The organism is Salipaludibacillus aurantiacus (genome assembly GCF_900111295.1).
Lineage (GTDB): Bacteria > Bacillota > Bacilli > Bacillales > Salisediminibacteriaceae > Salipaludibacillus > Salipaludibacillus aurantiacus.
In genome coordinates this window covers 115,344-173,014 of sequence record NZ_FOGT01000006.1, presented here as the reverse complement: position 1 = coordinate 173,014, position 57,671 = coordinate 115,344, and the positions used below count along the sequence as shown (strand labels likewise).

The following is a 57,671-nucleotide window of genomic DNA, read 5'->3' as shown; positions in this document are numbered from 1 at the left end:
ATGCGCACAGAATTAATTGAGGGGAACGACGGTGTGACACTGATTAATGACGCCTATAATGCCAGTCCGACATCCATGCGCGCTGCGGTTGAATTGCTGCAGGATTTAAAAGGCTACAAGAAAAAAATAGTGGTCCTGTCAGATATGCTTGAACTGGGCGCCGATGAAGAAACCTTTCACTTTGAAACAGGAAAAGATATAGACGCTGATAAAATCGACTATGTTTTCACTTTTGGAGTGCTCGGTAAGAAAATCGCAGAGGGTGCAAAAGAGAATTTTCAAGATCACTGTGTCTTTGCCTATGAGGATAAACAGGCGTTGATTGCAAAATTGAAGGAAATTGTGGAGAAAGAGGACATTGTATTAGTTAAAGGCTCCCGCGGCATGAAATTAGAAGAAGTGGTCAACGCATTAACATAATACAAGTGCAATTGAAAGAAGGACTTCGTGTTTTAAAGAGTCCTTCTTTTTATATTGCGCTTTTTTTTATTTTTAATGACCGAAGTCATTAAAAATAAAATGACTTCAGTCATGAAAATACCCCACATTGATGACTCAGGGGACTCACTGGCTCTATAACTCCCTGATATCTTTAAAGTAACGAAAGGAGCTGGTAAGCATGACATCATATATTAAACAGTTTATTGAAAATACGATGGAATTGTCTTGGCCGTTAAGAATACTCGTTTTTCTATTAACCGGGGTGGTGATTTTCGGTATCGGATACGGACTGGGTAGAGTTGGAGGAACCTTTATTTTTTAATCTGTGAAAAAGACCGGGGCTTAAAACTATATTAAGGAGTGAGAGGATGGCAACACTAACAAATAAGGAACGGATTGTATCGTTGGATGTGTTGAGAGGCATTGCATTAATAGGTATTTTTGTAGTCAATATCTCATTAATGAAGTCATTGAGTCTATTAGAATATTCCCTTGGACTGCCAAGTGAATTAACAGGCATTGACAGGTGGTTGTCTCTGGTCATTCAACTGTTTGCTGAAGGGTCATTTATATCCATTTTTTCATTTTTATTCGGAGTTGGATTCTTTATTTTTATGAGCAACGCTGAAGCAAAAGGATTTAAAGTAAAAAGGCTGTTTGCCAGACGGCTTACAGGCCTGCTGGTAATCGGAGCGATTCATTTTACACTTATCTGGATGGGAGATATTTTACTTACCTATGCATTGACAGGGTTTTTGCTGCTCTTATTTTATAACCGTAAAACAAAGACCATACTCGTATCTGCATTCCTGTTACTGTCACTATTCTTTTTACTTATCGGATCCCAGCTTTTAATGCCTGAATCCATGGTGGCAGATCTGCAGGATGATAGTCACGCTATGCTGGGACAAGCAGAAGCAGCTTACGGAACAGCCCCATCGTGGGAGTGGATCACGTACCGGTTAACAGAAGAGGTACCGTTTATTGGATCCCAGCTCGTCTTTTTGGCTTCTTATGTGTTAGGCATGTTCCTTCTTGGTTTCTATGCTGGCAGAAAAGGGTGGTTTCAGAAGGGAGAACAACTCCTTCCATTCTTTAGAAAATTAAGAAACACGTGTTTGACGATCAGTCTTCCGCTGCTGGCGGCTCTGGCTTTAGTCTATCTAGGTGTGACTGATACCGGGGTGAAGACGGTTTATGTTATAGATTTATTGACACGGGTGAGCGCTGTGTTTTTAGCCTTTGCCTATCTTTCAATGATTGTCATATGGGTCCATAAGCCATATGGAAAACGGTTGAAAGCCCGTCTGGCCGCTATGGGGAGGATGGCCTTAACCAATTATTTAATGCAAACGACACTGGCGCTTACGTTTATTTACGGGTTTGGTTTATTTAATAACATGCAGCTTTGGCAAGGGATTCTGTTATGTGCAACGATTATTGCTATTCAAATGGCAGTCAGTCCGCTCTGGCTAAACCGTTTCCGCTATGGACCAATGGAAAAAATCTGGCGGGCTATGACCTACGGACGTACTAAGCCGTTAGAGCAAGGTACGCAGAAAGCGCACATCTCGTAACTCGACTCTGTTTCTGGTGTAAACCCAGTTAGCAGGCAAAGGCACAGTTATAACTATTAGTATACCAATAAAGCAGAAGCGGCGTTTCCATGAAGTGCCGCTTCTGTTTTTAGTCAGAGGTTTAACTCCCGCAGTTTTTAACCTGCTGTCATTCCGCCATCAGCGACAAACTCTGAACCTGTGCAGTAGCTTGATTCGTCTGAAGCCAGAAATACACAGAGGCCTGATAATTCTTCAGGCATCGCTGTCCGTCCGAGCGGAATGCCTTTAGCCAGTTCGTTAATCACAGGCTGAAGCTCCTCTGCGGCTGTCATTGGGGTTTTAATAATTCCTGGGTGAATGGAGTTAACGCGAATACCTTCCGGACCCAGTTCCACTGCCGCGGATTTTGTCATTCCGCGAACAGCGAACTTCGTTGCGTTGTAAGCGAGTGACATGGCCTGGCCGACTAATCCGGAAATTGAAGAAATATTAATAATAGAGCCGTTAGCTGCTTTTTTCATTGAAGGCAGTACAGACTTCATTCCTAAAAAGACTCCAAACTGGTTTACTTTATATACCTTTTCATAGTTTTCAGCGCTTAGCGATTCCGTCGGTTCCTGGATGACAATGCCTGCATTGTTTACCAGGACACTGACGGGGCCAAATGTTTCCTCTGTCTTTTTCACGATCTCATTCCATTCATTTTCACTAGTCACATCATGTGCAAAAAAGACGCAGGGATTGCCAAGATCGTTTGCTATCTTTTCTCCTTCATCAGTCAAGACATCTGTAATGACCACTTTTGCCCCCTCTTTAACAAATTCTTTTGCGAAGGCAGCACCTATTCCACGAGCTCCCCCTGTAATTAATGCGACCTTTCCTGTTAAACGTCCCATTCCTGTACCTCCTTTGAAAATGTTGGCCTTCTTAAAACAATCATCAGTTTAGTGTACGTATTTTAAAGGAAATACATACGAGCAGCTTATAAGAAGGGAGTATCTATCAAATAAGCGGCTAAATATAAAAAAATATATGAAATTCTGTAAAGAAACTGCTCACTTATTAGGATTCTCGGTTTGGGAAAATGCTGCGAAAACAGAAACCGCCTGACGTAACGCAGCCTTTATTTTTTTCAAATAACCTTTTTTTAAAAAGAAAGTGATTAGAGAAACTATTTAAATTTAAACGGTTCGGGTAAAGAAGAGGTAGGAACGTATAAAAATAATGCAATGAAATATAAAGGAGTTGGAGCAGGTGAGCTTGGAAGACATATTTAATAAACAGAAAACAGCAACTGAAGGAAGCAACGAGCATACAGTTAGCGGTAATTATGGCATGGTATCAAGTCCTATACATGAAGTATCGGAAATTGGAGAGGAAGTGCTGAAAGACGGAGGGAATGCGATTGATGCCATCATTGCCATGCAGTTTGCTTTAGGGCCGGCTGAAGGAATGAATACAGGTATAGGAGCCGGCGGGTTTATTATGTATTATGACAGCGAAAAAAACGAGACTAAAGTTGTCAACGGACATACGCAGGCGCCGGAAGCGGTAAAGCCCGACATCTTTTATGAAAACGGAGAGCTAATGTCGTTTGATGATCGGACCATGAGCCCAAGGTCGGTGGGTGTGCCGGGCTCCACAAAGATGCTTGAACTCGCTCATGAACGCTATGGATCTATGCCGCTTGAACGGCTGGTTGATCCGGCTATTAAGCTGGCAGAAGAAGAGTTCCGTGTAAACAGCCTATGGGAACGAACGATTGATTTGTTTGAACACCGTCTCGGAGACGAAGCGAAAAAAATATATATGCCGAATGGCACGAAGCTTAAAGAAGGAGACACGATCAGGCAGACTGATTACGCTCGTGCATTAAAAGCGATTCGGAAAGAAGGATTTAAATCCGTTTACGAAGGCGAAATTGCTAATGCGATTATAGAAACGCTTCAGGAAGAAGGCGGGATCATGACGAAAAAAGATCTGGAAAGCTACGAAGCTGCCATTGATAATCCGCTGTGGGGAAGCTATAAAGAGTTTGACTTTGCCTTTCCTTCTCCTCCGAACGGCGGCGGGTTTGCAGTATCCCAGCTCTTGAAAATACTTGAACCGCTCGAAATCAGCCAATATGATATTAAATCATGGAAAAAATACCACCTGCTTGCTGAATCGATGCGGCTCGCTATTGCTGATCAGCAAACATATATGGGAGACCCTAATAGTGTTGATATTCCAATGGAAGGCCTTTTTAATGATGAGTATCTGGAAGAAAGGCGAAAGCTTCTCAACTTCGATTTTCGAAGGGAAGAAATAAAAGGCGGAAACCCGTATAAGTATCAGAAAGGGGCAGCCGGCCGTGAAATGAAACAGGATACGAGTGAAAAAGGAATGGAAACAACCCATTTCACTGCTGTGGACCGCTGGGGCAATATTGCCGCATGCACAACGTCACTGGAGCGGATGTTCGGTTCCGGAATTATGGTGCCTGGGTACGGATTCGTACTCAATAACGATTTAACTGATTTTAGCCCGGAACCTGGGTCGGCCAACGAACCTAACGGGAAAAAGTATGCGGTCAGTTCAAAAGCCCCTACTATTGTTTATCATGACGATAAGCCGTTCTTTACTCTTGGGTCACCCGGGGCCTCAACCATTGTCGGTTCTGTCGTGCAGGTCTTTTTGCATCTCGTTGAATATAAGATGGATTTGAGAGAAGCAGTGGCTGAAACGAGAATTTTTAACAACCCGGATTTGTCTATGGAATGGGAAGATGGAATAAATGATGAAGCGATGAAGAAGCTGAAAGAACTCGGCTATGAGCTGAACAGAAGCTTTAAGACACAGACAGCAGATGTCAGAATTGGTGATGTGCAGGCTATCCTGATCGATCCTAAAACCGGAAAACTTTACGGTGCAGCAGATTCACCTCGCCCGGGAGCGGCGATAGGTTTGACAGAGCCGCCTGCTGAATAATAAAATTACCCAGTCTTTTTCAGAAAAAACAGGCAGGCTGTTTAAATAATTTCAAGCAGGCATGAGCCCGGATGGAACCGGACTCATGCCTTTTTCATTTCAGAAAAGGCTATTTTGTAAAAATAATAAATGGATAAGAAAGAGAAAAAGCATCCATACTACACCTTGACAGGAATATTATGGAGGTGTTGAGAATCATGAATCGGATGTCAATGAGGGAACTCTATACGGTCGAAGATGAAGTGCGGGCAGAAGAGATAACAGCTAAAACTCTGAACTGGTGTGCTTCTCAATGTAACGACGAAGAAATTAGACGGTTATTGGAAGAGCTGGCCGAACAGCATCAGTTGCAGGTAGCTGAGATCGCTAAATATTTTAATAACTCTGGGTTAACCCAATAGGAGGTGCTTCACATGCCAAATAATATAGAAGGCCGCGGATTGACTGATCGGGAAATGCTTCAGCTTTGTCTTGAACTGGAGAAGGGAAGATGCCGAAGTGCTGCCAGCACATTATTGGAGACAAGCCATGAACAGCTCAGAGAAGTCTATCAAAGGTGTTTTAACAATGCGAGGGATAGCCAGTATGCCATGTACAATCTAATGAATTCAAAGGGATGGTATATCCAGTCTCAGGCTTCCCGTGAGGAGGTCGGAAGGGTTCAGGAGGAAATGCAAAATAATCTGCACCCGGATGACCAGTTTTTACCATAGATTTCTTTCCCCCCTGTCTAAAAGATGGGGGATTTATTTTTGGGGAAAACACTAAAAAAATGTATTAACTTTTCTTAAATTCGGGTATTGGAATAAAATACGACGTTTTACAGGAGGAAAGCACGTGTTCAAAGAAGTGATTGAATTGTTTGAAGAAAGTATTATCATTACAGATAAAAATCTATATATTCTTTATATTAATAAATCCTATGAGCAGTTATTCGGTTTATCTTTTAAGGAAGTGGAAGGAAGACACCTTCATGAAGTGTTCCCGGAGACACCGGATGAGGCCCGCCTGGCAACTCAAACAGTTACTGCGAAGGAAGGCCTGAGCTTTAAAAATATTAATTTTCACTGGAAGGGCAGGGACTTGGTATTAAGAGTGCAGACAAAAATTCATTATGATCAAAAGGGAGAGATTGAATTTGTAATGACTCAAATTGAAGATGTCACAGAAAATGTTGAACGTCAGCAGGAACGTGACGCCATGATTCAGGAGATGACAATTAATATTATCCCCGTTACAGAGGAAATTGGGATTCTGCCTCTCCATGCCATCAAGACTGAAAATCAGAAAGATATTATTGTAGAGAATACCCTCATTCAATGCCGCTCACTGGGAGTGAAATATCTTGCTCTCGATCTCTCATCTTTAAAAGTAATGGATGAAGAATTTGCATTTATTATTTCAAGGTTATTAAGCACTCTTAAACTGCTAGGGGTAAAAGTTTTTATATCTGGAATTCAGCCCGAAGTGGTTCCTTATATTCAGACGAACTATGAGTATCTTTCGGAACACTCTACTTATCAGACGCTTCATCAGGCGATAGATGAACTCTTATGCAAATAGGGTCAATTTTATAGAAAACAGTTAAATTGAAAACATCCTACTATACCTCATGGTTTGACAATTTAATGAAAAAATCAGCGTTAAAAGGCCTTTAACCAGGTCTTTTTTTGTCTGTTAAACAAGCAAGAGTGCGGAACGGCGGGGTTAAAACTTATATTAACTGTAAGTTTTTTCAATAGAGCAGCAATTTCGACTGTGTATCTAAATGTTTTAAAATAGTTCCAAGTTGGAATATACCCTTAGGGAGCGTCATTTTTATACGTTAAATCTTTTAAACAGGAGGTTATTAGTGTGAGTAAAGAGAGTGAAGATCCAAGCAAAGGCAAATTAATAGATTATAAAATCTTTTTGCCATCTTTATTTATAATTATTGCTATCAGTATTCCTTTTTCTAATTATGAAGCAGCATCAGTGAATGTCTTAAATAATATATTCGATAGAATAGTTGAGGTTTTCAGCTGGGGGTATATTTGGTACGCCCTTATCCTTCTTGGTGCTGCTTTATATTTTTCATTTTCAAAATATGGAAATGTCGTTTTAGGAGATCCGAGGGAGAAGCCACGATTTACTTTATTTGAGTATGCTTCCATATTAATTGCTATGGGACTTGGTTCAACCATTATGAGGACCGGAATGGTTGAATGGGCCAATGTGGCCTCAGATCCGCCGTTTGGTATCGAAGCGCAGTCAGGTGAAGCTTTATTAATGGGGAACGCCTACAGCATGTTCCTCTGGAGTTTTCAGACATTTGCCATCTTTGTTATGGCGGCTCCAGCAATGGCTTACATTCTGCATGTAAGGAAACGTCCTCTAATGAGGATCTCCGAGGCGTGCCGCTGTATATTCGGTGATAAGTTTACCGATGGGCTGGGCGGTAAATTCCTGGACATGATTTTTCTAGTCAGTATCCTTGCGGGGGCAGCAGTTACATTAGGGTTAGGAACACCAATTGTGACTTATAACTTATCACAGCTGTTTACAATAGAGGTGACGTTCGGTTTAACTTTAATAGTAACAATAATCTGGGTCATTCTATTCTCCATCAGTGCTTACTTAGGTATTGACAGAGGTATTAAAAGGTTAAGTACATTTAATATGTATCTTGCCGGAGGGTTTGCTCTATTTGTAATGATTGCAGGTCCAGGAGTATTTATACTTGATTATTTCACTGAAAGCATCAGTGTCCTTTTAACGAATTATATTGATATTTCTCTTTATACAGATTCTATTAACGCTGAAGGCACAACGCATATGCAAAGCAATACAATTTTCTGGTTTGCCTATAATGCCACATGGGCCATGCTCCATAGTATTTTTGCTGCGAAAATCTCCCAGGGAAGAACCGTTAAAGAGATGATTTTAACCTATTTAATGGCACCGACAATGTTAGCCTGGCTAGCAACGGGTGTACTTGGCGGTTTAGGCGTGCAACGCTATTTAACCGGTGAAGTCCCTGTGATTGATATTGTCACAAACAATGATCAAATGGCTGCTATTCCTGAGATTTTAAGCTCGCTGCCGTTTGCTACGTTTGCTATTACAGTTTTCACAATCGTAGCTATGATTTTCTTAACTACAACGCTGGACTCTACCACTTATACAATAGCAGCTTATACAAGTACAAAAGATATGAGTAAGTATGAGCCTTCGAGAATGCTTCGTATTACCGTTGCCGGTATTGTAGCAACAGTCGCTTTGGTCTTAATGAGAGTAGGCGGGCTGGCACCTCTCGAAGTTGTGTCGGGTCTTATGGGGTTACCTATCATTGTCATTCAGTTTCTGACCATTTATGCAGCTATAAAAATGATGGATCAGGACAAGGCCTGGGAAAGTAATACGAGAAGACAGGCTGAACGTGAAAAACGGACAGGATAAAGCAGAAAGCTCTTCATGTGATCTAAACACATGAGGGGCTTTTTTCATTAAAAAAGTTTTTCTAAGGATATCAATTGTTGAATAGGAATCGCTCGCCAGTGAGCTTCTGTAAGGCGGCAATAAATGCTTTACACGTGAACATACAGCTGTCAGGCTGATTTTATTCTGTCTCATACGCTAACATCTTCATAGGAATTTTTGTGAAAATATTTACAAATGATTGTCAATGCCTCCCGCTCCAAGTAAAATGACATGCAGGTAGATTGTGGGATTAATAGTTTTTAAGACTGAAGAGCGGTAAATTTCAATTCCGCATAAAACACAATCTTCGGCTCTTAATGGATCATTTGGAAAAGGACAGCAAATATACCTGAAAGCGGGCGTTAGCAAGACATCAGCTGTCTCTGTCTTAAAAAAAGGAGGAGCAAATATGCCGCAGAGAAAATGGGAGATGCCCCATACGTTTATTATTATCTTTTTTGTCGTGATTCTTGCCGGGTTGCTGACATATATGGTACCTATGGGGATTTTTGAAACGGAAGAAGTGACATACGAGAGCCAGGGGACAGAGCATACGAGGACAGTATTAATTCCTGAGACATTTGAGTATGTGACAGATGAACAGGGAGAACCGGTGCGGGACGGTGTGAGCCTCTTTGAACCTTTCGGTGAAGCTGGTTTTTTAAACTATGTATTCGAAGGCATGGTTTCAGGTGATAAATGGGGCTCTGCTGTCGGGGTTGTTGCTTTTATTTTAATTATTGGCGGTGCCTTTGGAATTATTATGCGGACGAAGTCAATCGATCAGGGAATTCTGACGGTAATAGATAAAACAAAAGGCAGAGAGTCACTTATTATCCCTGTGATGTTCTTTTTCTTTTCCCTCGGTGGGGCCGTTTTTGGAATGGGAGAAGAAGCGATTGCGTTTGCGATTATCCTGATACCGCTGGTTATTGCGTTGGGCTATGATGCCATTACAGGAGTAATGATTACCTATGTAGCCACTCAGATTGGTTTTGCCACTTCATGGATGAACCCGTTCGGGGTAGCTATCGCACAAGGTGTGTCGGATGTACCCGTGCTGTCAGGGGCCCCTTTTCGTATTGGCATGTGGGCTGTGTTTACGGCAGCCGGAATTATTTACACGATGTGGTACGCAAGTAAAGTGAAAAGAGATCCGAGGGCTTCTTACTCTATAAAAGCAAACGAGTATTTCAGAAAGCATAACCAGCAGCAGGAGCTAAAGAGGTCTTTTACTCTTGGGGACACCCTTGTGGTGCTGACATTAGTGCTTGGAATTGTGTGGATCATCTGGGGAGTGATACAGGACGCTTATTTCATTCCGGAAATCGCCACCCAATTCTTTACTATAGGGATAGTTGCAGGTGTTATTGGAGTGATCTTTAAGTTAAATAACATGAGAGTTAATGATATTGCAGAAAGTTTTTCTGAGGGTGCCCAGCAGCTCCTTCCTGCTGCACTGGTAGTAGGAATGGCTAAAGGGATTATCATCATATTAGGCGGAGATGCAGCAGATGAGCCTTCCGTTTTAAATACGATGCTTTACCATGCCGGTGGAATGATTGATAATCTTCCTGAAATTCTTTCAGCAAGCTTCATCCTTATATTTCAATCTGTCATTAACTTTTTCGTGGTGTCAGGTTCCGGCCAGGCAGCACTAACCATGCCGTTAATTGCTCCGTTATCAGATATTGCAGGAGTTTCCCGGCAGATTGCTGTCCTTGGTTTTCAGCTTGGTGACGGGTTAACAAACATTATTGTTCCTACATCAGCTGCATTAATGGGAACTTTGGGTGCTGCGCGTATAGACTGGGGCACGTGGTTCCGTTTTATCATTATATTTCAGCTTCTTATGTTCGGCTTAGCATTTGTTTTTGTTATTATCGCTGTACTGATTAACTTTTCATAATAAGATGAGGGAAGAAAACCGGCATTTATGTGCCGGTTTTTTTTGGGGGCAAATTTGAGCGGATTATTTAAGAGAAAATTCTGATAATTTATTGACAACATCCTAGTTGTGTTATAACATAGATTTTAAATAATTGATCTGTTATAAAACAAAAGGGAGATGTGAGTGATGGAAAAGAACAATATTCATGAATTTCTGCAGTCAATGAAGCAGGCTGAAAGTGAGCAATTATTTTTAAATGAAGAGGATAGTCACCAAGAGAATATTGAAAACAGGGATTTCCTATTTACTCACATGTTTTTTTAAAAGATTAGCTTTCTAAGGCCCGAACAGAGAGCTGTGAGGCGTGAAAGGTCAAAAGAGGGGGGTCTCTAATGCCCGAACGGGGATTGGGCGGGTGTAAACAGTCAAAAGAGAAAGCCTTTATTGCTCGAATGAAGTGTGGCACCAGGCGAACTGGTAACAGCTGAAATTTATCACTCCCGCGAGGAGAGGGCCGGTCCCAGCAGGCATAAGACCTCGCCTCTCATGGTCCCTTCAAACTCCTCACGCCACTGAATATGAACCTCTGCCGGCCTCCAAGTGGCATACTGATTATTTACTGAAGTCCGGAAAATTATCTCCGGGCTTTTTTCCATTAAAGAAAAATAATTGAAATGTCCAAACACAAATTACTACTTTTACATAAGCTGTAGTGTAATTACAAAAAAGGATTTAGAAAGGTGGGATTTGAATGTATCATCACGGATGTATTGACCCGTGTAATTACGGTTATGGTGTTGGCGGTGCAGCTACCCCTTATTATGGGAAATGTAACGGATTCGCCTTAATCGTTGTGCTGTTTATTCTTCTGGTTATCATTGGAGCCTCTTTTACAAAGAAATACTAATTAAATCAGGTTATTCCACCCATTATAAAAAGGCTGGAAAAGCGGGGGTTCCCGTTTTTCCAGCCTTTTTTTCTTCACTGGGTACTTTTTATTTCTGCTTCAACTGTTTCTTCAACTTCATTTCTTGAGATTTTTTCACGTCCATTTTTCAAGGCTTTTAGTGTTTTCTTTGCTAAAGCGAGAGGCACTTTGCAGAATAGGATGATACTGCGGCTGTTCAGGTCCTTCATATATTTATCTCCCAAGGCAAGGTTCCGTTCTGCATAGGCAAATAAATCGTCTCTTGTCCACCCGTCCGGGACAAATGAGACGCCTCTTTCCTGATCTTCGTCCTGGTTCCGTAAGATGTTAACGGTCTGTAAACCCCGTCCATAAGCGACAGCCATATCCCGGTCAGTCTTTGTTCCGTCCCGCCATTCCCAAATATCAGAGAGCATGACTCCAACGAGCCCTGCGACGTAATACGTGTAATCATCCAGATCTTCTTTTGTTCTGATATTCCAGTTTTTCTCTGTCCAGTCTGCCATCCCTAAAGCCATGGTCCGAGTGGATTCTTTTACTTTACCGGTTATGTCTGCCGGGCACGTCTCCAGCCAGTCGCCCAGCCTCACGGTCACTTCAGGAAGCAGGTGCCTGTATGGCCGGACGAGCCGGAGGTATGCTTCATTATCAAAATTAGTCTCCAGGAGTGCTCCAGTCTCACGGAGTAAATATTGTTTGGTTGTAGAGTCCAAAGTATGGTGGTCTTCAATTTCATCGATGGCTCTCATGCATAAGTAGGCAGAAGCAACAGCTTTTTTTAACACTGGCTCCAGTAGTGTAATAGGTATATAGAAGGTTCTGCTTGTCAGCTTCAGCATATGCATGGCTTCTTTTTGGAGTTTTTTATCGTGATACATTAATGGCTTTCCCCTTTCAAATTCTGTAAACGGCATATACGAACGGCGTTTTGTCTATTATAACTAATCTGCCTGGCGAAGTCATAAAAAAACAGGCAAACGTGTTAATTGTCATGGTTTCTTAAAAAAATGAATGTCAGATTTGGCACGAAGGACAGAAGTATAAGCGCCTGCTGGCAGCCTGTATTTTTTCTACAGGAGTCCCGCACATATAACATGATTGGTCTTCCCTGTTAAATACCCAGTGGCGGTACTGTTTTCGTGTTTTACCTTCGGATTTCATTTTTTTGGCAAGTGCAAGATCGTTAGTAATTCCATTGTGCGAATAAGACTGATACATCAGATCGATTGCTGCCTCAGATGCAAGGCTGAGCTGTGTTTCAGTGCAATCCACAGGGCGTGCCGACGGATGGATACGGGCAGAGAACATAATCTCACTGCGCAAATAATTTCCGATTCCAGCTATAAAGGATTGGTCAAGCAGCAAAGAAGCCCATCTCCTGCGGTAAAAAGATTTACTGAGAAAACGTTCATACAAATCACCAGCCGTGACACTTTCACTTAAAATATCAGGCCCTGCCCTTGAAATGAAAGGGTAAGAAGCTACTTCTTCATCTCGCAAAACCTCTATATCGGAGGCGCTGTATAGAAGCGCGGATTTCTTTTCATTATGAATCGCAAGCCTGAGCTGCCGGTTTGTTTTAGGATAGTTATAAGCATTCCTAATATACCATTTTCCATACAACTGGTTATGGGAGTAAACCGTGAAGCCGGAATCAAATCGAAGGAGCATAGCTTTCCCTTTCGTATCGACGCGTTGAATGTATGTTCCAATAAGAAGGTCTTCATATCCTTTTAACCGGTCAAATGTGAATGAGATATCGAGGACTTGCCTGCCTTGGAGAGCTTTTTCGATCTCATCCGCAGCTCGTCTGATTTCTGGACCTTCAGGCACCGCTTCCTCCCCCTCTCTGAGTAAGCCTTTCTAATTGCAAATTATACCTTCCCTAAGACTCTCCTGACAAACAAGAAAGATAAAAATGATTGCTTTGATGTTGAAAAGCAGTAAAGTGGGCGTTACAATGACACAATAGATTTAATTATCTGAAAATATTATTAAAGGAGTTTAAAAGATGAAGCAGTTGGAACAAATCAGTCATTTTTTCAGTAAGTATTTTGCCCTTATTGTTATTTTTGTGTCTATTATTGCGTTTGCAGCCCCCGGAGCGTTTGGATGGATCGGCGCTTACATCACTGTTTTACTCGGGATTGTCATGTTCGGAATGGGCACGACGATGAAATTATCTGATTTTACATTGGTGGCTAAAAAGCCCGCTCCGGTGTTTATAGGTTTGCTTGCCCAATTTTTAATCATGCCATTAACAGCTTTTGCTATTGCTTACCTGTTTCATTTGCCGCCGGAGCTTGCGGCAGGGCTCGTCCTCGTGGGGGCGTGCCCTGGCGGCACAGCCTCAAATGTGATGGTCTATCTCTCCCGCGGAGATGTCCCTGTGTCCGTAGCAATGACCTCTGTATCGACTATGCTGGCCCCGGTGCTGACCCCGCTGATTGTTCTGTTATTAGCGGGTCAATGGCTCCCGGTAAGTGCAGGTGAGATGTTTATGTCCATAGTTCAAGTGATTATCATACCGGTTATTCTCGGAATCGCCGCCAGGAAACTTCTTCCTGGAGCTGTTGAGAAAGGGACCGCGGTGCTGCCTCTTGTCTCTGTTACTGCAATTATGCTGATCGTTACAGCAGTAGTCGCTTTAAACGCTGAAAATTTAATAACGTCGGGAGCGGCCGTTTTCTCTGCTGTTATTTTACACAACGGCTTTGGTTTAGCGCTTGGCTATTTAACAGCTAAATGGGTCGGTCTCGATGAAACAAAACGGCGGGCTATTTCAATGGAAGTCGGTATGCAAAATTCTGGTCTCGGAGCGGCTCTTGCCGCCGCTCATTTCAGCCCGCTCGCAGCCTTGCCGAGTGCTATATTCTCTGTCTGGCATAACATTTCAGGCCCGGCTCTTGTGTCATTTTGGAACAGGACCGGAAGGAAAGAAGCCTCCAGGAATAATTCTGTAACTGAAGCGGGTTGAAAATCAGCACAAACCTTTAGCAGAAGCATAAAGATAGTCACTTTTTGCGCCCGGATAAGCTTATATCCGGGCGTTTTAATGGTTTCAAATAGCCTGGTTAAATAAAGATTTATTTACATTATTTTTCATAAAATGGTTGACTTTTTTTAAAATTATCAGTATATTTGACGAAAGCGCTTTCGAGGATGTGAAGATTAATCTAATGACGACAATCTATGACATTGCTAAAAAAACAGGTTTTTCCATCACTACGGTCTCAAGAGCGTTAAACAATTATTCAGATGTCAGTGAGAAAACCAAAAAATTAATACTTGAAGCAGTTGAGGAAATGCACTATTATCCAAACTCGGTTGCGCGTACACTATCTACAAAGAAATCCTGGGCTCTAGGCATTATTTTTGTTGAAGATCTCGGAATAGGCATGAAGCATCCTTTTTTTAATTCAGTCATTGAAGGGTTTAAAAAAAGTGTTGAAAAGAAAGGTTATGATTTAATTTTTTTAAACCGTAATGTGGGCGGGGTAAAAATGAGTTACCTCGATCATGCGCTCCACAGGGGTGTAGATGGCATCGCAGTGGTGAGTTCAAACTATGATGACTCAGAAGTGGAAAAAATAATTGCTTCCACTTTACCGAATGTCATTATTGATTTACATAGTACAAAATCGAATGTCGTTTACAGTGATAACCTTCATGGCTGTGAATTAGCTATCGATCATTTGTATTCATTAGGCCATCGGAAAATCGCCCACATCGCAGGGCATCCGAAAACCTTTGTGGGACTTGAGAGATTAAAAGGCTTTAAGAGTGCTATGAAAAACCATGGCTTGGACATTCATAAGCGATTTGTGGTTGATGGCGGGCTTTTCTCTGCTGAAGGCGGTTATAATGCAATGAGAAAGCTGCTGCAAATGAAAGACAGGCCGACAGCTGTATTTGCAGCTGGCGATAATATGGCATTTGGTGCCATGAAAGCGATTAGAGAAGCAGGATTAAAGGTGCCGGAAGATTTCAGTGTAATCGGCTTTGATGATATTGAATTAGCTGGTGAAATTACGCCTTTCCTAACTACCATTAAACAGGACATGGATAAAATTGGCGAAAAAGCGGCTGAAGTATTATTGCAGGGAATTGATAATAAGTCTGAACCTTCAACATGTATTGTTCCAATTGAGTTGATTAAAAGGGAATCTACTAAGTCTGTTAATTAAGGTCGTAAGTAGATTCTTACCTTTTTAACTATTTCGAAAGCGGTTTCGTCAATTGTGGTTTTCAAATTTATAAAAAAATTAGTAAAAAGTAGATTGTGTTTTAAGGTCTGCTTTAATTTATCTGATAAATCGAAAGCGTTTTCGGTCATTTTATTTTTAAAAGGAGGTGGATCTTCTGCCAAACAGTGAGGCGATTGTAAAAGGTAATTACCAAAAATGAGAGGGGATTTAAAATGAAATTAAAAGTTTTTAGTTCTTTTTTAATCTTTCTGTTAATGATTCCTAATGTCAGCATGTTTGTCAGTGCAAGTGAAAAAAATGGAAATAGCAATGAGCCGGAAAATTCAGAACCTAACTGGCAAATGACTTGGAACGATGAGTTTGAAGGCGATGAACTCGATACTTCCAAATGGCGTATTGATATCGGAAATGGTTTCTATAACGAAGGCGAATGGATAGAGGGCTGGGGGAATAACGAATTACAATCGTACCAGGAAGATAACGTCCGGGTAGAAGACGGCCGCCTTATTCTTGAAGCACGTGAAGAAACGGTTAGTGATGAGCACGGCGAATACGACTACACATCTGGAAAAGTCCTCACGGATGAGTCATTCAGCCAGGCGTACGGGCGATTTGAAGCGAGCATGAAGCTTCCAGAAGGACAAGGCTACTGGCCGGCATTCTGGATGATGCCTCAGGATGACGTTTACGGCGGCTGGGCAGCTTCAGGTGAAATTGACATTATGGAGAACAGAGGCTCTGAAACAAACAAAGTTGGAGCAGCAATCCATTACGGCGATTTATGGCCTAATAACACGTACAGTGAAGAAGTTTATGTGTTCCCAGAAGGACAGTCTACGACTGATTTCAATGAATACGCGATTGAGTGGGAGCCAGGTGAAATTCGCTGGTATGTAAATGATGAATTGTATTCCACGAAAACTGAGTGGGGAACTGCAAATGGGGAATACCCTGCACCATTTGACCAGGAGTTTCATATGATCCTGAATTTGGCAGTTGGCGGCTGGTACGGCGGCGAGCCTGATGAAACAACAGAATTTCCTGGACAGGTGGAAGTGGAATATGTACGCGTGTATGAAGATGCAGACGCTGAACACCCGCCGCCAGGTGAACCGTCTGACCCGGCAGAACCAGGTGAGATCAACTGGCAAATGACTTGGAACGATGAGTTTGATGGCGATGAACTTGATTTGGATAAATGGCGAATTGATATTGGAAATGGTTTTTACTCTGGTGACGAATGGATTGAAGGCTGGGGCAACAACGAATCCCAATCCTATCAGGAAGATAACGTTTGGGTAGAAGACGGCCGCCTTATTCTTGAAGCACGTGAAGAAACAGTAAGTGACGAGCATGGTGAATATGACTATACATCTGGTAAAGTTCTGACAGATGAATCATTCAGCCAGGCATACGGTCGGTTTGAAGCGAGCATGAAGCTTCCAGAAGGACAAGGCTACTGGCCGGCATTCTGGATGATGCCTCAGGATGACGTTTACGGCGGCTGGGCAGCTTCTGGTGAAATCGACATTATGGAGAACAGAGGCTCTGAAACGAATAAAGTAGGGGCAGCAATCCATTATGGAGACCTTTGGCCGAACAACACTTACAGCGCGAAAGATTACTACTTCCCTGAAGGCCAGTCTACGACTGATTTCAATGAATACGCGATTGAGTGGGAGCCAGGTGAAATCCGCTGGTATGTGAATGATGAATTGTATTCCACAAAAACGGAGTGGGGAACAAAGTATGGAGAATATCCAGCACCATTTGATCAGGAGTTCTTCATGATTCTGAATTTGGCAGTTGGCGGCTGGTACGGCGGCGAGCCTGACGAAACAACAGAGTTTCCTGGACGAGTGGAAGTGGAGTATGTTCGCGTGTATGAAGATGCAGACGCAGAACATCCGCCGCCAGGTGAATGGATTGACCCAGGTGATGGGGACGAGCCGGGTGACGGCGAAACACCACCGGTAGATGAAACGAAGAACTGGGTAGAAGTTGGGGACAACTTAATTGAAGATGGCACATTCGAAACAACTACTGAGTTCGGTGATGAAAATAATCGTCTCGTATGGAACATTTTCAACATGGGTAAGTATGATCGAAATGCAGGCTTAGCAGATTTCTCAATTGAGAATGAGGTGTTAAAAGCGACAGTCCGCCAAGTAGGCTGGGCATGGTGGCACATGCAGCTGATGCAGGATGTGACGGTGCCAAGCGGGACGTACAAAGTGGAATTTGACATGAAGTCTGAACAAGAGCGCACGGTACGGGTTGAATTAGTTGGTTCAGAGTCTGGTATTCTGGATTTTGAAGTCGGCGACACTATGGAAACCTACACAGGTTACCTTAATGTGAAGGAAGATGGAGATTATCACATTATGTTCGGGTTGGGCAGAGGAGAAAATGACCCTCAGCTGGACGTTCCATATGATATTTTCATTGATAATGTAAGACTTGTGGAAGTGGTTGAAGAGGAAGAATCAGAAGAACCTCTTACGGCTGCTGAGATGTTAGAGGAACTGGAAAAAGTGATGAATGAGTATGTGGAATCAGGAGATGTCCGCGGCCCATTAGTCAACCAGCTCGAAAATACATTGCGCCAGGCACAGCATCACGAGAGTGCCGGCAGATATGAGCAGGCAGCTAAGTTTATGGATAATTATCTTAAGCACTTAAACCGCGGACCGAATAAGCGGCATGTGGAAGACGAGGCAAAATTAGATTTAACAGAACATGCAGAAAAGATTATGGGCCAGCTAAAAGAAACTGAATAATGTGAGGTTTGACCTTAAACGTTTGGAAAACCTTGCCCGCCCGGATTCTTACAGAATCCGGGTTTTTTAAATTATTCCAAACCGGTCCTGGAAATTTTACTAAGGGTTGAAAAAACTGAAAATTAAGAGTATATTAAACTTACATACTGACCGGTCAGTTTATAGACTGGTTACGTCTATACAAGTGTTTATACTGGGAGGGGTGAAGGAATTTGAATTTTGATTACTCGGATAAGGTGAAGCGGCTCCAGGAACAGCTGACTGGATTTATGGAAAGAAATGTTTATCCAAATGAACGAGCTTATGAAGAGTTTGTAGAAAATCAGTCAGATCCGTGGGCCCGGATACCACCGGTCATGGAAGAAATGAAAATAAAAGCAAAAGAAGAAGGGCTCTGGAATTTATTTTTGCCTGACAGCGACTATGGACAAGGGTTGTCCAATGTGGAATACGCGCCTCTTTGTGAAATTATGGGAAGGTCTGTTATTGGGCCTGAAGTGTTTAATTGCAATGCACCTGATACAGGGAACATGGAAGTTCTTGTCCGTTACGGTTCAGAAGAACAAAAAAGAAAGTGGCTGCTTCCTCTTTTAAATGGGGAAATAAGGTCGTGTTTTTCGATGACGGAACCGGACACAGCTTCCTCTGATGCGACTAACATCGGGGCAAGTATTGAAAGAGACGGTGACGAGTATGTCATTAACGGCCGGAAATGGTGGTCGTCCGGAGGGGGAGATCCCCGTTGCAAGATAGCCATTTTTATGGGGAAAACGAATCCAGATGCCAACCGCTATGAGCAGCAGTCGATGATTTTGGTCCCGCTGGATACACCGGGGGTGACGATCAAACGTAACCTTCCAGTGTTCGGCTACAATCATGCTCCCCACGGTCATGCAGAAATTGACTATGACAATGTGCGGGTGCCGGCCTCTAATATTCTGTGGGGGGAAGGGAAAGGATTTGCCATAGCTCAGGGAAGGCTCGGGCCGGGACGGATCCACCATTGTATGCGTCTGATAGGTTCAGCGGAGCGGGCGTTGGAGGAAATGTGCAGAAGAGTAAAGGACAGAGTCGCTTTCCGGAAGCCTCTCGCTGACCAGGGTGTCATCCGTGAATGGATTGCTGAATCGCGCATTGACATTGAACAGGCACGGCTACTGACTTTAAAGGCTGCTTACATGATGGATACGGTCGGCAATAAAGTGGCTAAAAAGGAAATCGCAATGATAAAAGTTGTGGCCCCAAGTATGGCACTCAGGGTCATTGACAGGGCGATCCAGGCATTTGGGGGTGCAGGTGTTAGTAATGATTTCCCTTTAGCCCACCATTGGGCCAATGCCCGGACGTTAAGGATCGCCGACGGGCCGGATGAAGTCCATCGGCGGTCGGTAGCCAAACTGGAGCTCAGTCACTATTCTTAATTTGAATGTGGAGGAAGATAACGATGCATGTTAAAGAACTGTTTAATTTACAAGGGAAAACCGCCATTATCACCGGAGGAGGCAGAGGGCTGGGAGAACAGATAGCAAAGGCCTTTGCTGAGGCAGGAGCCAATATCGTTCTTTGCTCACGGAAGGTTGAAGCGTGCGAGGCCGTAAGCGCCCAATTGCAGGAAAATGGAGTGGAAACATTAGCTTTAAAATGTGACATTACCAATTCAGAAGATGTGCAGCAGGTGATTGAGAAAACACTCGGCACATTTGGAAAAATTGATATTCTCGTTAATAACAGCGGAGCCACATGGGGGGCGCCTGCTGAAGAAATGCCGGCTGAGGCATGGAAAAAAGTGATAGATGTCAATGTCACTGGAACATTTTTAATGTCGCAGGCTGCCGGAAGGGAAATGATTAAACAAAAGTCAGGGAAAATTATTAATATTTCGTCTGTGGCAGGTTTGGGAGGCACCGACCCGAAGGTGATGGATACGATCGGCTACAATACAAGTAAAGGGGCAGTCATGACATTAACTAAAGACCTGGCAGTCAAATGGGGCCAGTATAATATCAATGTTAATGCTATTGCACCGGGCTTTTTCCCGACAAAAATGTCCAAGGTAGTGCTGGAACAAGGCGGAGATGCCATACTAGGACGTACGCCTTTAAACCGTTTTGGCAGCGAAGATGATTTAAAAGGTGCGGCTCTCTTCCTTGCATCCAAAGCCTCTGATTTTGTCACAGGCGACACGCTTATAGTTGACGGCGGGACCCACGCCTTTACGTAAGGAGTCACCCTGTTTATGCTATAATGTGTGAAAAATAGCAGACATGAAAGGGATTATTACAGTGAAAGAAAAAATTTTAGCAAAAAGCATTGGATTGTTTGAAAAGAAAGGTTTCAGCGAAACGTCAATACAGGATATTGTTGATGTCCTGGGGGTGACCAAAGGAACATTTTATTACTATTTTAAAAGTAAAGAAGAGCTTCTGATGGATATCCACCTCCGTTATATCAGCGATATTGTTGAGCATCAGAAGAAAATTATCGAGGATACCGGCAAAGACAGCCGGACAAAATTGTTTGATATCGTGTATATGCTGTTAAAAAGTATAGAAACGCAAGGCGCCAGTGCTCGGGTTTTCTTCAGGGAAATGCGCCATTTAAGTGACAAGCATCTGGAGGAAATTATTCCGAAACGGGACCAATTCTTTGACCAGCTTAAAGCGATGATCGAAGAAGGGATGTCTAAGGGAGAGTTCAGAAGCGATCTGCGCTCAGATATTGTCACGTTTGCTGTGTTAGGCGCGTGCAACTGGAGCTATCAGTGGTTTAACCCGAATGGACCGGTGCCCGATTACGAAATAGCTGAAATATATTTGGAGATTTTCTTAAACGGCATTCATACAAAGTAAGTCACCTGAATGGAAACTTCACTTCTTTAAATTTAAAAGGTGAATTGGCAGAATACTTATAACTTTAACATACTAACCGGTCAGTCATCTGGTAGAGGAAGTCCATAACTAACTGAAAGGGAGAGATAGGAATGAGGATTGAAGACATAAAGCAGGTTACGGTTGCTGGGGCAGGGTCTATGGGTCATCAAATCGGCATGCTGTTCGCGTTGGGAGGCTATCAGACGGTAATACAGGATGTGAACGAAGAGGCTTTAAATAAAGCTCAGGAAGCGTTAGCGTTTCAAATGGATAAATGGGTGAAAAAAGGAAAGATTTCCGAATCCGAAAAAGACGCCTCGTTTTCAAGGCTGACTTTTACAACCAGCCTGAAAGAAGCTGTCCTTCACGCTGATTTTGTAGTTGAAGCAGTCGTCGAAAAACTGGATGTAAAAAGACAGGTGTTTGCCGAGGTTGACAAATTTGCCCCGCCGCACACTATTATCGCCACTAACAGTTCTACAATTGTAAGTTCATTAATTGCTGACGAAACAGAAAGGCCGGACAAGGTATGTAATATGCATTTCTTTTTCCCGCCTCTTGTCATGGACTGCGTAGAAGTTGTTAAAGGAGAGCATACATCTGACGAAACAGCCCAGATCACAATGGATCTCTGTGAAAAAATCAACCGGACAGCCGTTCTGATCAATAAAGAAATTTCCGGTTTTATCGCCAACCGTATTCTCGGAGCTTTATCGAAAGAAGCGGTAAACCTTTATGAAGAGGGTTACGCGGATTTTGAAGACATAGACCTGATTTGCACAAAAGCGTTAAAGCATCCGATCGGGCCTTTCGCTTTAATGGACCTTTCAGGAATTGATGTCGCTTATTTAGTTAATCAGCAGCGTTACGCAGAAACGGGTGATCCGGAAGATAAGCCGGCCAGATGTATAGAAGAAAAAGTCGAGGCCGGAACACTGGGCCGTAAAACAGGTAAAGGGTGGTACGACTACGCCAAAGCATAATGCTATTAATCTGAGAAGAGGTGAAAAGTTATGAGCGAATTTATCCACGTGGAAAAAACAAACGGGGTGGCCGTCTTAACAATTGACCGTCCACCGCTGAATGTCTTAAGTAAAAAGGTATTTAAAGAACTTGGGGAAGCTTTCGAAGCTCTTAAAGATGATCCTGAAGCTGTTGCAGTTGTTTTGAAAAGTGCCGGTGAAAAAGCGTTTGTGGCCGGAGCGGACATTAAAGAATTTCCCGAGATGATCGGAAGGGAAGACAGCAAGGATTCTATTATGGAAGGGCACCGTGTTTTAGACGCGATTGACTCCTTTCCTAAACCAACCATCGTGGTCCTTGACGGTCTGACGCTGGGAGGCGGCTGTGAACTGGCCTTAACATTCGATATACGTATCGCTGAGGAGCATGCACAAATCGGGCTGCCAGAGGTCAAACTGGGGATATTCCCAGGGGGAGGGGGCACGCAAAGACTCCCACGGCTCGTAGGAAAAGCGAAGGCTAAGGAAATGATGTATACAGGAGAGCCTGTTTCAGCAAAAGAGGCAAAGGAAATCGGCCTGGTTAACCAGGTCACAGCAAAGGGAGAAGGCGCCTCTGAAGCAATGAAAATGGCAGGGAAAATCACCGGCTATTCGCTCCAATCTTTATCCCGTATTAAGAAGGCGGTAAATGAAGGACTGGATGTGGAGTTAAATAAAGGAATTGACCTGGAAGCAGGATTATTTGCGGATATTTTTCAAACAGAAGATGTAAAAGAAGGCGTACGGGCTTTCATAGAAAAACGAAAGCCGACTTTTCAGCATAAATAACCGGAAAAACAGAACGAGTCTATAGATATATGGTCTTCTCAACATTCGGAGGATCAAGCAAGTGGCTCATAAAACGAATATATGAACCACTCAACATGCGGATGATCAAGCGAGTGGCTCATAAAAAGGATATATGGTCTTCTCAACATGCGGATGATCAAGCGAGCGGCTCATAAAAAGGATAAATGGTCTTCTCAACGTGCGGATGATCAAGCGAGCGGCTCATAAAAAGGATAAATGGTCTTCTCAACGTGCGGATGATCAAGCGAGCGGCTCATAAAAAGGAAATATGGTCTTCTCAACGTGCGGATGATCAAGCGAGCGGCTCATAAAAAGGATAAATGGTCTTCTCAACGTGCGGATGATCGAGTGAGTGGCTCATAAAACGAATATATGAACCACTCAACATGCAGATGATCAAGCGAGCGGCTGATAAAACGAGTATATGGTCTTCTCAACATGCGGATGATCGAGTGAGTGTCTGATAAAAAGATTTGAAGGAGCTGGTATGACCATGGAAGATACAATTCCTGTGCGGCAGGGAGAAGAAATAAATAATGCCGCGCTTGAAAAATACCTTAGAGAAAAACTTGATGGCTTACCTGATAGCCGTTTGCTTATTGAACAGTTTTCTTCCGGGGCTTCAAACCTGACTTACCAGTTGTCTGTTGGGGAATGGCAGGCGGTTCTCAGACGACCGCCTCTTGGCCCCGTAGCCCCGAAGGCACACGATATGCAAAGGGAGTACACTGTGCTGAAAGAACTGCACCCTGTGTTTCCTGCTGCCCCGCAGCCTTTTTTATACTGTGACGATGAATCGGTTATCGGCAGTCCCTTTTTCATTATGGAGAGACGCAACGGTGTGGTCCTGAATACGGAATTTCCTGAAGGGACAGACGTTTCTGAAGAGCTTTGCAGGAAAATTTCAGAAAAAATGGTCGATACTCTTGTCGAACTGCACACCATTGATTATAAAAAAACAGGTTTAGTTCAAATGACAAAGCCTGATGGATTTATGGAAAGGCAGGTTGAAGGCTGGATCACCCGGTATGAACGCGCAAAAACCGGTGAGATCGCAGGCGTGGAACAGCTGAAAAACTGGCTGATGGCGAATATCCCTGTTTCCAGGGAGGCTACAGTCATTCATTATGATTTCAAGTTAAATAATACGATGTTTTCCGAAGATTTTTCTGAGGTAACTGGGCTTTTTGACTGGGAAATGACTACAGTAGGTGATCCGCTTGCCGATTTAGGTGCTGCTATGAGCTACTGGATTGTTAAAGATGACCCTCAACCCCTGCAGTATGCGATGGGCAAACCGCCGGTAACAGTCATGCCGGGCTTTATGTCGAGAGAAGAATTCGTAAAAACCTATGCGGAGAAAAGCGGCCGGGATGTCTCCGAATTCCACTTTTATTTAGCTTTTGCCTATTTTAAATTAGCTGTCATATGCCAGCAAATCTATTACCGCTGGAAAAAGGGCCAGACACAGGATAAACGGTTTGCCAATCTGGACCGGTTTGTTGACCTGCTGATTCAACAGGCTCTGGCGACAGCGCTGGAAGAAGGTTAAACCAAATGACTTCTGTTAAAGAAGAGGGGCTGTTTGATGACAAAAGTACACCTTCTTTTTAAAAAAGAAGAAATTAATGAACAAAAGATAGATGGGAAAATAGCTGTCGTGTTCGATGTGCTGCTGGCCACTTCAACGATAACAGCTGCGCTGACGGACGGCGTCAAAGAAGTGGTTCCAGTGCTCAACAGGGAAGAAGCGGAAAGTGAGTCGCTCGGAAGAGAGGAAGGGACGTTCTTAATTGCAGGGGAACATGAAGGCAAAGCGATAGAAAACTTTCACGAGCCTAACCCGGTAAAACTGAAAAAACTGGTGGCAGGCAAGACGATGATCCTCTCAACAACGAACGGAACTGTCGCTGTCAGGAAGGCCTCTACAGCAAAGAAGGTCTATATCTCTTCCCTTCTAAATGGAAAAGCAGCCGCCGAGGAAATTGTAAATAACCATGTTGATGAAACAGTGGTTTTAATCTGTTCAGGTTCTTCCGGGGAGTTCTGTATGGAAGACTTTTATGGTGCAGGCTATTTCATTGATTGTCTGATGAAAAAAGAAGAGTCCTTTCCTGAACTGACGGATGCCGCTTATGCAGCTTATCTGTTTTACGAAAGGCAGAAAGATGAATCAGAAAAGGTGCTGTTACAGTCGAGAGTCGGGCAAATGCTGGCTGCATCAGGTTACGGCGAGGAAGTGCGTTTTGTAGCTGACTGCGGGGCTTTAACTGTGGTCCCTTACTTACATGGTAAAAAAATAATCGTTTAATGAGTGGATGGAGGCATCATACTTGCCACCCACTGAGACAGTCCAAATAGAGGAGCTGATTGAAATGGCTAAAGAAAAAACGGTCCGGGAACTAAGTGGAGGCAGTTACCTTCTGTCCCCTGTTTCAGAAAACGGGATGTTTACTCCTGAAGACTTAACAGAAGAACATCGAATGATTGCCAGAACAGCGAAACAGTTCGTGGAGCGGGAAGTGGAGCCGAACAGGGAAGCGATCGAAGCCCAGGACTTTGATAAAGTGGTGACAGTGCTCCATAAGGCAGGGGAAGCTGGGCTGCTTGGCCACAGTGTCCCGGAAGCTTACGGGGGCCTTGGGCTGGATAAAGTAAGTAAAGGGATTGTAGGCGAAGCCGTTGGGAGAACCGGTGGTTATGGAGTCGCCCATTCCAACCATACATGCATTGCAACGTTGCCCATTACGTATTTCGGGACACCTGAACAGAAAGAAAAGTATCTGCCTAAACTCGCTTCAGGTGAATATATAGGCGCTTATTGTTTAACAGAACCGGCAGCGGGATCAGACGCCATGTCCGCCAAAACCACCGCTTACCTGAATGAAGAGGGTACCCATTATGTGTTAAACGGGACAAAGCTGTATATTACAAACGCCGAATTTTCTGACACCTTTATTATTTACGCGAAAGTGGACGGAGAAAAATTTACGGCATTCATTGCAGAGCGGAATTTCCCAGGTCTTTCTCTCGGCCCTGAAGAAAAAAAGATGGGTATTAAAGGATCTTCCACCCGCTCGGTTATCCTGGAAGACTGCCAGGTGCCGGTTGAAAATTTACTGGGGAAAGAAGGCCGCGGCCATGTGATAGCTTTTAATGTCCTTAATCTTGGCCGGTTTAATTTAGGCTCGGCGTGTGTAGGGGCTGCAAAACATGCGCTGGAACTCGCCCTTTCTTATACAAATGAAAGAAAGCAGTTTAAGAGACTGATAGCTGATTTTGGCGCAACAAAAGAGAAAGTTGCACACATGGCTGCACGGATTTTTGCAGCAGAGTCTCTCCAATACCGGACGGCCGGCCTGCTGGAAGATGCCCTTGGCGATTTGTACGATTCTGAAGATGCGAAGCTGACAGGTAAACGGATGATGGAGTATGTGACCGAGTGTGCGGTTTGCAAAGTCTACTCTTCAGAAACACTGGACGGAATAGTGGATGAGGCTCTGCAGCTTCACGGGGGAAGCGGGTACATAAGTGAGAACAGGATTGAACAAATGTACCGCGATTCAAGAATCAACCGGATTTTTGAAGGGACAAACGAAATTAACCGCCTGATTATACCTAATCTTCTTTTTAAGAAAGCTTCAGCAGGTGAGATACCGATTCAGGAGATGATCAGTGAGGCAAAAGGAGAGTTGAAAAGTGAGAAAAACAGACTTGAAGGCCCACTGGCCAAGGAAAAAGAAGCAGTATCGTCAATCCGCAGAATTTTTCTCATACTGGCAGGAACGGTTAATGAAGAACTAGGCGACCGGCTTCAGGAAGAACAGGACACGATCATGAAATTATCCGATTTAGCTATCCTCCTGTACGCTGCAGAATCAGCGGTAGTGCGGGCAGCTAAAGCCATTGGTAAAAACGGTGCGGAAAACGAGCGGTTAAAAGAACATTTAGCGGTCCTTGTGACGAGTGAATCGGCATGGCAGGCGGAGATCGTGGCAAGAAAACTGGCTTCTGGAATACTTTCCGGCGACAAGCTGGATCAGACTGTCACTATGATCACAGAGGAGCTTGGACAGTATCGGGCGGAAGGGTTATCAGCCAAATACCGGGAAATCGCTGCTGTTTTAAATGACTCGCAAAAATACGTGTGCTGACGCTGATGGCAGGAGGTAAAAAAAGCTTAAATTAATCTGTCGGTTCACTCTTGGCGAAGGCTTACACCACAGGCATAAGTGCAACATCAGCTCGACAAAACCTCGCTGTGTTTTCTTTACCCGAGGGCTTGTCTTCAACTAACTTTCCCGAAGGACACCTTCGGGAAAGTGGATTTTCAGACTGCGCTTATCCTCCGGGTGTCTTCGCCTTCGTTCACCGGGTACTATGTTTTAATGTTTGTGGTACAGGCTTTTTATTATTTCAGGTGAGGATAATCTGTGATTAACAACCTCATAGATTTTCAGATTCAGCTGAATTACTAATAAAATTTTTTTATTTAATTTGCCGGTTCACTGCCGGCGAAGGCTTACAAAAGATAGAGTTAGAGAAAGGGGAATTTAAGTGAAAGCAATACAGATGAAAGAATTTGGCGGACCGGAAGTTTTGAAAGAGGTAGAGTTATCTAAGCCTGCTCCTCAGAGCAGGGAAGTGCTGATAGAAATAAAAGCAATTGGGGTCAATTATGCGGATACAGCAAGGAGAGAGGGGCAATATGTTGTCTCCACGCCTTTACCGTACGTTCCGGGATCTGAAGTAGCCGGTATTGTGGCTGAAGTAGGCGATGAGGTAACAAGTGTAAAGCCTGGCGCAAGAGTAGTGACGTTAATAGGGGCTGACAATGCGACTGGATATGCTGAGTATACGCTTGCTGATGAACGGTCAATTATTCCAGTTCCGGAAGGGGTCGATTTTAACCACGCTGTGGCACTCCCGTTGCAGGGGCTGAGTGCCTGGCACGTGTTGAAAACGATGGGGCGGCTGGAAGAAGGGGAAACCGTGCTCGTGCATGCAGCTGCCGGAGGAGTCGGAACGATTGCCGTTCAGCTTGCTAAGTTGTTCGGGGCAGGGAAAGTGATTGCTACAGCCAGCACCGAAGAAAAACGTGATCTGGCAAAAGAACTGGGGGCAGATGAGACCGTTGACTACACAGCAGAAGGCTGGGAACAGCAAGTGTTAGAGATGACGGACGGAAAAGGGGTCGATGTGGCGCTTGAAATGGCCGGCGGGGACATCTTTCATAAGACACTGTCATGCCTGGCGCCTTTTGGAAGACTTGTCATCTATGGAGTCGCAAGCGGCGAACAGCCCAAATTTTACCCGGCTTCCTTAATGGAGAAAAATCAGTCGGTGATCGGCTTTTTCCTTCCGCAAATTATGAAAAAGCCTGAATTGTTAAAGTCAAGCCTTGGACAACTGCTGGCTTATACACAAAAAGGAGAGTTAAAACTGATCATCGGCGGGGTGTATCCTCTGGAAGAAGCAGCACACGTTCACTCAATGCTTCAAGGGAGAAAAACGTCAGGAAAGCTTATTTTGACTCCGTAAATGAAAAAAGCTTCAATATCTGTTGAAAAATTATGAAAATATAAAAAATTCTATTTCTCATTTTTGAAAATTGTGGTATTTATAGGAGAGTGCAGCCTGTCCATTCCCAACTAAATCTTTGAAAGGTGGCGGTTCGTAATGATGAAAGGTAATTTGCTGATTTCTTCAATGATTGAGAGAGCTGAACGTTTTTATCCTAAGAAAGAAGTCGTTTCCAGAACGAGTGCAGGGGTCCAGCGGTTCACTTATAAAGAGATAGGAAAGAGAACGAGAAAGCTGGCAAGCAAGCTGAAAGAATTTGGGATTGAAAGAGGGGACCGGGTTGGAACGTTAGCCTGGAACCACCACAGGCACCTGGAACTGTACTTTGCCATTCCGAGCATCGGTTCTGTGCTTCATACCATTAATATTCGTCTGTCACCTGAGCATATTATTTACATTATTAATCATGCAGAAGATGAACTGATTTTTGTAGATGAGGACGTTTTTCCATTAATTGAAGCTGTACACGACAAACTGAAAACAGTGAAAGCCTATATTGTAATGACTGATAACGAACTGCCGGACACGAGCGTGGACAATGTTTACTCTTATGAAGAATGGATTTCGGCTGGAGATGAGAATTTCGAGTATCCAAAAGATATAGAAGAAACAGAACCAGCAGGTATGTGCTTTACTTCCGCGACAACAGGCAACCCAAAAGGAGTGGTCTATACCCACAGATCCACCGTGCTTCACAGTATGAGTCTTGCCTTCGCTGATTCGCTCGGTACAACGGAATCTGACTCCATTATGCCGGTCGTTCCAATGTTCCACGTTAACGCGTGGGGGATGCCGTATGTTGCTACGTGGTTAGGCTCCACTCAAGTGATGCCTGGCCCGCGTTTTACACCTAAAGTGCTGGCTGAGCTTATTCAGGACGAAAAAGTAACAGTAACGGCAGGCGTGCCGACAATCTGGCTCGTTTTGTTAAAGGAGCTTGAAGAGAATGAATACAATACTGAGAGCCTGCGGGCTGTTGTTTGCGGCGGGTCGGCAGCGCCGTTAGGAATGATTAAAACATTTGAGAAAAAATACAATGTTCCATTCCTGCATGCTTACGGTATGACTGAAACAAGCCCGTTAGCGACGGTTTCTAGACTGAAGAGCTATCAGGAAGACTTACCGGAAGAAGAGCGTTTCGAAATCCGCGCGAAGCAGGGGCTTCTCGTGCCGGGCTTGGAAATGAAGGTAGTTGGCAGCCAGGGCGAAGTGGCCTGGGACGGACAGGATATGGGTGAACTACTTTTAAGAGGCCCGTGGATTGCCGATGATTACTTTAAAGACGACCGCGGAGAAGAGACATTCGTAGAGGGCTGGCTTCACACTGGAGATGTCTGCACGGTTGACGAGGAAGGGGTCATCAAAATTGTTGACCGTACGAAGGATCTCATAAAGAGCGGCGGTGAATGGATTTCCTCGGTGGATTTGGAAAACGCTCTCATGGCCCACGAGGGGGTATTTGAAGCATCCGTCGTGGCAATTCCGGATCCTGAATGGCAGGAACGGCCTGTGGCATGCGTGGTCTTAAAAGAAGGGCATGAAACTGTCTCTAAAGATGACATCCTTGATTATTTAAGGCCGCAGTTTGCTAAATGGTGGCTGCCGGATGACGTCATTTTTATGGAAGAAATTCCGAAAACGTCAGTCGGTAAGTTCCTGAAGCGGGCTCTGAGAGATAAGGTGAAGGAACATTATGAAACGGTTTAACCAGGTACGGTAATTTAAAGGTACCTCTTGAGGGACGCAGGTGCCAGTTTGCGTCAGGTCGAGCTCCCATAGTGGATATGGGGGCTTTTTCCCGTAGAGAGGTTGGCTCCAGGGAATAAAGGAGAATGGAAAGGCTGGGAACGGAGGCCTCTTTAGGAGTGAGTACCGGGAGTAAGAAGCTATGTAAACACTTGAAATTTATATACCTGCCCCTGTATATTGGACTTAACAACACTTTATAGGAGGGCTTACTTTGGAAAAACACATTGATACAGCAATTATAGGCGGAGGGATTTCCGGTCTTTCCGCAGCTATTTATACGTCCCAAGCCGGATTAACCACCACAGTCTTTGACACAGGAAAATCACAGTTAAAGCCTATATCAAAAGTGTATAACTACCCGGGTTTTCCGGAAGGCATTTCAGGAAAAGAGTTAATCTCTAAAATGACGGACCAATCGAAGCAGTTCGGTACTGAAATCGTTGCACATCAGGTGGAAAAACTCGAAAGATTAACTCATTCAAGTGAGGGAAGCCGTTTTAAACTCACTTTTTCTTCTGAAGAGGGCGGCCAACAGACACTTTCAGCAAAATACGTCATTGTGGCTTCAAATATCCACCTGCAACCTTTAAAAGATCTTGGAATTGAAACAGAAGTAAGCCCTGCAGTGCCAAGCGGGAAAATCTCACGTGTCCGGGGCGGCTCCTGGAACGGCGAAACACACATTCCAGGGCTTTATGTTGCCGGACTGCTCTCGGGCATCCCTACCCAAAGTATTATAGCTGCCGGGCAGGGGACTCAGGCGGCCATGGAAATTATTTCGGCAGAAAAAGGAAAAGCACACGTCTGGCATGATAAGTAGTCATGCGGAGGGTGTCTTCCCTGTGCAGAAGGTGGTAAAAGCAGCACATTTTTAATGGTATGAGGGATGATGCATTATATAAAGCCAATTGAATAAGTAAGTTATTTCCTTTAGGCTCACCTGAATAAAATGATTCAGAGTGAGCTTTTTTAATAAAAATTGAACATTATCTGCATTTTTCGCATAATTGTCCTAAAAAACATCTATTAATTTCCAGGAAATGAGTTATATTAAGGAGGTATGAGTCAAATTTTGCAATATTGCAGACCTATGAAGGGCGGGGGATGAACGGTGTGCGGTTTCATTGGTGAATTAAGGAATAACGGGATTGATGCGATCGAGTCAACTGAATGGTACAGAGCACTTGAAGCTATCCATCACCGGGGGCCGGATGCGACTGGCCTTTATAAAGACGAAAATATTCAATTAGGTTTTAAAAGGCTGAGTATCATTGACCTTGAGAATGGCCATCAGCCGTTTTCTCTTCAAAACAGGTACCACCTTATATTCAATGGTGAGATTTATAATTATATAGAGCTCCGGCAGGATTTAATCACTCAGGGGTATACGTTTGAAACTGATTCAGATACAGAAGTGCTTCTTAATCTGTATATTTCAAAAGGAAAAGAGTGTGTGAAAGAACTTCGGGGGATGTTCTCTTTTGCTGTATGGGACAAAAAGGAGAAAACGCTCTTTGCAGCACGTGACCCTTTTGGTATAAAACCTTTTTATTATCATGAGTCACCTGAACGGTTATTTTTTGCTTCTGAACTAAAAAGTATTGATGCTTATAAATCACAGGGAAATATATCAGCCGAAGCCCTGCAGCATTATCTGACTTACCAGTATGTGCCTGAACCTCTTTGTTTACAAAAAGATATAAAGAAGCTATTACCCGGGCATTTCTTGAATAAAAAACCTGATGAAGCTTTGGAAATTGGCTGTTTCTATAAGAAAACATTTCATCCGGTGAAGAGCGCTCTGGGAGATAATACAGTAAAAATCAAAAGGGCGCTGGAGGATTCTGTAGAGAAGCATATGAGGAGCGACGTGCCTGTTGGCGCTTTTCTGTCAAGCGGAATTGATTCAACAGCTATCGTAGCCCTGGCGAAAAAGTTTAACCCGGATTTAAAAACCTTTACTGTCGGATTCGAACATAAGGGCTTCAGCGAAATAGAAATTGCAAAGGATACAGCTGACAAGCTGAACGTCGAAAATATTAATAAAATAATTACGCCGTACGAATTTATTGAAGAATTGCCTAATATTATACGGCATATGGATGATCCAGTAGCTGATCCTGCCGCTGTTCCTTTATACTTTGTGGCCAAAGAAGCCAGTAAGCATGTCAAAGTCGTGCTGTCAGGTGAAGGTGCCGATGAGCTTTTCGGAGGCTATAATATTTACCGGGAGCCGCTTGCGTTAAGCTGGTTTAATCTTATGCCTTACGGGTTTAAATCTTTTATCCATAATAAAGCTCTCCGCCTCCCTTCAGGATTGAAAGGAAAGAATTATTTTCTGAGAGGAACAACCCCGCTGTCTGAAAGGTATATCGGGAACGCGAATTTACTAAGTGAAGCGGAAAAGAAAGAGTTGCTGAATGGTTATGAATTTACAAGTCCATTTACAAAAATAACAGCGGAGTTTTATAAAGAGGCCGAGTCTCTGGATGACACGCTTAAGATGCAATATATTGACCTTCATACGTGGCTTCCAGGCGATATTCTCGTTAAAGCCGACAGAATGACAATGGCCCATTCGATTGAGCTTCGTGTCCCGTTTCTGGATAAAGAAGTTTTTCAGATCGCGAGAGAACTTCCGACAAATCATAAAATTTCACGCGGAACGACGAAATACGTATTGAGGGAGGCTGTAAAAGAATTTATCCCAGAATCTGTACTACACAGAAAAAAGCTGGGCTTCCCCGTACCTATCCGCCATTGGTTAAGAGAGGAACTTTATGACTGGGCCCGCTCGGTGATTCGTCACAGTCCGACGGATTATCTCTTTAAAAAAGAGTATGTGCTGACCCTGCTTGATGAACATGCCTCAGGAAAAGAAGATCATAGCAGAAAGATCTGGGCAGTGATTTGCTTTATGATCTGGCACTCTGTTTATATTGAAAAAGAGCCTTATGGAAACCACCTTAACAAAACGGCTGATTTATAAAAAAATGTTTTCCCGTTGAGTAAGGGCGGCCCCAATGTAGAAGGGGGGCTCATCAGCTTAACATCATCCTCCCCAACCAGTTCGACGGTCTTGGGGAGTTTTTTTGTGCTGGTTGCACAGCAGGCTGGAAGTTCGCTTAAAAGATGGAATAGTGAGGCTTTTTAAACAAGTTTGAAAGAAGGAAGATGGATTGACTTTTCGCTGGTATCCCATTAAAATAGCAAACGTTGCACTTTAATGCTTAAAAGCGTTTAAGCAAAAAGGCGTTTTATTTTTAAAAGCCAGTTCAGGAAAGCAGGTTTAACCTATGAAACAATCCAATAATAAAATTGAAGATACAAAGACAGAAGTAGAGGGCCAGGGCCGGAAGGTTAATGGATGGGAAGCTCTTTCTGTGGTCGCGGTGATTGTAGGCATTATCGCAGTATCACTCCTCTCACTCGGGGCTGAGCCTCACGTCCCTCTATTTCTTGCTGTAGTCTTCTTAGCAATATATAACTTTACGAAAAGGCAGCCGTGGAGTCTGCTTGAAAAAGGAATTGTTAATGGAATTAAATCAGGTATTATTCCTATTATGATATTTATGCTGATCGGTGTACTAATTGCCGTATGGATGAAGTCGGGGACAATTCCGACATTAATCAGCTACAGCTTTAACTTAATTTCAGTAAATTACTTCCTGCCAAGCGCTTTTTTAGTAACTGCGGTTATTGGCATTTCTATCGGCAGTTCATTTACCACAGCCTCCACAATCGGGATCGCTTTTATGGGGCTTGGAAGCGGACTTGGATTCGATCCGGCTCTGACAGCCGGTGCAGTGGTCTCAGGCGCATTGCTGGGCGACAAGATGAGCCCATTATCTGATACCACTAACCTGGCTTCTTCCGTAAGTAAAGTCGATCTGTTTGACCATATACGTTACATGATGTGGACGGCATTTCCCGCGTTCCTCATCAGTTTGATTCTCTTTTTTATCATTGGAAGCCGCCAGGGAGATATGACAGGGACAGAGATGGCTGGTTGGCTTGACTCTTTAAATGATGCCGCAAATGTTCATCCGGCAGCTTTAATTCCTGCTATTGTAATGGTTATTTTAGCCATGAGAAGAGTACCTGCTATACCTGCGATGCTGACGGGAATTATTCTCGGCTTTATCACAGCGGTCACTCTTGAGGGGCAGGTCATCCTGCAGGAATGGATGCCGCTTATTCAGAACGGATTTGAAACAGAAACCGGAAACAGCCAGCTTGATAACCTGTTAAACCGCGGAGGTCTGCAAAGTATGATGTGGGCGGTCTCGCTTCTGCTGCTGGCACTCAGTATGGGCGGCATCCTTTCATCTTTAGGCATTATTAACGCGTTAATTGCTTCTATTCAAGGCTTTGTTTCAACGAGAGGCCGGGCAGTTATGACAGCTGTTTTATCATCTATGGGTTTGAATATCAGTTTAGGAGAACAGTATATGTCGGTCGTCCTGCCAGGTGAAGCGTACATTGAGCGTTTTAAAGAGATGGGGCTGGAAGGGAAGCATTTGTCACGGGCCCTCGAATCAGGGGGAACCGTCGTCAATGCTCTCATTCCATACGGCGTCAGCGGTGTCTTTATGGCAAGTGTCCTTGAAGTGCCTGTATTAGCCTATTTGCCGTTTGCCTTTTTCTGCCTGCTGTGCCCGGTCATTACGCTATTTTACGGATTTACGGGAATTAGTATGAAAACGAAGTAGTGGCGGTGCTTGTGATTGAGGAGTTGAAGGGAAACTGCCGGGGGTGAAGGGGGATGCAGCCCTTGGGCAATTTTTGTCGAAAATTGTTATATGGTAGAGTTGGACAGTTATACGGTAGAGTTTGAAGTTTATAACGTAGAGTGGAGCATTTATACGGTAGAGTCGCACGATTATAACGTAGAGTCTCGCGATTATACGGTAGAGTCCCCTCAATTCTAACTCTGCCCCCCCTAATTAAAAGGTCTGCTCCCGCAGTTGCACAACCCTTCCTCCCTATTCCTAAAAAAAAACCTCCCAGGGTTCCTGCCCTTGGGAGGTTTTTAGGTTAAAGCAGTGATTCTGCGCCGTCTATAAACATCTCAGTCCCGGTTATATGGCTCGATGCATCAGAAGCGAGGAAGCATACGAGATCAGCGACTTGTTCCGGCTTGCCTGACCGCTCTTCCAGAGGCTGGTTGCCTTCCGGGTATTCGACAGGAATCTCAACTTTCTCCAGCTGGTCTTCCTTAGGGTGAGTGTTTTCGCCAATGTTAGTTTCGATAGCTCCCGGACAAATAACATTTACACGGATATTGTAGTTTGCCAGCTCGAGGGCAGCCATTTTTCCAAAAGCGACCTGAGCTGCTTTAGAACTGCTGTATGCTGACATACCGAAATTGGAAAAAACCCGATTGCCGTTAATTGAACTCGTTAGTATGATGCTGCCGCCATTTTTTTTCATATGAGGAATCGCACATTTTACTGTTAAAAAGGTGCTTTTTAAGTTTGTTGAGAGAGTCTCGTCCCATTCCTCAGGTTTTAAATCTTCGATAGGGGCGACAGTTCCGTTAATCCCTGCGTTGGCATAGACAATATCGAGCTGATTAAATTCACTGGCTGCTTGAATAAATGCCTGCTTCAGCTCACTTGGATTGGAAACATCGGCTTCAGCAACGATTGCTTCGCTGCCTGATGACTCTATTTCTTCTTTTACTGCCAGTAAGTCGTCTTTTTTCAGATCAACCAGACAGACTTTCACTCCCTGCTTTGCCAAATGCAAGGCTGCAGCTCTGCCCATTCCGGATCCGCCCCCTGTTACGACAGCAGCTTTTCCCCGTAAAGACGTGTACTGATCCATAATATCTTCCTCTTTTCTTTAGTGTTTAGTGGATAAAAAATAAAATTTCCAGTTCATTTTTTTATTCCTTAAGAGGGTCAAATTGAAACCTTTTCCAGGAGACGCGGAAGGAAATTGAATAGGATGATGTAAAAAAAGGAAATTGGGAATGTAAGCTGTTGTTCGGATGCCTTTAACTAGTCTTAGGTTTTAGCCTCCTTTTTTGTCCGCGTTTTGTCCCAGCCTGGTTAAGACAATTTTAATAGAACAGCCGTTAGTTTTATAGAATCGTCTTATAGACTTTTCAGATAAAAATGATAAAATAATCATTAGAGAGGTCGTACATAAAGAAGGGATTCGAATGAAACTTTGGTTTAAAAAAATATCAGCCGTTTTAATTACGCTGCTGACACTTGGAATATACATACCGCCGACTTATCTTGATGCGAACGCTGAAGGGGAGAAAGACGATTCGTTTCCTGCAGATGAAGAACTGCAGGGCGCTGATTCTGCCTTTTCTGAAATAGAAGAAAGTGAAAGCGATTTAGATGGAATAGAGGATGACGAGGATAGTACTGACATTGACGTCAGTGATCATTATATACAGATGTTTACAGAGCAGGCCAGGGAACAGACGTTTAACAAACTCGGCCCGCGTATTGCAAATAAAGTGGAAGATGACTTTATGATGGATGTTTTTCCAAGCATGGAGGAAGTCATTAGTACTATCCTGGATGAGCTCGATGAAGAAGAGTTTACCTACTTGGAAATAGAGGAACAGAAGGCCTCAGTAAAAGGTGAAAAGATTTTTAACATATATAATCATCAGGCCAAAGAAGATGTAGCACGATTCCATGTCCGCAGGGACCTGAAGCCGAAAGACGGTTATTGGTTTAACTTTCATTATCACCTGAGGGATGATAACTTTGAAGAACACCATGATCTCGGTAATATTTACTGGGATAAAAATACACCGCCCAAATGGATGTCATGAAGACACAGATATAAGAATGTGCAGCTGGATGCACATTCTTTCTTTATACCTTGGCTATGTTAATGTTTAATGTTGATCATGAAAGGCGGCGAGACGCCAGCCGCACAGAAAACCGGGCAGACTGAAGGAACAGGGGGGCTCTTCCTTGAAAAACATCTCTATCACCTTACTTATTCTTACTGTATTAACAGGAGTAATTCATTTCTTTCCTTCTAATATAAGTGCGGAATCTGTCGTTCTAAATGATAGCAGGGGTGAAATTGATTTAGCGCCCTACATAGAAGTACTCGAGGATAAGAACAATGAATGGACGATAAACGATGTAGCAGAAGGAGAAATTTCAGAAAAGTTTGAACTCAATCAGGGCGGGGCGCCCAGTTTTGGTTATACCTCATCCGTTTACTGGGTGAGGTTTCAGTTACATAATCAGTATTCAGGCGGGGAGTGGTATTTGAAACTGGATAATCCGACAATGGATTACACCTCTCTTTATCTATCTGAAAATGGGGAATTTGAAGCATGGGAAATGGGTGATCTTTACCCGTTCGGCCAAAGAGAAGTGACTAACAGGAATTTTATTTTCCCGCTCAATCTTTCAGAAGAAAATGACTATGTTATTTACATGCGGTTCCAGTCTGAAGGGGCGATGCAGCTTCCGTTAACTATGATGGACAGGGACTCTTTTTTATCCATCACCCAGCAGGATTATATTATTTTAGGGCTGCTTGCAGGACTGGCTTTTGTCATGGCTCTTTACAACTTGTTCGTCTATTTCTCTTTACAGCATAAAAGTTATTTATTTTATGTTTTTTTTATAATAGTTAACTTATTAACCTTTTTATCGTTTTCCGGTCTCGCTTATCAGTTTATCTGGCCGGAAGCTGTCTGGTGGAACAACCGGTCCATTGTCTTTTTTATGGCAGTCTCAAATATCCTTGCTATTCTGTTTACAAACAGCTTTCTGGAGCCTGAGAAATTGGTGCCGAGAAGTGTTAAATGGTCTATTGCTTTACTATTAATGAATTTTTCCGTTCTGATTGTATTAGTTTTTTCATACCCTTTAGCCCTTGATTTTGTAGTGCTTGCCACCGGAATATCTGTCGGATTTATATTGACTGTTTCTTTGATTACCTTGAAAAATGGCTTTCGCCCTGCGCGTTTTTTCTCATTAGCCTGGTATATATTTATAGCTGGAGTAGTCGTTTCCATACTGACAGATGTTGGCGTTCTTCCTTTTACATTTATGACAAAATACGCCTGGCAGATTACTACGTCTCTTGAACTGATTCTTCTTTCTTTCGCGCTGGCGGATAAGATTACGATCATGAGAAAGGAGAAGGATCAGGCTAAGAGGGAAGCGATTGAGAGCCAGCAGGAGATGCTTGAGCATTTAAAAAGAACGGATAAACTGAAAGATGAATTTCTTGCCGTGACCTCTCACGAACTGAGGACCCCGTTAAACGGCATAATAGGCATAGCTGAGTCGATGAAAGATGGAGCAGCAGGAGAAATAAATGATTCTGCGAGAAAAAATCTGATGATGATTATTACAAGCGGAAAAAGGCTGGCCCATTTAATTAATGATATTATTGATTTTTCCAAGCTTAAAAACAATGATATGGATTTGCATATTAAAGAAGTGGATGTGAAAGAAACAGGGGATATGGTGGTAAATATGTGCCAATCGCTTGTGAAAAGTAAGCCGGTTATTATTGAGAATCACCTGGAAAAGGGGCTTCCGGCTATTGCGGCTGATGAAAACAGGTTTCAGCAAGTCTTATACAACCTTATTGGTAATGCCATTAAATATACGGCAGAGGGGAAAGTTTCCATTTATGCTTATGAGAAAAACGGGTTTATGAAAATTGAAGTGGCTGATACCGGCCCCGGAATTGATGAAGAAGAATTAGAATCCATTTTCTTCCCTTTTGAGCGTGGAGGCGCAAACAGTGATGAACATGATGAGGGCATGGGGATCGGCCTCAATATCAGTAAACGACTCGTAGAACTTCAGGGCGGAAGAATGAACGTCAGGTCCGGGAAGGGAAGAGGTTCTGTCTTTACGTTCTCTATCCCCCTCTATAGAGGACAGGAGAAAAGAAACGTTGCGGCAGGTACTGTCCACCCACTCTCTGTTGAAAAGGAGGCTTTTACATTTTTCAGTCAGCCGGAAACGTCAGGAAGTAAAAAAACAGGAAAAAAAATATTAGTAGCTGATGACGAGCCGGTGAACCTTCAAATACTTATTAATTATTTAAGCCTGGAGGGGTATGAAGTGAAAACAGCCTCCAGTGGCGAACAAGCCTTAAGGCTTCTGGAAGATGAGAAAGATTTCGACCTCGTTATTCTGGACATTATGATGCCGAAAATTTCAGGATATAAAGTTTGCCAGGACATCAGAAAAACCTATTCACTTACAGAACTGCCTGTTCTTATGCTGACAGCCAAAAATCAGATAGAAGACAGACTGGCAGCTTTTGAAGCCGGTGCGAATGATTATCTCGTAAAGCCTTGTGATAAAAGAGAACTTTTGGCCAGAACTGAAACGTTTCTGCATTTAAGCCGAGCTGTAAAGGAAATAAAGGACCGGGCTGAAGAATTAAATAACATGAACCTGAAGTTAAAAGAAATGAACGATATTTTAGAAGTAAAAGTAGAAGACAGAACAAAAGAGTTAGCTTTAAAAAATAAAGAGATGAACAGCAAAAATGAAAAACTTATTAAACTCGAAGAAGCAAGAATCCAGCTACTGTCAAATATCTCCCATGAACTCGGGACACCAATTACTTTTTTACAAAGTTACGTTCAGACAGTGAAAGAAGGGATAATTGATGCTAATAACCCTAAGTATCTGGAAATCGTCCAAAACAAAGTGAAGCTTCTTGACCGGCTGATAAACGATCTCTTTGATTTAGTAAAATTTGAATCAGGGAAAATGAGCCTTAACATTGAGACTATTAACCTTAAAGACTGGCTGCAGCACATTCATGAGACGTTTATGTTAGATGTAGAAACTCACCGGCTGTCCTTTCCGCTTCCGGTAATAAAGAATGACAGGCTGGACACAGAAGGAGTTTTGTCTGTTGACGGAGAAAGAATGGAGCAGGTCTTTTATAATCTTATTAACAATGCTGTCAAGCACAGTTTGCCTGGCGGTAAAATTGAAATATCAGCCAGCATCTGTCCGTATGATAAAAACAAAACAGCGAGTGAGTTTGACGGGAATGTCATTATTGAAGTGAAAGACAATGGAACAGGGATTGAGGAAGAAGCCCTTCCTTATATTTTCGAGAGGTTTTACAAGGGGGGCATCGCAGAAAACAGTGAAAGCGGCACAGGGCTTGGGCTCGCTATTACGAAGGAAATAATTGATTACCATAAAGGGGAGATATGGGTGACAAGTACAAAGAATGCTGGCACTTCCTTTTTCTTTTCACTTCCGCTGATTTTAAAAAGAGCAGGTCAAAAGAATGTTCATCTGTAAAAGGAGTGGTAAAAGATGGCCGGGGATAAAATACTTATTGTTGAAGATGACGCAGATATTCGTGAATTGACCTCTTTATATCTGAAGAAGAAAGGCTTTGAAGTAATCACTGCGGAGAATGGGGCAGCAGCGTTAAAGCTGACAGAAACAGCCGATCCGCAGCTTATTTTATTAGACGTTCTGCTCCCTGGAATGGAAGGTTTTGATATCTGTCGTGAAATAAGGAATAAAACGGAGACCCCCATTATCTTTTTGAGCTGCAAGCGTTCCTCTTCTGATAAAATCAAAGGGTTAAACGCCGGGGGCGATGATTATATAACAAAGCCGTTTGATTTGGCTGAATTAGAGGCGCGGATCAGGGCTAATTTGCGGCGGAATGGTCCGCTGGCATCCGGTGAGGAGAAGAAGAGCCGGTATTTATCTTGGGGAGAAGTGAAAGTGGATTTAAACAGTTTCGACGTGTTTGTTAAAGAAGAACGTGTCTCTTTATATGCAAAAGAGCTGCAATTATTATTATTTCTTATGAAACACCCGAACCAGGTCTTCAGTTCAGAGCAGCTTTATAACCACATTTGGGGATTCGACCATTACGGTGATCTGAAAACAGTCTCCGTCCATATACGTAATCTCAGGAAGAAAATTGAAGAAAATCCCGCCAAGCCCGAGTATATCCAGACAGTCCGGGGATTTGGTTATAAATTTAATAATAAAAAATAAATATGAGAGAAAAATTTACGGAAAAAAGAACATTTTTCCTTTTTTTAACTTGGATTTAACCTGCAAGAAGTATATTAAATGACAGAAAGAGTCGGTAAGGAAGCGTTTAAGGGTAAAAGTTTAAACTGAAAAAGGAGGGATAGGGGGCAATTGCAAGGTTAATTATCAGAATATTCGGTTATGGAATTTATTTCTAAAAGATGGTATGGCCGTTTAATTCACTTTTGAGAACAGAGGAATTTAATCAGAAAGGAAGTATAAGCGGTCGAGAGTGATAATCTTATTTTATATCTACGGAATGCAAGGTCGACAGATAAGGGACCGAAGACAGGTTAGAAAGGACAACTTTTTACCTTCCTACTAGTTAAAGGCAAACCTGTTGAAAAGCAGGGACGCAAAGCTACGGGTCTAAGGGCTGGGAAACGCCTAAGATCGCCGGGCCGCCTATTAGGCATCTGTGGGAAAGGAGGTCTGGGGGGAAATGGAAAATATCGTACACTCCACCTTGGACAAAGAATGGGAGCAGTTAATGGTTGAAGCAAAAGAAATAGGCATGACAACGGAAGAAGTACGCACGTTCTTCCAGCAATCTTTAAACAATTTACCGGCGTCTGACATAAATCATCAAAAAGGGAATGTTTTATAGACGGGCTGGGCAGATCATACGTTAACTGTTTCAAATAATTATTTGAAACAGTTTTTTTGTGGAAATAAATGGGGGGTCTGACCCCTATATCTAAATGGTTTTGTATAAAAGCATAGATTTCAGTTCACCAGGCGGACGCTTGCCCAGGGGCTTGTCCTTTTAATCTGCCGGTGCACTCTCGGCGAAGGCTTACCCGAGGGCTTGTCTTCAACTAACTTTCCCGAAGGATTGCTTCGGGAAAGTGGATTTTCAGACTTCGCTTATCCTCCGGGTGTCCTCGCCTTCGTGCCTAGGAAAAATAGTGTATTTACCCATTTACTTTTTTCTTGATTAGCTAAATTCAACTCAGCCTGTAGCTTCGTTGAATTGGATCTTCAGCCTTAACCCCTCGGGCGTCGCCGCCTTCTGTCCATCAATCAAAGAAGCTAAAGCTGTGGAATAACTTATAAGACTTAGTTTCACGGGAGTTAAAAAAAATAAATTAATGTTCAACTGTTCCAAAACTGTTTTAGTTTAGTGTCAGCTTCTTTTATGTGGAAATAAATGGGGGGTCTGACCCCAGGTTGTTGAGACTGTCACAAAAGTGTCATAATATAAATAAGCACATTGTGTGTATCAGGGGGGCTATTCCTTTAAAATAGGAATGTAAACACTATACAGACAGTTAAAACAGTATGTTATGAGGAGGCTGTGAACAGTCATGACGCAGCTAAAACAAATGGCACAGGAACAAAAAAAGAGCAGGTCAGCTTTGATGGTATCTTCGTTTATGATCGGGGCATCCATTATCGCCCAAGCCTGGTTTATTGTGCTCATCGTTGATCATATATTCTTAAATAACGGCGCATTCGGGGAGACTTATTTCTGGCTTGGAGGTCTCTTGGCAGCGCTATTAACAAGAGCATTGTTTACTTATGTGAACGGACGAACAGGTATGAAGATGGCAAGCCATGTAAAGAGTGATGTGAGAAAGAAACTTTTAAATAAATTCAGCAGGAATCCTTTGCAGGCATCCTTGAAGGGGCAATCTGGGGAAAAAGTGAGTGTGCTGATGGATTCAGTCGATGAGATTGATAATTATTTCCGTCATTACTACCCGCAAATGATTCAGTCTTCCATTGTACCTCTTATGCTTCTCATCGCAGTATTCTGGATGAATTGGGTGTCAGGGCTTATATTAGTCATAACCGCGCCTTTTATTCCGATTATGATGATTGTCGTAGGAAAAAACACGCAAAAGAAATCAGAAGAACAGATGGAGAAGCTGACTGTCTTCTCGGGGCGGTTCCTGGATATTCTGCAAGGACTCTCAACTTTGAAGTTTTTTGGGCGGGCAAAAGAAAAGAAAGAAGATATCCGGCTTAGCAGTCTGGATTACCGGGACGCAACGATGGAAGTATTAAAAATTGCTTTCTTATCTTCTCTTATGCTTGAGTTTATCTCAATGCTCAGTATTTCTCTCGTTGCGCTTGAAGTCGGTTTCCGGCTCGTCGTTTATGAACAGCTCACGTTCTTTACTGCCTTTTTTGTTCTTATACTTGTCCCCGAATTTTTTACTTCACTAAAAGAATTAGGAAGTGCTTTTCATACAGGGAGAGGAAGTATGGGAGCGGCCAAACGTGTGGCTGCTGAGTTAGAGGCTGAGGAACATCCGGTAACGTGGGGAGATATCTCATTGGATACCCAGGAGACCCCTCCTGCCATTTCCTTCAGAGACCTCAGTTTTTCTTACGGCGGAGAGGCCTTGGCTCTAAATAAACTCAATTCTGAATGCGAGCCATACAGCGAAATAGCTGTGGTTGGCAAGAGCGGGGCAGGAAAAACAACCTTGCTGAATTTAATTGCCGGTCTAGTAGCTCCAACTGAAGGAGAGATCATAGTCAACGGCCGGCCGTTAAACACTTACAAAGAAACAGACTGGTATAACCAGCTCAGCTATATTTCTCAAAATCCTTACCTGTTCTCCGGTACGATAGAAGAAAACATTATTCTTGGAAAGTCCGGGAATGTCACACGGGCTGAAGTAGAACAGGCAGCTGAAAAAGCTGGAATTGCCGAGATGATTTCAGAGTTAAGAGACGGCTATGAAACGGTAATTGGTGAAGGCGGAAGAGGGCTGTCAGGCGGCGAAAAGCAGCGGGTAGCGTTAGCCCGTGCTTTCCTGAAGGAGCCGACCGTTATATTATTTGATGAGCCGACAGTCGGGCTGGATCTGAAAACAGAACAAATTCTCCAGCGTTCTATGAAAGAGCTTGGAAAATCGTCAACTATCATTACCGTTGCCCACCGTCTTCATACGATAAAAAATGCGGATCAGATTCTGTTTTTAGAAAATGGCGGGCTGACTGCCGCAGGGACGCATAAAGAGCTTCTGCAGGAGTCAGAGGCATACAGCAGCATGATCTGTGTCCATCAAGGAGGGGAAGCAGGATGAGAGAAACAGGGATGATTATGACGCTGATGCTTAAGGAAAGAAAAGATGTTCTTTTATCCGTGTTATTCGGCTTTCTTGCGGGAATGGGTGCGGTGAGTGTGTTTGCCAACAGCGGGTACCTTATATCCAAAGCGGCGATCATGCCGCCCCTCTATGTCCTGACTGTAAGCATCGCACTGCTGAAACTTTTCAGTTTTACACGGGCACTCAGCAAGTATGCAGAAAGGTATTACTCGCACCGCGCAACATTTACGATTTTGAGTAATCTCCGAGTCCACTTTTTCGAAAAAATAGAGCCGTTAGCTCCGCGTATTTTTCAAAGATACCGGAGCGGGGATATCCTTTCGAGAATCGTAGGGGACGTAGAAAGTCTGCAAAACTTTTTCCTCAGGGTATTTTACCCTCCGATTGTTATGCTGATTGTCTTTTTAGCAACGATTGCTTTTACGATGTATTTTTCGGTATACATCGGTTTAATTTTAGCAGCAGGGCTCCTTCTGACCGGTTTTTTGATACCTGCCATGTTTGCGGGGAAACACTGGAAAATTGAAGGGCAAGTCAGAGAACGCCGGGGAAATCTGTCAGTAGAGGCGACTGAGTTCCTCTACGGCTTCAGAGATTTGAAAATCCATCAGAAACTGGAACAGCAGGAAAGCAAATTAATTGCGGCTTCAGACCACTATATCAGCGGGCAGGAGAAAGCCGGGGCCCGGATGCTATTCAGCCAGTCCATCAATCAAGGTGTTACTATGGCTGTTTCCTGGCTCGTACTTGGAGCCTCGGCATATTTAGTAACTGTCGGCGAACTGGAAGGCGTTTTTATCGCTATGCTCGTTATGATTTCACTGACTGTTTTTGAGAATGCTGTGCCTATGGCCGCCTTTCCGAATCATTACGAAGACAGCAGGCACGCCGCAGCGAGGTTATTTTCAGCAGTGGAAAGCGATGAGAAGTCTGAGGGAGAACAGGCAGAGCAGAAAGGGGTCATACTTGACCGTTCAGAACCTTGGGGCATATTAATAGATCATGTCACTTTTAATTATCCCGGGGAAGACCGCGCAGCACTGAAAGACGTTCAATTAGCGATTCCTGCAGGCTCCAAAACAGCTGTCGTAGGACCGAGCGGGTCAGGAAAATCGACATTGCTTCAGCTTCTTTTAAAAGTTTACCGTGCAGACACCGGCAATATTCATATAAACGGCCGGCCTGTAACTGAAATAGATGAAGAAAGCCTGTGGATGGGCACGAAAGCACTTCTCCAGGATCAGCACTTCTTCTATGGAACGGTGAGGGAAAATTTACAGCTTGCCGGTGACGGACTGACAGATGATCAGATGAAAGAGGCGCTGGCTCACGTGCATTTGGCAGACTTTTCACTCGATGACCAGGTGCTCGAAAAAGGCGGCAATCTTTCAGGAGGAGAAAAGCAGAGGCTGGCAGTTGCCAGAGGGCTTTTGAAGGAAGGACGTCTCTGGCTTCTCGATGAACCAACTTCTTCTGTGGATGTACTGACGGAAAAAAAGATATATGACCATCTATTTAAAGAAGCTGAAAATGACACGGTTATCCTGGTCAGCCACCGGTTAACAGGACTTGAACAAATGGACCGGATTATTGTAATGGAGCAGGGAAAAATCGTTGAAACAGGGACGTATGAGGAATTAATGGCAAAACAAGGCTATTTCTATGAAATGAAACAAATCGAGAAAAGTGTTTTTTCAGCCTGAAAAAGGGAATAACTGGGGGGTCTGTCCCCCCAGTTATTCCCAAAATTAGTTATTTATCATGGCATCGACCTGATCCCTGTTAGCTTCAATCCAATCTTCAGCAGATTCTTCGAAAGGGCGGTCTTCTTCTTCATATTCGAGCATCATCGCCTCTAAATCAGCCACTTCAATACTCCACTCAGAAACTATATTGTAGACTTCCGGATATTTATCTTCGATACCATTATATGAAATAACATAGACATTATCGGTTTTAAAGTACTCTTCTTCATCTTCCAAAAATTTCAGATCAAATTTTGCAAACATGGAGTGAGGTCTCCAGCCAGTAAATACTACCGGTTCTTCATTACGTATTTTTTCTTCTACATCAGCCATCATCGCAGGCTCACTTGATGTCATAAGGGTATATTCATCTTCCAGGTCATACCCCTCCAAAACTTCTTCTGAGATACTTACAATACCGGCACCAGGGTCGATGGTTACCACATTACCATTAAAATTATCAGCCTTCCCCTTTAACTCAGCGATGCTGTCTTCTTCAACGTAAGTTGGCACTACCCATCCTAAAGGAACCTCTTCATAGCTAGTAGTAACTTTTTGTAAATGATCTTCATAACGAGCCCATAATTCCTCTTCAGTATAGGGGAGCCATGCATCCATAAAAAAATCAATATCTTCATTCATTAAACCTTCAAAAATGATAGGCTGATCTAAATACACAAATTCGACCTCATAGCCGGCTTCTGCAAGAATCTGTTTCATAATTTCTGATGGGGCTTCAGTACTTGTCCATGTAGTGACACCTAAGCGGATCGGTTCGCTTGATGAGTCTTCTCCAGCTGTGTTTTCTTCTCCATTATTGTTGCCAGTCGTACCAGCCGGGTTATCTGAATTCCCTCCGCATCCTGCAGTAAAAAGCAGGCTCATTCCACCCATAAAAGTAATGACTTTATTTCTCATATAACATCCTCCTTAGGACAGATCCAGATTATTAAATACTGTTCTCATAGTTTCCGGAGTAAATTTAAGTGAGTCGGGTTCGGTACCTATCCAAGCTTGATAAGGACTATTGTTTAACCTTTTCACCATTTCTGCTGAATTATAAATAGTCATATCATAAATCCAATTGGCCATAATCATTATAGAAGACATGTGGGCTCCTTCATTGGTCGTGGAGCAAATATCTTTGACTAAATGAATCTGGTAGTCTCTGAAATAGGCGTCAAACACTGAAGTCATTACACAGCCATCAGTAACGAACCCTCCTACGATAAGATGTTTAATCCCCATGTTACGAAGCATTAAATCGAGAGGGGTTTCGTGAAAAGCACTCCAGCGGTATTTATCAATGACCAGGTCTTCTTCGCGCACATCTATGCCTTCGAGAATGTCACAGTGCTCTGTTGACGAATTATAAAACTTCGGCTCACCCTCACTCGTTAAAGGTTCTCCATTAGAGAGCCCCCTATTGTCTGCACGGTTGATTTGCCTTGTGAAAATAACAGGCACATTCTTCTTCCTGCAAACACCAATTAATTCTGATGTTTTATCTTTAATGTCTTCTATTTGTGTAATACCAAACTGGGATTCTTTTTGTAAATCTATTAATAATAATGCCGTATTTTTCTCATTCAATTGAGTCACCCTCTTCTTTAGACTGGTCTTTTTCCTTTGGTAAAAAACTGAATATTTCTCCGCTATCCATAGCGTTGGCTAATTTCATTGTCCATTCAAAGTATTGATAGGACTGGTCCATCTTTTCTAAATCCTGTTTAGCTGCTTCTTTTGCCTCCTCTGATGCCGCAGAATTAATGATGTCCTGTAAGGCGGGCCGTGCTTGTTCGGAACCTTTTATAATCAGACTTCTTTCCTGTCTCATTTTTTTCACAAAAAAATTAATGAAATTTTTAAAGAAATCTTTCTCAGCTATATAATGGTCTTTTCTATCACCTTTTTTCCACACCTTAATAACCATTTCAGTATCAAGAAGTTCCCGCATACCATTGCTGACACTGGCCTTGCTCATCGCAACTTCATCTTTAATGTCATCAAGTGACATTGGTTCATCAGAATAATACAGAATACCGTAGATTCTTCCGACTGATGGAGTAACGCCGTAAATAACCATGGTCTGGGCAATAGCACTGATCATAACATCTCGTGCTTCTTCTAATTTTGAAAAGGGGGAATCAGTCATGTTATACCTCCTGTAAATAATTAGCGTTTATTTAATTTGTTCAATTTGTATAATTTATATTAAATGTTTTGTACAAAATATATTTTATCATGAAATTTATTTCAGTCAAATGGAAAAGAAGAGGGGATATTAAAGAAAAAGCAGTGAATGTATAAGCTATAACAAGGTAATCTTCTTATGAGCAGTTAAACGATCTAATAGCGGCAAGGGTCACTGCTTATCGGGGGGGCGGAAGCGGTAACTATTAAAATCATCAGGCTGGAACACAGAGCCGGCTTAATAAAAAAACACCACTGAAATAAGTTTCAGTGGTGAAGGGGATATTATTTATCAGTGATTAAAGTTGCTGCGCTAATAAAGGGCGCGCGATGTGTCCTTTAGCAATCCAGACACTGATTTGATCTTCTTCTGTCTGCTGTTTTAACAGCGTGTTGCCGGTACTCTTGCACCATCCCTCAATATCTCTTGCAAAGCCTGGGTCTGTCACACTTATTTGCAGCACCTGGCCGTCTTCCAGTTCTTTCATCCCTTTGTGGACTTTCATTATCGGTCCGGGGCAGGATAAGCCGCACGCGTTAATTTCAACCTCAGCTTGGAGGTTCCCCTCCTCAATGGCCGGTTCGTTTTTCCGGCTGTCCATTTCTTCCTGGACGGAATCGGAACACTGGGCATTAACACACGAATAGGTTTTATACCCGCCGCTCAAGTTGACCGGCTGAAATCCGTTTTGTTCGAGAATACGGGTTGCCAGGTATCCGCGAAGGCCGACTTGGCACGTAATATAAATTTTACGGTCTGAAGGCAGCTCACTGAGCCGGTCGCGTAACGTGTCGAGCGGGATATTTATTGAGCCTGGAATAGCGCCCATCGCCACTTCTTCCGGGTTACGGACATCAACTAACGTCCCGCCGTCAGCGACGATCCTGTCAATCTCATGGTGGTGAACGATTTCCAGAGCACCGTCAGCAATGTTGGAGGCCACATATCCGAGCATGTTTACAGGATCTTTTGCAGACGAATACGGCGGCGCGTAAGCGAGTTCCAATTCAGGGAGATCATATACTGTTAAACCGCCTTTAATAGCTGTAGCTATGACATCAATCCGTTTATCGACACCGTTAATTCCAACCCCCTGGACTCCGTAAATTCTGCCGTCTTCAGGATTGAACGTCAGTTTTAAAGAGACAGGAAATCCCCCAGGGTAATAACCCGCGTGAGATGCAGGATGGACATGCACCGCTTCATAGGGCACATTCAGATCTCTCAACGTCTTTTCATTATTCCCTGTGGCTGCTACGGTAAGATCGAACACTTTTGCAATGGCAGTTCCGAGTGTCCCTTTGTACTTAACATTTTTACCGTAAATGTTGTCAGCCACGATACGCCCCTGACGGTTTGCAGGCCAGGCAAGCGGCACCATTGTGGGGTTCCTCTGATTAAAGTCCTTCACTTCAATCGCGTCACCGATCGCATAAATGTGAGGATCTTCAGTACGAAGGGTGTCATCAACAATGATTCCTCCGCGTTGACCTACCGGTAATCCGGCATTAACCGCCAGCTCATTTTCAGGACGGACACCGATCGAAAGAATGGTCAGGTCGCTCTCAAGCTCTTTTCCGCTCGCTAAAACAACTTTTTTTCCATTTTCACGGAAAGCTTTGACTCCATCTTCTAAAATAAGGGTTGCTTTGCTGCTCACATGTTCGTGGACGATAGAGGCCATTTCATAATCGAGAGGCGCCATCACCTGGTCAGCCATTTCCACAATTGTCACGTCAATTCCCCGTTCGTGCAGGTTTTCAGCCATTTCCAGGCCGATAAACCCTCCGCCGATCACGACTGCTTTCTTTGGATGCTCTTCGTCAACCCAGCCTTTAATTTTGTCTGTATCAGGAATATTGCGGAGTGTGAATATATTCTGTGCCTCATTTAACCCGTCAATAGGCGGAACGATTGGACGCGCGCCAGGTGAGAGAACAAGTTCATCATAGGATTCAGTATATTCTTCACCTGTCTCTGCTTTTTTGACAGTGACAGTCTGGTCGGCTCGGTTAATGGCGGTCACTTCAGTCAGGTTACGTATATCAAGGTTAAACTTTTTTGACATACCTTCAACTGTTTGAACGAGCAGTTTATCACGGTCTTCAATTGTGCCGCCAATATAATACGGCAGTCCGCAGTTGGCAAATGAAATATGCTCACCTTTCTCAAAAACTGTAATATGGGATGTTTCATCAATTCTTCTTAATCGGGCAGCTGCTGTAGCTCCGCCGGCGACACCGCCGACAATAATAATTTTTTTAGACATAGGAATTACCTCCTGTAATTTAAAGCATTCGTTTTTTGTTAAATACCTATAAGGGTATATTACAGCAGGTTTAACACTATGTAAATGTCTTTAAGTAAGAAGTTGTGACCGTTATGTGAAAATTAACACATACAAAAAAGAGGCCCTCAATTATGAGATAAGCCTCTTCATAGTCAGCTGTTTTTTTGCTTAAATTTTTTATATTTTTCAAGTGCGGCAGAATCGTGGTCCGGGTAGTAGGCGTTTAAATAATCTTCATAATGCGGCCCGTAAGCATCAATCGTTTTTTTAGTTCCGAACGGCTTCCAAAACAATTTATTCAGATAATACTCCCACTCTTCAAGATCACCGCTCATACTCTCGCCTTTTTGGAAACGGTGGGCCAACTCTTCAAGCTGAACCCGGATCAGTCCAATATTCATAAAATAAATCCCAAGGATACTTATAACCACTGCAAGAATAATAATGATATACCACATAACGCTTTCTCCTTTTGAAACCTTCGTAATCTCTTAACCTATTTTAACACTATAAAAAATGATTTGTCGCCTTGGACGGTCAGGAGGGCCTTTAATGCAAAGCAAAACCGCCAGCCATTTAAGCTGACGGTTCTGTTGGTGTTTATTTATTTTCGTCTTCCCATGCGTTAACTTCTCTTTCAGCATCTTCTCTCGATTTTCCATATCTCTCCTGGATTTTCCCAATAAGCTTTTCTTTGTTGCCGTCTACATGCTGTAAGTCATCATCGGTCAATTTCGACCACTTCTTTTTCGTTTCTCCAGTAAGCTGTTTCCATTTACCTTTTAATTGGTCTTGATTCATTAGTAATCTCTCCTTTGGAATTAGCTTTCGATTATGTTGTTGATATACCACTTGTTTTGGAGAGTGAAACTTATACGGGCAAGTTTGGTACAATAGTTAGTGTAATATATACATATTTTGGATGGAGTGAGAGTGTGGACTTACAAACTTATAGATCTTTAGATGCGACTGATCTCTCAGAACTTATACGAAAAAAGGAAATGTCACCCTTGGAAATTTTTGAGCTTGCCTGGAAACAGCTTGAAAAAATAAATCCTGCCTTGAACGCAGTGGTTCATCACCGGGGGGAACAGGCCTTGGAGGAAGCGAAGAATATAACGGGTGCAGAAGGTATGTTTGCCGGGGTGCCTTTTCTCTTAAAAAATGCCTCACAGGCAATGAAAGGAGAAAAATTGACAGTGGGTGCCCGTTTGCTCGCTTCCCATTCGGCAAAACAGGATTCCCATTTAGTTAGAAAGCTTCGCGTTAACGGCATAATTGCAGCCGGCCATACAAACACACCGGAATTCGGATTAAAAAATATAACAGAGCCTGAGCTTTACGGGCCAACAAGAAACCCTTGGAATACCGGTCATTCTCCCGGCGGTTCAAGCGGCGGTTCAGCAGCGGCTGTGGCAGGCGGGATTGTCCCGGCAGCCGGTGCGAGCGATGGCGGGGGATCGATCAGGATTCCTGCTTCATTTACAGGATTATTCGGGTTAAAACCGACCCGCGGGCGCATGCCTGTAGGACCCGGTTCCGGCCGGCAGTGGCAGGGGGCAGCGATCGATTTTGTACTAAGCCGTTCGGTGCGTGACAGCGCTGCGTTGTTTGATTTACTCCAGACAGTCCAACCTGAGGCAGCTTTTCAAGCGCCTCTTCTGGAAACACCCGTGCTCCAGGAAAAAGAGAGTGACTGGGCGAAGCCCTTGACTGTCGCTTTTTCCACACAGTCACCGGTCCACACGCCAGTCTCTGATGAAGCAGTGGAAGCGGTGAAAAAGACAGCCGTCTGGCTTGAAAAAGAAGGCCACAGGGTTGAAGAAGCCTCCCCTGAGCTGGACGGAGTGAAACTGATAGAGAACTATTACTTAATGAACAGCGGCGAAATGGCAGGAGTCGTCAGCTCGCTGGAAAAAATGTCAGGCCGGAAAATAACAGAGGACGACCTTGAACTGGAATCCTGGATGCTGAGTGAAGCAGGTAAAAAGGTATCGGCGGCAGAATTTTCTTTAAGCCTTCAGGCATGGGATGCCGCAGCAGCGGTAATCGCCTCTTTCCATAATCGGTACGACCTTTATGTTACCCCGACAACTGCTTATCCCGCCCCAAAGATAGGAGAGTTCACCAAGTCGCCATCCGATGCTGAGGAATTCAGAAGAAAGCTGGCAGAAGCTTCTTCGAGCGGACAGCAAGCTCTCATTTACGAAATGTTTCTTCCAAGTCTCGCTTATACACCTTATACGCAACTGGCAAACCTCACTGGCCAGCCGGCTGTGTCACTGCCCCTCCATCTAACGGGAGAAGGCCTTCCTCTAGGTGTCCAGGTGATGGCTCCAAAGGGACGGGAAGATCTCCTGTTCAGACTAGCCTTTCAGTTGGAGCAAAGTGAATTATGGAAAGGGATGAAAGGAAACCCCGTATTTGAAGGATGCGAGCGTTGAAGCGCTGGGATATAAAGCTTTTACAAGGGAAACCACCAATTCAATTTAAACAGCCAGATAGTAACAAGACGGCTTTATCTTTGTGTCTGTCACGTCGACACGTGTCTATATAATTTTCCTTAAAAATGAAACTTTTTCCTGGAAAAGGTCGTACAAGGTATTAAGAACGTGCCAAAGAGGAGAGATCATATGCAATCTTCTAAAAGAACCCTGTTATCTCTGTCCGTAGCGGGGGTAATTGTGCTTGCAGCATGCGGAGAAAATAGTGAGTCTTCCAGCCAGGCTGAGTGGGACTCTTTTTCTCCTGAAGAGTTCCCTGACGTTTTTCTGGCGGGGGAATTTGAACACATTTATGAGCAGACAAGCAATGAATTCCAGGAAAATGTGCCCTATGACGAGTTTGAAAGTCTTGGCAAGAATTTCAGCCGGGAAGCAGACACCTTTGAACTTGTTACTGATATAGAACTGAATGGGCTAATGGAATATCAGTGGATGAACAGGGATGGTACAAAGGGGATTAGAAGTTACTTTTCGGAGGATTATACGATCGAAGGGCTGCGGCTCATGCCATTGGACTTCCCTTCTGAAAGTGAGGCAGCTTTCACCGAAAATACATATCGGATGCCGGTTAATAATGATTGGGTTGTGTTTTGGGGAGGGACGAACGAGCTTGTCAACTACCATTATCCTTATGAAAACCAGCGCTATGCCTATGACCTCGTTGTCAAAAAAGACGGAAACACTTTCAGGGGGGATCCTGAAGACAAGGAGAGTTACCATGCATTCGAAAAAGCGGTTCTCGCACCAGCGTCAGGAAAAGTGGTGAGTGTTGAAGACGGAATCCCTGATAACACGCCGCAAATTGAAACAAATGAAGAAGCTCCTCTTGGCAATCACGTAATTATCGAACATGGACACGGAGAGTTCAGCGTAATCGGCCACTGCAGAAAAAACTCTCTGATCGTTTCAGAAGGAGATGAAGTCTTCCCGGGCGACGTCTTAGGGCTGGCCGGAAATTCAGGAAACTCCAGTGAACCGCATATTCATTTTCATGTGGCGGACGGCGCTGACTGGCAAGAAGCAAAATCACTGAGGATCCGTTTTAGTGACGGCGAAGAGCCGGTCAGAGGTGAGGATGTAACCGGGTTTTAGCGATTCTTCCTGAAAAAATAAGGGCGATAGGGAAATAGATAGTACAACAAGTTTAAAAGATAGAGGAGAGATTTAAGAGGCAAGGGGGAACTCCCTCCCTTGTTTTTCTTTTTATGTCCCGTGCCGCAGCTTCAGGCATCGAGCCCTCATCAGCGGTAGAATAGATTAAAATGTATAGAATAGCAACCAGTAAAAATAGATAAATGATTTAAACGAAGTGAAAGGGAGTTGATGAAGAGAATAAGTAAACTCTAGAAAACTATGCAACTGCGTCAGTTTCCAAGGAAGATACGTGGGGAAATAAAACTTCCCCCTGAACTGTTAGGTACAGAGGGGGATTAAATAAAAAATCATACTTAAGGCCGCAGTTCAATCGCAAGACTGTGTCTAAATCCGGCAGCAATTTTAATGACATCTGTTAACCTTAACACTTGGACTGGGACATTGCTGAAATTATCTCTTCCATCTGTGCCATTTCCGAGTTGGCCATTATTGTTCCATCCCCAAGCACGAACAGTGCCATCATCGAGCATAGCGAGACCGTGGCCAGGCTCAGCCATACCGCCTCCAAAAGCAATAGCAGTAGCATTATCTATACCTGAGACTTGAACCGGGACAGGGCTCTCATCAATATCTGTGCCATTTCCCAGCTGACCAGTTGAGTTTTCACCCCAAGCCCAAACTGTACTGTTTTCAAGAGCAAGGCTATTACGTCCACCAGCAGCAATGGCAGTAGCATTATCTATACCTAAGACTTGGACTGGGACATTGCTGTCCTCAAATACTGTTCCATTCCCAAGCTGTCCAGTGTTATTCCACCCCCAAGCCCGGACTGTCCCATCACCCAGGAGAGAAAGGCTGTGACTACCGCCGCCACCTACTGCCGTGGCATTCGTTAAACCTGTTACTATGACGGGGACATTGCTATCATCATTTGTGCCATTCCCAAGTTGCCCGTACTCATTCCACCCCCAGGCGCGAACCGTGCCATCGGCTAGGAGAGCCAGACTGTGATAGTCACCCCCGGAAATGGCGATAACATTTTCTAAACCAGTAACTCGAACAGGGACATTTCTGTTTTCAAATGTGGCATCTCCAAGTTGTCCATTTTCATTCTCTCCCCAAGCCCAGACGGTGCCATCGGCTAAAAGAGCGAGGCTATGATCATAACCGACACTAATGGCGACAACGTTAGTTAAGCCAGTAACTCGAACAGGGACATTTCTGTCCTCAAATGTCCCATCTCCAAGCTGTCCATCATTATTAGCGCCCCAAGCCCGGACTGTCCCATCACCTAAAAGTGCGAGGCTGTGCCACAATCCGCCAGCTATGTCAATAACATTGGATATATCGGCGACTTCAACAGGGACATTGCGGTTTTCTGTTGTCCCATCTCCAAGTTGTCCAGAAGTATTATTACCCCAAGTAAATAAAGTAAGTGTTTGTAAACCCATCATATATCTCTCCTTTTATTGTTATAAAGAATCTTTTAATCACTCTATGAGGAAGATTATATTTTGAAAGGTACAAACCGGTAAGATAACATTAGGTACTCTGAGATGAAAGGTCTGGCTGTTTTGTTGCTTTAATAAGCGTTATTGTATAATTGTGTTATCCAATACATTTTTGTGGAAATAACCCCCCTTGAACTGTTAAGTACAGAAGGGGTTATTAAACAAAAATCGTACTTAAGGCCTTAGTTCAATTGCAAGACTGTGTCCAAATCCACCGCTGATATTAATGGCATTCATTAAACCTGTGACTTGAACCGGAACATTGCTGTCATTATTCGTGCCATTCCCGAGTTGTCCGAAATCGTTAAATCCCCATGCCCAAACTGTTCCGTCTTCAAGAATAGCTAAGCTGTGGTCTCCAAATCCAGTAAGGTTTGTGCCGCCCCCGGCAATGTCGATAACATTGGAAATGCTGGTGATTTCAACAGGGACGTTGCTGTCATTATTTGTGCCATCCCCGAGTTGTCCCTCGAAATTTCGTCCCCAAGCAAATAGAGTAGAAGTTTGTAGACCCATCTAAATCTCTCCTTTTATATAGTTATAAAGCATATTTTTAACATACTATGAGAAAGATCATATTTTGAAAGGTACATACAGGTAGGATGAATTAGCCCAGGATACTAGCCTATTGACAGGGCTATCTTTATTTCGCTCTTCCTTATTACGTCATTGTATAATTGTGTTATCTGATACAAAGTTAAGGTATTCTCCACCATGTGAGGAAGTAAAAGTTCCCCCTTAACTGTGAAATCAGAGGGGGGTATTAAACAAAAATTAGGGTGCAGCTCATAAAATAAAATTAATATTTAAAAGCTGTATCTCCTTTAGAAACTTTGTCAAAGGGTTGATAAAACACTTTAACTGCTTCGTGAATTTTCTTAAGGATAATAGTCTTGTCATTAATGAAAAGAAGAAATGTGATTTTTTAGGCAAGCAGCTGATAATGAGGAACTGTTGTGGTGTAATTGAGGATCCGGGTCACGGAATCAGGGTTCAATCGGCGAAAATCTGATTCAATCAGCGGAAAAAGGCCTCCTATCAGCGAAAAAGTAATTCAATCAGCGAAACCTGCCCTTCAATCAGCGAAAACCAGAAATCCAGGCACCTTCCATGTTAAAATGCTGGTAGGCATAAAGAAATGGCAGGTGAGACCAATCGAACCTATTTTGGAACTGAAACAGTTATCGAAAACATTTGGTAATGAACACGTCTTAAAAGAAATTGATTTAACGGTAAATGAAGGGGAAATTATCGGTTATATCGGTCCTAATGGTGCGGGAAAAAGTACCACGGTGAAAATTATGCTCGGGCTGATTGAGGAATTTGACGGCCAAGTGAGTATTTTTGGCGAGGATATTTCCAGCGGGGACCATACATACAAGAAAAGAATCGGTTATGTCCCTGAAACAGCGGATCTGTATGAGAATTTAACAGCTTACGAGTATTTGACTTTTACAGGCGAACTGTACGGCATGTCGCATGAGGAAGCAGACGCCAAGGCGGCAGAGCTGACAAAGCTGTTTGGCCTTGAAGAGGTGTACCATTCAAGAATTTCTTCCTTTTCAAAAGGGATGAAACAAAAGGTGCTGCTTATTTCAAGTCTGCTTCATAATCCCGACCTGTTATTTTTAGATGAACCATTAAGCGGGCTCGATGCCAACAGTGTCATGATTGTTAAAGAGATATTGGCTAAGCTTGCAGCCGGGGGAAAAACCATCTTTTATTCCTCGCACATTATGGAAGTTGTCGAGAAGATCAGCCACCGCATTGTCCTGCTTTCGGACGGCAGGCTTATAGCAGACGGGAGTTTCGAAGAGCTGAAAGGGCAGAATATGGACGGAACACTGGAAGAAATTTTTAATGAGCTAACGGGCTTCGATGAACATGAAAACATTGCTGAAAAAGTCGTTGCCATCGTTCAGGAAGGGTAAAAAATGAAAAGTTATCCGTCCTTAAAGATTGTCGATGTATTT

Annotated in this window: 50 protein-coding genes and 1 riboswitch (2 of these 51 cut by a window edge); of the genes, 38 read left to right on the top strand and 12 right to left on the bottom strand. The window is 43.4% G+C overall.

Going from position 1 to position 57,671, the window contains the following annotated elements:
• From BMW59_RS09495 to BMW59_RS09490, 3 genes are all read left to right on the top strand, one after another.
• Positions 1-420, top strand: partial view of a UDP-N-acetylmuramoyl-tripeptide--D-alanyl-D-alanine ligase gene (locus tag BMW59_RS09495; RefSeq protein ID WP_093050818.1) — the final stretch only. 951 nt of this gene lie to the left of the window's left edge; 420 of the gene's 1,371 nt are visible here — the last part of the coding sequence; the start codon falls outside the window, past its left edge; it ends in the stop codon at positions 418-420.
• Between the two features lie 199 nt (positions 421-619).
• Entirely contained in the window at positions 620-763 is a 144-nt protein-coding gene (locus BMW59_RS21635) for a hypothetical protein (protein WP_177174261.1), read from the top strand.
• A 46-nt stretch (positions 764-809) separates the two neighbouring features.
• Positions 810-2,018 carry a DUF418 domain-containing protein gene (locus BMW59_RS09490; RefSeq protein WP_093050815.1) on the top strand — a complete coding sequence of 403 codons (1,209 nt, stop codon included), beginning with the start codon at positions 810-812 and terminating at the stop codon, positions 2,016-2,018.
• A 137-nt stretch (positions 2,019-2,155) separates the two neighbouring features.
• On the opposite strand, the gene BMW59_RS09485 is transcribed toward BMW59_RS09490, so the two are convergent.
• The gene (locus BMW59_RS09485; protein WP_093050812.1) at positions 2,156-2,896 is read right to left on the bottom strand and encodes a glucose 1-dehydrogenase; all 741 of its coding nucleotides are present in this window, start codon (positions 2,894-2,896) and stop codon (positions 2,156-2,158) included.
• A 358-nt stretch (positions 2,897-3,254) separates the two neighbouring features.
• Here BMW59_RS09485 and ggt point away from each other — a divergent pair, with 358 nt between their 5' ends.
• From ggt to BMW59_RS09445, 8 genes are all read left to right on the top strand, one after another.
• Entirely contained in the window at positions 3,255-4,970 is a 1,716-nt protein-coding gene (gene ggt / locus BMW59_RS09480) for a gamma-glutamyltransferase (protein ID WP_093050808.1), read from the top strand.
• Between the two features lie 197 nt (positions 4,971-5,167).
• Positions 5,168-5,371 (top strand): hypothetical protein, encoded by a 204-nt coding sequence (locus tag BMW59_RS09475; protein WP_093050805.1) that lies wholly within the window; start codon positions 5,168-5,170, stop codon positions 5,369-5,371.
• A 12-nt stretch (positions 5,372-5,383) separates the two neighbouring features.
• Positions 5,384-5,683 carry a spore coat protein gene (locus tag BMW59_RS09470; protein ID WP_093050802.1) on the top strand — a complete coding sequence of 100 codons (300 nt, stop codon included), beginning with the start codon at positions 5,384-5,386 and terminating at the stop codon, positions 5,681-5,683.
• 124 nt (positions 5,684-5,807) lie between these two features.
• Positions 5,808-6,533, top strand: coding sequence for a PAS domain S-box protein (locus tag BMW59_RS09465; protein WP_177174260.1), 726 nt, complete (start codon positions 5,808-5,810; stop codon positions 6,531-6,533).
• A 291-nt stretch (positions 6,534-6,824) separates the two neighbouring features.
• Positions 6,825-8,408, top strand: a complete 1,584-nt coding sequence (locus BMW59_RS09460; RefSeq protein ID WP_425441264.1) for a BCCT family transporter — start codon at positions 6,825-6,827, stop codon at positions 8,406-8,408.
• Between the two features lie 430 nt (positions 8,409-8,838).
• Positions 8,839-10,338: a putative basic amino acid antiporter YfcC gene (yfcC, locus tag BMW59_RS09455; protein WP_093050793.1), complete on the top strand. Its 1,500-nt coding sequence runs from the start codon at positions 8,839-8,841 to the stop codon at positions 10,336-10,338.
• Between the two features lie 168 nt (positions 10,339-10,506).
• Positions 10,507-10,644, top strand: coding sequence for a hypothetical protein (locus BMW59_RS21630; protein ID WP_177174259.1), 138 nt, complete (start codon positions 10,507-10,509; stop codon positions 10,642-10,644).
• 427 nt (positions 10,645-11,071) lie between these two features.
• Entirely contained in the window at positions 11,072-11,227 is a 156-nt protein-coding gene (locus tag BMW59_RS09445) for a YjcZ family sporulation protein (RefSeq protein ID WP_093050787.1), read from the top strand.
• 74 nt (positions 11,228-11,301) lie between these two features.
• Here BMW59_RS09445 and BMW59_RS09440 read toward each other — a convergent pair whose 3' ends face one another.
• Entirely contained in the window at positions 11,302-12,126 is an 825-nt protein-coding gene (locus BMW59_RS09440) for a squalene/phytoene synthase family protein (protein ID WP_093050784.1), read from the bottom strand.
• 136 nt (positions 12,127-12,262) lie between these two features.
• Positions 12,263-13,081, bottom strand: a complete 819-nt coding sequence (gene nei, locus BMW59_RS09435) for an endonuclease VIII (RefSeq protein ID WP_093050782.1) — start codon at positions 13,079-13,081, stop codon at positions 12,263-12,265.
• 178 nt (positions 13,082-13,259) lie between these two features.
• On the opposite strand from nei, the gene BMW59_RS09430 reads away from it, so the two are divergent.
• The 17 genes from BMW59_RS09430 to BMW59_RS22235 all read left to right on the top strand — a co-directional run bounded on the left by BMW59_RS09430 (position 13,260) and on the right by BMW59_RS22235 (position 35,183).
• Positions 13,260-14,225 carry a bile acid:sodium symporter family protein gene (locus BMW59_RS09430; RefSeq protein WP_093050779.1) on the top strand — a complete coding sequence of 322 codons (966 nt, stop codon included), beginning with the start codon at positions 13,260-13,262 and terminating at the stop codon, positions 14,223-14,225.
• 202 nt (positions 14,226-14,427) lie between these two features.
• Complete coding sequence (locus tag BMW59_RS09425) at positions 14,428-15,435, top strand: LacI family DNA-binding transcriptional regulator (protein ID WP_093050777.1); 1,008 nt, start codon at positions 14,428-14,430, stop codon at positions 15,433-15,435.
• Positions 15,436-15,668: 233 nt separating this feature from the next.
• On the top strand, positions 15,669-18,236 hold the full coding sequence (locus BMW59_RS09420) for a glycoside hydrolase family 16 protein (RefSeq protein ID WP_093050774.1): 2,568 nt from the start codon (positions 15,669-15,671) through the stop codon (positions 18,234-18,236).
• A 212-nt stretch (positions 18,237-18,448) separates the two neighbouring features.
• Entirely contained in the window at positions 18,449-19,657 is a 1,209-nt protein-coding gene (locus BMW59_RS09415; RefSeq protein WP_093050771.1) for an acyl-CoA dehydrogenase, read from the top strand.
• A 23-nt stretch (positions 19,658-19,680) separates the two neighbouring features.
• Positions 19,681-20,457 carry an SDR family oxidoreductase gene (locus BMW59_RS09410; RefSeq protein WP_093050768.1) on the top strand — a complete coding sequence of 259 codons (777 nt, stop codon included), beginning with the start codon at positions 19,681-19,683 and terminating at the stop codon, positions 20,455-20,457.
• Between the two features lie 61 nt (positions 20,458-20,518).
• On the top strand, positions 20,519-21,085 hold the full coding sequence (locus BMW59_RS09405; RefSeq protein WP_093051108.1) for a TetR/AcrR family transcriptional regulator: 567 nt from the start codon (positions 20,519-20,521) through the stop codon (positions 21,083-21,085).
• A 131-nt stretch (positions 21,086-21,216) separates the two neighbouring features.
• Positions 21,217-22,089, top strand: coding sequence for a 3-hydroxyacyl-CoA dehydrogenase family protein (locus BMW59_RS09400; RefSeq protein WP_093050765.1), 873 nt, complete (start codon positions 21,217-21,219; stop codon positions 22,087-22,089).
• A 30-nt stretch (positions 22,090-22,119) separates the two neighbouring features.
• Positions 22,120-22,899, top strand: a complete 780-nt coding sequence (locus tag BMW59_RS09395; RefSeq protein WP_093050762.1) for an enoyl-CoA hydratase — start codon at positions 22,120-22,122, stop codon at positions 22,897-22,899.
• 514 nt (positions 22,900-23,413) lie between these two features.
• Complete coding sequence (locus BMW59_RS09390) at positions 23,414-24,472, top strand: phosphotransferase family protein (protein WP_093050759.1); 1,059 nt, start codon at positions 23,414-23,416, stop codon at positions 24,470-24,472.
• A 36-nt stretch (positions 24,473-24,508) separates the two neighbouring features.
• Positions 24,509-25,231: a 2-phosphosulfolactate phosphatase gene (locus BMW59_RS09385; RefSeq protein WP_093050756.1), complete on the top strand. Its 723-nt coding sequence runs from the start codon at positions 24,509-24,511 to the stop codon at positions 25,229-25,231.
• A 64-nt stretch (positions 25,232-25,295) separates the two neighbouring features.
• Positions 25,296-27,074: an acyl-CoA dehydrogenase family protein gene (locus BMW59_RS09380; RefSeq protein WP_093051105.1), complete on the top strand. Its 1,779-nt coding sequence runs from the start codon at positions 25,296-25,298 to the stop codon at positions 27,072-27,074.
• 403 nt (positions 27,075-27,477) lie between these two features.
• Positions 27,478-28,461 (top strand): quinone oxidoreductase family protein, encoded by a 984-nt coding sequence (locus BMW59_RS09375; RefSeq protein WP_093050753.1) that lies wholly within the window; start codon positions 27,478-27,480, stop codon positions 28,459-28,461.
• Positions 28,462-28,599: 138 nt separating this feature from the next.
• The gene (locus tag BMW59_RS09370) at positions 28,600-30,210 is read left to right on the top strand and encodes a long-chain fatty acid--CoA ligase (protein ID WP_093050750.1); all 1,611 of its coding nucleotides are present in this window, start codon (positions 28,600-28,602) and stop codon (positions 30,208-30,210) included.
• Positions 30,211-30,463: 253 nt separating this feature from the next.
• Positions 30,464-31,072: an NAD(P)/FAD-dependent oxidoreductase gene (locus tag BMW59_RS09365; protein ID WP_093050747.1), complete on the top strand. Its 609-nt coding sequence runs from the start codon at positions 30,464-30,466 to the stop codon at positions 31,070-31,072.
• A 291-nt stretch (positions 31,073-31,363) separates the two neighbouring features.
• Positions 31,364-33,241 carry an asparagine synthase (glutamine-hydrolyzing) gene (gene asnB / locus BMW59_RS09360; RefSeq protein ID WP_093050744.1) on the top strand — a complete coding sequence of 626 codons (1,878 nt, stop codon included), beginning with the start codon at positions 31,364-31,366 and terminating at the stop codon, positions 33,239-33,241.
• 307 nt (positions 33,242-33,548) lie between these two features.
• Entirely contained in the window at positions 33,549-34,964 is a 1,416-nt protein-coding gene (gene nhaC / locus BMW59_RS09355) for a Na+/H+ antiporter NhaC (RefSeq protein WP_093050741.1), read from the top strand.
• A 90-nt stretch (positions 34,965-35,054) separates the two neighbouring features.
• Positions 35,055-35,183: a hypothetical protein gene (locus BMW59_RS22235; RefSeq protein WP_281244255.1), complete on the top strand. Its 129-nt coding sequence runs from the start codon at positions 35,055-35,057 to the stop codon at positions 35,181-35,183.
• A 106-nt stretch (positions 35,184-35,289) separates the two neighbouring features.
• Here the strand turns inward: BMW59_RS22235 and BMW59_RS09350 are convergent, their stop codons facing one another.
• Positions 35,290-36,081, bottom strand: a complete 792-nt coding sequence (locus tag BMW59_RS09350) for an SDR family oxidoreductase (protein WP_093050738.1) — start codon at positions 36,079-36,081, stop codon at positions 35,290-35,292.
• 340 nt (positions 36,082-36,421) lie between these two features.
• Between BMW59_RS09350 and BMW59_RS09345 the strand changes: the two genes are divergently transcribed.
• From BMW59_RS09345 to cydC, 6 genes are all read left to right on the top strand, one after another.
• A complete protein-coding gene (locus tag BMW59_RS09345; protein ID WP_093050735.1) occupies positions 36,422-37,054 on the top strand; it encodes a YpjP family protein in 633 nt (210 codons plus the stop codon).
• Positions 37,055-37,199: 145 nt separating this feature from the next.
• On the top strand, positions 37,200-40,538 hold the full coding sequence (locus BMW59_RS09340) for an ATP-binding protein (protein WP_093050732.1): 3,339 nt from the start codon (positions 37,200-37,202) through the stop codon (positions 40,536-40,538).
• Positions 40,539-40,553: 15 nt separating this feature from the next.
• Positions 40,554-41,255, top strand: a complete 702-nt coding sequence (locus BMW59_RS09335; RefSeq protein WP_093050729.1) for a response regulator transcription factor — start codon at positions 40,554-40,556, stop codon at positions 41,253-41,255.
• Between the two features lie 359 nt (positions 41,256-41,614).
• A riboswitch (cyclic di-GMP riboswitch) is annotated at positions 41,615-41,703 on the top strand.
• A 33-nt stretch (positions 41,704-41,736) separates the two neighbouring features.
• Positions 41,737-41,901, top strand: coding sequence for an anti-repressor SinI family protein (locus tag BMW59_RS09330; RefSeq protein ID WP_093050726.1), 165 nt, complete (start codon positions 41,737-41,739; stop codon positions 41,899-41,901).
• A 700-nt stretch (positions 41,902-42,601) separates the two neighbouring features.
• The gene (gene cydD / locus BMW59_RS09325; RefSeq protein WP_093050723.1) at positions 42,602-44,335 is read left to right on the top strand and encodes a thiol reductant ABC exporter subunit CydD; all 1,734 of its coding nucleotides are present in this window, start codon (positions 42,602-42,604) and stop codon (positions 44,333-44,335) included.
• Complete coding sequence (gene cydC, locus BMW59_RS09320) at positions 44,332-46,062, top strand: thiol reductant ABC exporter subunit CydC (RefSeq protein WP_093050720.1); 1,731 nt, start codon at positions 44,332-44,334, stop codon at positions 46,060-46,062. Before cydD ends, cydC begins: the two co-directional genes overlap by 4 nt.
• 45 nt (positions 46,063-46,107) lie before the next feature.
• Here the strand turns inward: cydC and BMW59_RS09315 are convergent, their stop codons facing one another.
• From BMW59_RS09315 to BMW59_RS09290, 6 genes are all read right to left on the bottom strand, one after another.
• Positions 46,108-47,022 (bottom strand): glycine betaine ABC transporter substrate-binding protein, encoded by a 915-nt coding sequence (locus tag BMW59_RS09315; RefSeq protein WP_093050717.1) that lies wholly within the window; start codon positions 47,020-47,022, stop codon positions 46,108-46,110.
• 12 nt (positions 47,023-47,034) lie between these two features.
• Positions 47,035-47,706: a cysteine hydrolase family protein gene (locus BMW59_RS09310; RefSeq protein ID WP_342739926.1), complete on the bottom strand. Its 672-nt coding sequence runs from the start codon at positions 47,704-47,706 to the stop codon at positions 47,035-47,037.
• Positions 47,690-48,259: a GbsR/MarR family transcriptional regulator gene (locus BMW59_RS09305; RefSeq protein WP_093050711.1), complete on the bottom strand. Its 570-nt coding sequence runs from the start codon at positions 48,257-48,259 to the stop codon at positions 47,690-47,692. The genes BMW59_RS09310 and BMW59_RS09305 overlap by 17 nt, the downstream gene beginning before the upstream one ends.
• Positions 48,260-48,596: 337 nt before the next feature.
• The gene (locus BMW59_RS09300) at positions 48,597-50,567 is read right to left on the bottom strand and encodes a CoA-disulfide reductase (RefSeq protein ID WP_093050708.1); all 1,971 of its coding nucleotides are present in this window, start codon (positions 50,565-50,567) and stop codon (positions 48,597-48,599) included.
• A gap of 173 nt (positions 50,568-50,740) precedes the next feature.
• Positions 50,741-51,046 carry a hypothetical protein gene (locus BMW59_RS09295; RefSeq protein WP_093050705.1) on the bottom strand — a complete coding sequence of 102 codons (306 nt, stop codon included), beginning with the start codon at positions 51,044-51,046 and terminating at the stop codon, positions 50,741-50,743.
• Positions 51,047-51,188: 142 nt separating this feature from the next.
• Complete coding sequence (locus BMW59_RS09290; RefSeq protein ID WP_093050702.1) at positions 51,189-51,389, bottom strand: CsbD family protein; 201 nt, start codon at positions 51,387-51,389, stop codon at positions 51,189-51,191.
• A gap of 134 nt (positions 51,390-51,523) precedes the next feature.
• Between BMW59_RS09290 and BMW59_RS09285 the strand changes: the two genes are divergently transcribed.
• Positions 51,524-53,032 carry an amidase gene (locus tag BMW59_RS09285; protein ID WP_093050699.1) on the top strand — a complete coding sequence of 503 codons (1,509 nt, stop codon included), beginning with the start codon at positions 51,524-51,526 and terminating at the stop codon, positions 53,030-53,032.
• A gap of 189 nt (positions 53,033-53,221) precedes the next feature.
• On the top strand, positions 53,222-54,184 hold the full coding sequence (locus BMW59_RS09280) for a M23 family metallopeptidase (protein ID WP_093050695.1): 963 nt from the start codon (positions 53,222-53,224) through the stop codon (positions 54,182-54,184).
• A gap of 356 nt (positions 54,185-54,540) precedes the next feature.
• On the opposite strand, the gene BMW59_RS09275 is transcribed toward BMW59_RS09280, so the two are convergent.
• Together BMW59_RS09275 and BMW59_RS09270 are read right to left on the bottom strand one after the other, a co-directional pair.
• Positions 54,541-55,638: an RCC1-like domain-containing protein gene (locus BMW59_RS09275; RefSeq protein ID WP_177174258.1), complete on the bottom strand. Its 1,098-nt coding sequence runs from the start codon at positions 55,636-55,638 to the stop codon at positions 54,541-54,543.
• Between the two features lie 234 nt (positions 55,639-55,872).
• The gene (locus BMW59_RS09270; RefSeq protein WP_093050689.1) at positions 55,873-56,214 is read right to left on the bottom strand and encodes an RCC1 domain-containing protein; all 342 of its coding nucleotides are present in this window, start codon (positions 56,212-56,214) and stop codon (positions 55,873-55,875) included.
• 602 nt (positions 56,215-56,816) lie between these two features.
• On the opposite strand from BMW59_RS09270, the gene BMW59_RS09265 reads away from it, so the two are divergent.
• Entirely contained in the window at positions 56,817-57,629 is an 813-nt protein-coding gene (locus BMW59_RS09265) for an ABC transporter ATP-binding protein (RefSeq protein WP_093051102.1), read from the top strand.
• A gap of 3 nt (positions 57,630-57,632) precedes the next feature.
• Positions 57,633-57,671, top strand: the start of a protein-coding gene (locus BMW59_RS09260) for a hypothetical protein (RefSeq protein ID WP_093050686.1). 1,563 nt of this gene lie beyond the right edge of the window; 39 of the gene's 1,602 nt are visible here — the first part of the coding sequence; the start codon lies at positions 57,633-57,635; its stop codon lies beyond the right edge, outside the window.

Coding starts and splice junctions, on each gene's coding strand:
- BMW59_RS09390 (WP_093050759.1), top strand. CDS start 23,414: ATGGAAGATACAATTCCTGTGCGGCAGGGAGAAGAAATAAATAATGCC.
- BMW59_RS09395 (WP_093050762.1), top strand. CDS start 22,120: ATGAGCGAATTTATCCACGTGGAAAAAACAAACGGGGTGGCCGTCTTA.
- BMW59_RS09280 (WP_093050695.1), top strand. CDS start 53,222: ATGCAATCTTCTAAAAGAACCCTGTTATCTCTGTCCGTAGCGGGGGTA.
- BMW59_RS09470 (WP_093050802.1), top strand. CDS start 5,384: ATGCCAAATAATATAGAAGGCCGCGGATTGACTGATCGGGAAATGCTT.
- BMW59_RS09330 (WP_093050726.1), top strand. CDS start 41,737: ATGGAAAATATCGTACACTCCACCTTGGACAAAGAATGGGAGCAGTTA.
- BMW59_RS09440 (WP_093050784.1), bottom strand. CDS start 12,126: ATGTATCACGATAAAAAACTCCAAAAAGAAGCCATGCATATGCTGAAG.
- BMW59_RS09430 (WP_093050779.1), top strand. CDS start 13,260: ATGAAGCAGTTGGAACAAATCAGTCATTTTTTCAGTAAGTATTTTGCC.
- cydC (WP_093050720.1), top strand. CDS start 44,332: ATGAGAGAAACAGGGATGATTATGACGCTGATGCTTAAGGAAAGAAAA.
- BMW59_RS09475 (WP_093050805.1), top strand. CDS start 5,168: ATGAATCGGATGTCAATGAGGGAACTCTATACGGTCGAAGATGAAGTG.
- BMW59_RS09445 (WP_093050787.1), top strand. CDS start 11,072: ATGTATCATCACGGATGTATTGACCCGTGTAATTACGGTTATGGTGTT.
- yfcC (WP_093050793.1), top strand. CDS start 8,839: ATGCCGCAGAGAAAATGGGAGATGCCCCATACGTTTATTATTATCTTT.
- BMW59_RS09300 (WP_093050708.1), bottom strand. CDS start 50,567: ATGTCTAAAAAAATTATTATTGTCGGCGGTGTCGCCGGCGGAGCTACA.
- BMW59_RS09270 (WP_093050689.1), bottom strand. CDS start 56,214: ATGGGTCTACAAACTTCTACTCTATTTGCTTGGGGACGAAATTTCGAG.
- nhaC (WP_093050741.1), top strand. CDS start 33,549: ATGAAACAATCCAATAATAAAATTGAAGATACAAAGACAGAAGTAGAG.
- BMW59_RS09305 (WP_093050711.1), bottom strand. CDS start 48,259: ATGACTGATTCCCCCTTTTCAAAATTAGAAGAAGCACGAGATGTTATG.
- cydD (WP_093050723.1), top strand. CDS start 42,602: ATGACGCAGCTAAAACAAATGGCACAGGAACAAAAAAAGAGCAGGTCA.
- BMW59_RS09420 (WP_093050774.1), top strand. CDS start 15,669: ATGAAATTAAAAGTTTTTAGTTCTTTTTTAATCTTTCTGTTAATGATT.
- BMW59_RS21635 (WP_177174261.1), top strand. CDS start 620: ATGACATCATATATTAAACAGTTTATTGAAAATACGATGGAATTGTCT.
- BMW59_RS22235 (WP_281244255.1), top strand. CDS start 35,055: ATGGTAGAGTTGGACAGTTATACGGTAGAGTTTGAAGTTTATAACGTA.
- BMW59_RS09295 (WP_093050705.1), bottom strand. CDS start 51,046: ATGTGGTATATCATTATTATTCTTGCAGTGGTTATAAGTATCCTTGGG.
- BMW59_RS09380 (WP_093051105.1), top strand. CDS start 25,296: ATGGCTAAAGAAAAAACGGTCCGGGAACTAAGTGGAGGCAGTTACCTT.
- BMW59_RS09370 (WP_093050750.1), top strand. CDS start 28,600: ATGATGAAAGGTAATTTGCTGATTTCTTCAATGATTGAGAGAGCTGAA.
- BMW59_RS09485 (WP_093050812.1), bottom strand. CDS start 2,896: ATGGGACGTTTAACAGGAAAGGTCGCATTAATTACAGGGGGAGCTCGT.
- BMW59_RS21630 (WP_177174259.1), top strand. CDS start 10,507: ATGGAAAAGAACAATATTCATGAATTTCTGCAGTCAATGAAGCAGGCT.
- BMW59_RS09400 (WP_093050765.1), top strand. CDS start 21,217: ATGAGGATTGAAGACATAAAGCAGGTTACGGTTGCTGGGGCAGGGTCT.
- BMW59_RS09385 (WP_093050756.1), top strand. CDS start 24,509: ATGACAAAAGTACACCTTCTTTTTAAAAAAGAAGAAATTAATGAACAA.
- BMW59_RS09345 (WP_093050735.1), top strand. CDS start 36,422: ATGAAACTTTGGTTTAAAAAAATATCAGCCGTTTTAATTACGCTGCTG.
- BMW59_RS09275 (WP_177174258.1), bottom strand. CDS start 55,638: ATGGGTTTACAAACACTTACTTTATTTACTTGGGGTAATAATACTTCT.
- BMW59_RS09490 (WP_093050815.1), top strand. CDS start 810: ATGGCAACACTAACAAATAAGGAACGGATTGTATCGTTGGATGTGTTG.
- BMW59_RS09315 (WP_093050717.1), bottom strand. CDS start 47,022: ATGAGAAATAAAGTCATTACTTTTATGGGTGGAATGAGCCTGCTTTTT.
- BMW59_RS09350 (WP_093050738.1), bottom strand. CDS start 36,081: ATGGATCAGTACACGTCTTTACGGGGAAAAGCTGCTGTCGTAACAGGG.
- BMW59_RS09425 (WP_093050777.1), top strand. CDS start 14,428: ATGACGACAATCTATGACATTGCTAAAAAAACAGGTTTTTCCATCACT.
- BMW59_RS09265 (WP_093051102.1), top strand. CDS start 56,817: ATGCTGGTAGGCATAAAGAAATGGCAGGTGAGACCAATCGAACCTATT.
- BMW59_RS09290 (WP_093050702.1), bottom strand. CDS start 51,389: ATGAATCAAGACCAATTAAAAGGTAAATGGAAACAGCTTACTGGAGAA.
- BMW59_RS09410 (WP_093050768.1), top strand. CDS start 19,681: ATGCATGTTAAAGAACTGTTTAATTTACAAGGGAAAACCGCCATTATC.
- BMW59_RS09335 (WP_093050729.1), top strand. CDS start 40,554: ATGGCCGGGGATAAAATACTTATTGTTGAAGATGACGCAGATATTCGT.